The following is a 57,671-nucleotide window of genomic DNA, read 5'->3' as shown; positions in this document are numbered from 1 at the left end:
CTCGTCTGGGGCCAGGCACTGACCGCGGCCGGTCGGGCGGAGGAAGCGGTGCCGATCCTGCGCGCCCTGCTGCCCGGGACAGCGGAGGTCCGCAGTGCCTATGTCGCGGCCCTTGGCCGTGGCGGTGACCCGGCGGACCTGCGCCGCTTTGCGGAAACCGCACTTGCCGATCCGACCATGGATGCGGCCACGCGGGAGGGATTGCTGTTCGCCCTGCTGGACGCGGGACTGGGGGATGTGGCGCTGCCGGCCCTGCGCGATCTGGCAAAGGCCGACCCGGCGAAGTGGGATGAGGCCTATGTGCAGGCGCTGCGTCTGGCCAAGGCGGACAAGGAACGCGGCGATGTCATCGTCCGGCGCCTGCAATCCAACCCGCCCGCAGCCCGGCGCGACCTGCTGCTCTACGAATTGCTGGAGGTTGCCGGACCCGTCCGCGCCCTGCCGTTCCTGGAGAAGATCGCGCGGGCGGAGCCGACCGGCCCCTGGCCCCCGGTGTATGAGGAGGCGCTGGCGACCGCCGGCCGACAGGACGATCTGATCGCCTGGGTGACGCTGCGGTCGATCGACAAGCGTCTGAGTGACCAGGATCGCCGCAATGCCGCGTTCCGGCTGCTTGATCTGGGGGCCAAACCGGCGGCTGAGCAGGCCTTCAGCCTGCTGGCACAGGATGCGCGACCGGATTCGCCCGATGTGCAGCAGCTCGTGTTTCTCTGGGGGCCGCGCCCGCCGGAACGCGGGCTGGAATGGCTCTCGCGCCGTGCCCGGTCCGCAGGAACCGCTGCAGAGCGTGCGGCCTGGCTGCAACTGCTGAATGACGTCGGCGCCACGTCGCGGACCATCGCGCTCGTGGCGCCCGGACCACCATTGTCGGGGACGGATCCGGTGCTCGCCCCCTACATCAATGCGCTGATCGCGGAACGTGGCTTCGATGAGGTGGGGCAGGTGCTCAGCCGCCTGATCCCGCCGACTGACGAGACTCGACCCCTGCTGCAGATGGCGGACTGGGCGGAACAGGCTGCCAAGCCGGACGTGGCGGTCCAGGCCTGGGAGAAGTTGCTGGGCCGGATCGGCGATGATCCCGACCGGTTGCTGCAGGCAGGCCGCACCTTTGCGTTCGCCGGGCGCGCCGAGAAGGCGGTCGAGGTCCTGGACCGGTTCTTCCGCGTTGCCGACGCCGAGCAGCGCGCCGACCATCGGCCCTGGTACTACTACGGGCTGTCCCTTTCTGGCATGAACCGCCCGCAGGAGGGCCGTGCCGCCTATCGCGAGATGCTGAAACGCATTGCCGCGAAGGGGGAGGATGACTTCGAGACCCGGCGCCGGAAGGCGACCGGCCTCAGTGCCATTGGTGCGGATGAGGAGGCGGTTGCGGTCTACGAAGGGCTTGTCGCGGAACGCCCCACCGACCGTTCCCTGCTGGCCGATTATGTTGCCTTGCTGATCGAGATGGAACGCTTCGACCGGGCGGAGCAGTTGCTGCGCCAGAACTGATCCGGCTCAGACCAGCCGGTCCCGCAGGGCTGCCACATCCCGCAGATAGGGCAGTCTGGTGCGCGCGCTGCGGACCTGGTCAGGATCCATATCTGCCATGATTACGGCTTCCGTTGCGCCTGCACGGGCCTGATCACCCCCGACCGGGTCGAGAATCACGCTTGATCCGGCGTAATTGAGTCCATTTTCCGTTCCGGCGTGATTGGCATAGACTATGTGGGTGCCGTTCTCGAAGGCGCGTGCCGGAATCACCCTTTCGGCAACGACTGCCCATTGCGCGGCAAGCGCGGTGGGGGCGAGGATCACTTCCGCGCCCGCTGCAGAAGCCGCACGCGCAGCCTCGGGAAATTCGATGTCGTAGCAGATCAGCAGGGCGATCCGGATGCCGTGGAGGTCGAACAGGGTCAGGCCTTCGCCTGCCGTGAAATGCCCGACCTCCGGTCCGGGCGGAATGACGAGCTTCCTGTGGTTGGCCAGCGCCTCACCATCACGCCCGATGCAGAGCGCACTGTTGTAGATCCGGCCCCCTGCCGCTTCCGGGTAGCCATAGGCGACCGCCGTCCCCGTCGTTCTGGCGATCTCCGAAACGCGACGGGCGAAGGGGCCGTCCTGCCCTTCGGCCAGTTGCCGGATGCGGTCACCGACGTGATAGCCGGACATGAACAGTTCCGGGCAGAGCAGCAGATCGGCCTGTGCCTGTTGCATCACCTGATACAGCCTCGCCAGACGCGCCTCCGCATCCGCGCCAGCCAGATCACACTGGAACACCGCAACCCTCATGGCAGATGCAGCAGGCGGCCGAGCCCGTCCAGCCGGTCATCGATGCCCGCCAGCCGCAGGGTGTCCCAGAGCATCGCCTGATTGCTGGCGATGACCGGCTTGTCCGACTGTTCCTCCAGCCGCTGCACGACGTCCAGCGTCCGCAGCGCACCGCAGGAAACGAAGATTGCATCCGCGTCGGGCCGATCGAGGGACATGGCGAATTCCCGGATAAAGTCGGGGGTTACCCGGATCATGTCGCTGTCCTTCTCCAGGTTCAGGCCCTGAATGTCGAGCACCTCGAAGCCCGCCCGCTCCAGATACTCGGTCTCGCGGTGATTGATCTCGTCGAGGTAAGGCGTTGCCACGACGATCCGTCTGGCGTGAACAGCGCGCAGGGCGCGGATGACGCCGGTGATCAGCGATGTGGCCCTCGCCTTCGGTGCGCCCCGGTTCAGTTCAGCGAGGACCCGGTCCTCCCCGATCACCAGACTGCCGGAGGTGCAGGCGTAGCAGACGACATCCAGTGATCCGTCCGGCAGCAGGGTTGTGGCCGCCCCGGCCAGCCGGTCGGCCTGCGCCGCAAGCGTGGCATTGGTGATGGAGTCGGGGATGGCAGCGCGGGTGAAATGCATGCCGACGCCGTCCGGCGCGTGGCGCATCATGTCATCCTCGATCGTCTGCTCGGTCGCCAGCAGCACGAAACCGATCTTGGCGCGGTGATGACGACCGGCGTCGAACCGGACATTCCGTGTCGCTGGTGGATATTGCGTCATCCGCATCGCGCTCCCAATCTGTTGCAAGAATTCCACGTGCCTGAACGTCGTACCAGTTCCGAATGCGACCACCGGTGTCGGCGGAAGGCTGACCGGACAGAAGACCTTGAGGGAGACGCACTGATGCTGGAGCAGGCACGCCAACGGACCATCGCGTTTCAGCAGCGGATGCGGGAGGAGGGGATCGAGGTCGCCGTCCTGACCGACGAAAGCTCAATTGCCTGGCTGGCCGGATTCTGGGGCTATCTGTCCGTGGAGTTTGGTCGCCCGACATTCCTGATCATCCGCCCGGACGAGGAGCCAACGGTTCTCACCCCACTGATGGAAAGCGAGATGGTGGGTTCCATGACCTGGGTCAGTCGGATCGAGACCTGGGAGGATGCGGGCGCCAACCGCTGGGAAACCGTTCTGGCGCGCGTGCTGGGGGACCGGCACAGGCACGTCGCGGTGGAGACCGCGACCTTGCCCGCCATCGTGCGCAACTGGTTCGACAGCAGCTTGCCGGACACGCTTCTGACCGACATTGCACCGGTGCTGGGGCCGATGCGCATGATCAAGTCGTCGGAAGAGATCACCGTCATGCGCCAGGCCGGGGAGATCGCCGGGGCAATGATGGTGGCGGCGGAGGGCGCGCTGGCTGCAGGCGTGCCGGAGTACGAGGCCGCGCTGGCGGTGATCAATGCCGGGACACGCAAGGCCGCCGGGTTTCTGACAGCGCGGGGGTGGGAGGCCTTTGTTTCCCCCATGATCCACAATCTGCAGGTCATGCAGTCGGGCCGCGACACCTCGATGGTGCATCGCCGTGCCAGCGTGAAGCCGCTGGCGGTGGGCGATCCGGTCTACTTTTGCTTCTGCAACATGGCGCAGTTCAAGCTCTACAAGCTCGGGTTCGACCGCATGTTCTTTGTCGGCGAGGTTACCGATGATGCCGCCCGGGTGCAGCAGGCCGCCATCGACGCGCAACAGGCGGCGATTGCCGCGATCCGTCCGGGCGTGACGGCGGAATCCGTGGCGGAGGCCGCCAACGCCGTCTATGGCGAACGCGGCTATGTCACCGGCTATCGCACCGGTCGCTCCATCGGCATGTCGTATCTGGAGGCTCCCGAACTCAAGGCCGGGGACACCACCATCCTGCAACCAGGCATGACCTTCGCCGTTGACGGCGGGATCAGTCTGGACGGCAGCCTTGGCGGGCGTATCGGCGATTCCATCGTGGTGACGGCCGACGGTTGCGACTACCTGACCGACTACCCTCGGGAGATCATCATCGCGGGCGGTGGTCGGTAGGTGGGGTGTCCCCTTCCCCCCTGAAGGGGAGGAAGGGGCTTTCTTCAGACCCGGACAGGCCGGGTTCCGGTCACGCGGCGGCGCGTTCCGCGCGCAGCTTCTCGGTGGCGGCAAGGTCGAGTGCCAGGGTCTCGTCGTCGCCTGACCCGGTCAGCACGACACCATAGATGTCGCGGGCCCGGTCGGGGGTTTCATAGCGTTCCAGCACATCCTTCAGGACCTTGCGCGGATCGCGGTCGAGCGGGCTGCCGTAGCCGCCACCGCCGGAGTGATTGCCGCGCACCCGCTCGCCCTTCTTCAACTGGACCTCGACGATGCTGGGCAGTTCCTCTTCCAGCCCGTTGGCGCTGACCTTGAAGTGCTGGCAGGCCGAGCCGGCGTCCCCGCCCCGGACACCCTTCGGTGCGTAGATGGTGCCGTCACAGGGCCAGAGCACATCCATCGGCAGTTCCGTCGGGCCGTAGGAAAGTTCCATGGCCGGTGCGCCGCGCCGCCGCCCGGCGCCGCCACTGCCGGTGACGATGCGCAGATACTGGAACTGCAGCGGATGCTTCAGTTCGTCGATCTCCACCGAGTCGCGATACATCAGCCCGGCCACGACCGGAAGACCATAGGTGATCCAGCCGTCCGCGTTCGGGCCCGCGGGGCCACCGGAACTGGCGATGATCAGCTGGTTCACGTAGGGCTCGGCGTCGGAGCGGTCGTCCTTGCCCGACACCACGGCGAAGCCCGCGCCCATGCCGACGCCGCCTTCAGCCAGACCCCAGCCATCGCCGATCTCCGCGAAGGCGGACTGGACGATATTGATCAGGCGGTCGGCGACATTGGTGGTGGACACCGAACAGCTGTGCGGGAACTTCGGCCGACCGGCGATGGCACCTTCCTTCAGGTGCAGGCGGATACGGCGGAAGGAGCCCGAATTGCGCGGCACTGTCGGGTCCAGCGAATTGAACACACCGGCGATGGTCGAGGCAGAGGCACAGGCCTCACTCTCGTTCAGGCCGCAATCCACATTGTCGATATTGTCGGTCAGATCGACATCGATCATCTGCTCATCCGGGTCGACCCGCACCTCCACATTCAGCGGAATGCCTTCCGGCAGCAGGTCGCCATAGGGGTCATGCGCGCCGGAATTCTTCAGGGTCGATTTCGGCAGCTTGGCGATGGCCTGGGCCATGCGCTCCTCCGAATAGTCGAACCAGTCGCGGATGAAGGCCTTGATGGTGTCCTTGCCGTATTTCTCGCAAAGCTCCTTCAGGCGCCGTTCGCCGATCCGGGCGGAACCGATGCCGGCCAGATAATCGCCGTACCACTGACCTGGCACCCGGATGCGGGAACGGCACATGCGCACCACATCATCGATGTTCTTGTAGTCACGCTGGATGCGCACCGCCGGGAAGATCAGGGCACCTTCCTCGTACTGGTCCTTGGCACTGGCCATGTAGGTGGTCGGCAGGGAATTGCCGATGTCCGCCTGGTGCGCCTTGGCCACCGCGGTGAACATGTGCTCTCCCTCGAAGAACACCGGCACCAGGAAGGTATGGTCGGCGGCGTGGGTGTTGCCCGAATAGGGGTCATTGTGCAGGTAGCAGTCGCCTTCGCGGATGTCGTCGTTGAAGTCGGTCATGGCCTTGGACTGCATGTGGCTGCCGAAGATGTGGATCGGCAGGCCCTCCGCCGCAGCCAGCAACTTGTTGTCACCGGTGCAGATGGAACAGCTGAAGTCCCGCGCGCTGTTGATCACGGCGGATCGCGCGGCACGCAGCAGGGTGTTGGTCATTTCCCGGATGATGCCGTCAACGCGGTTGGCGATGATCGCGGTCATGTAGGAATCGAATTTCTCGTTCTTGGCTTCAGTCATGGGAGGGACTCCTTTCAGGCCACGTCGAGACGATAATTGCCAGCCGCGCTGACGGTTGCGGACATGCCAGGATAGACGACAAGTGTGGTCGTCGGCTCCTCGATGATCGCCGGGCCGTCGATGCGGTTACCGGGTTCGATGTCCGATGCCTTGTAGATCGGGGTGGTCACCGGGGTGGCGTCCCCGAAATAGCACTGGCGGCTGACGGTGGGCTTGCCGGCCTCCGAGGTGCTGTCGATGGCCCCGGCGATGACCGGCGGTTCCGAGATCTGCACGACCAGCCGGACCTTCCAGGTCACGACTTCCACAGGGCTGCCTTCGTCACGCACGGCGAAGACCCGCTCATGTACCTGGTGGAAGGCCTCGACGAAATTGTCGAGATCCTGCTGGGAGTGGAACCGCGACGCGCCGATCGGGGTATCCAGTTCCCAGACCTGTGCCAGATAGCGGGCTTCGGCCACATACTCCAGCCGGTAGCGGTCGCCGCCGCCGGGCAGGGTGTGCCGGAACGTCTCCAGCCGTTCTTCCAGTTCCTCCAGCGTCGCGTTGACCGCTGCCATGTCGAAGCGGTTCGACAGGGTGACAAGGCTCGTCGCTTCCTCTGCCACGATGTCGGCGAACTGCATGCCCGCCGCTGACAGGGCCGAGGCGACCTTCGGCAGGATCACCCGGTTGCAGCCAAGTTCGCTGGCAATGGTCATGATGTTGACCCCTGCCGCGCCGCCGCCCGCGACGATGGTGCTCTCACGGGGGTTGAAGCCTTCGTTGATGGTGATGTCGCTGATGGCACGCATCATCAGGTCACTGGCCAGGCCCATGATGCGGAAGGCCGTTTCCTCGACCGTGTAGCCGGCCTGTTCCGCCACCCGCGCCACCGCGCGGCGTGCGGCCTCCACGTCCAGCGTCATGCGACCACCCAGGAAGTAATCCGGATCGAAGTATCCGAGCACCACGGCCGCATCGGACACCGTCGGGTCCTCGCCGCCGTTGCCGTAGCAGGCGGGGCCCGGGTCGGCGCCTGCCGACTGCGGGCCGACCCGCATCAGCCCGCCTTCGTCGACCCAGGCGATGGAGCCGCCGCCCGCACCGATGGAGCGCATGTCGACCGAGGAAATACCCAGCAGGTCGCCCGTGTAGAGACCACCCAGCCAGGTATCGCGGCTGAAGGTCAGGCGACCGTCGCGCACCAGCCCGACGTCGAAGGTGGTGCCGCCCGTGTCGCAGATGATCACATTGTCGCCCATCGCCTCGGCCTGGGAGAAGGTGAGGCCCGCGATCGGGGCCATCGCCGGGCCGGAGCCGATGGTGTAGATCGGCTTCTGCACCAGTGCCTCGACATGGTTGCAGCCGCCCGCCGTGGTGCTGACCAGGATCTCGCCCGCATAACCTGCCTCGCGCATGTCCTGCTCCAGCCCGCGCAGGTGCGACTGCATCAGCGGCTTCAGGGACGCATCGATGGCAGTGGCGGACGCGCGGCGATACTCGCGGACGATGGGGATCAGTTCATGTGACAGCGTGAACGGCACGTCGGGCATGATCTCCTGGATCATCGCACCGATGGCAAGCTCGTGCTCCGGGTTGGCGATGGACCAGATCAGGCAGACGGCAATCGCCTCGAAGCCCCGGTCCCGGATGGTTTCCAGCGTGGCGCGGGCCTGTGCCTCGTTGAACGGGATCGTCACCTGACCCTGCGCGCCGATGCGCTCCGAAATCTCGAACGTGTGGCGGCGCGGGATGTAGGGGTCGGGAAATTCCTCCGTGAAGTCATGCGGATTGAACTTGCCGCCTTCCTTCAGCAGCAGGATGTCGGGGAACCCTTCCGTGGTGACAAAGGCGGTCTTGGCCACCGTCTTGGTGACAATGGCGTTGGTCGCCCGCGTGGTGCCATAGATCAGCAGATCGGCCTGGGCCAGCAGTTCACCAAAGGAGATCCCCAGTTCGCCTGCGGCTGCGGAGATTGCCTCCTTCATGCCGACGGATATCCGGTCCCTGGTCGTCAGCGCCTTGCCGATGGTCATCTGGCCCTGAGCGTCGGTCACGACCACGTCGGTGAAAGTTCCTCCGGTATCCACGGAAATGCGATAGGCCAAGGTGCTCTCCATACGTTCATGAGTTTGTGCACGAAAGCTTAAGGGCATGCTGGCCGTCAATGCTTCGACAGAGGCGCACCAATGATTGCCAATTCGTGCTGCACCGCGATACCGCGCCGTCGAGACGGGCTTCACGGCCCCGCCAGCTTGTCGCCATGCGTCCGCTGCGCCAGATTGGCGAGGCCATGACCGTCCCGACACCAGAACCGCGCCAGACGCCCCATGCTCCCTGGCAGGAATTGCTGCAGGGCGGGCACCTGCCGCGCTTCGTCGTGCTCTGTCTCGGTGTCTGGCTGCACGCGGCGGACGCATTGATGGTTGCGACCCTGATGCCCAGCGCTGTGATCGAGGTTGGTGGCGCACCCTGGATGGGCTGGACACTGGCGCTCTACGAGATCGGCTCCGTTGTCGCGGGTGCAGCCACCGGCCTGCTGGCGGTTCGCATTGGCCTGCGTCTGGCCATGTGCGGTTCCGCCAGCCTGTTCGCGCTCGGGTGCCTGGCGAGTGCCGTCGCACCCGACATGGCGGTGATCCTGATCGGTCGGCTGGGGCAGGGGCTGGGCGGTGGCGCACTGGTCGCCATTGTCTTCGTTGCCACGGACCGGCTGTTTCCGGACCGTCTGCTGCCCGTGGTCATGGCGCTGATCTCCGCGATATGGGGGGCATCCGCCTTCTGCGGACCCCTGATCGGGGGCATCTTCGCCAACGCCGGTCTCTGGCGCATGGGCTTCGTTGCCTTCGCGGTTCAGGCCATCCTGCTGGTCCTGCTCGCCCTTTTCCTGCTGCGCAGCGACCGGCCTCCCAGGGGGCGTGCATCTTCAGGCGCGGCGGCCGCGGTACCCTGGACACGCCTGTTGCTGCTGCTGCTGGCCATCGTCTCGATCGCCACGGCGGGAACGCTGGCAGCAGGCGTGGCCTCGGTCGGCCTGATCCTGCTCGGCGTCATGATACTCGTGACCTTCTTCCGGCTGGACCGGGGGGCTGTCGTCCGCCTGTTCCCGCGCAACACCCTGGCGATCGGGTCGCCTGTCGGTGGCGGGATCCTCTTCGTCCTGTTCTTCTCCACCGGCACCATCTCCTTCACGCTCTACGGTCCGCTGCTGGCGCAGATGCGGTTCGGGGTCTCGCCCCTGGTCGGTGGCTATCTGGTGGCTTCCGAGTCCGTGGCCTGGACGATTGCGGCGCTCGCGGTTTCAGGACTGTCCCAGCGCCACGGGATGATCGTGATCCGGGCCGGTGCGGCGCTGATGACCATCGGTGTGCTGGGATTGGCGATGGCCCTGCCGCAGGGGTCGATCTGGAGCGTGCTGCCGTTCACCTTCTGCCTCGGTGCAGGCTTTGGCGCTGCATGGGCCTTTGTGCTGCGCCGCGTCATCGCCTCGGCGCTGGAGGGTGATCGCGAACGGGCTTCTGCCGCCGTGCCGACGACACAGATGATCGGCTACGGTCTCGGTGCCGCGCTTGCCGGTCTGTTCGCCAATCTGGCAGGTTATGCGGACGGCATCGATGCGGCGGATACCGGTGTGGTCGGCTTCTGGGTGTTCGCGGGTTTCGCCCCCATACTGGCGCTGGGCTGGCTGACGTTGCGGGGTCTTTCGCGGTGCGCGGAAAGTGCATCGGCGGCCGCAGACTGACTGCCGGTTCGCCTGTTGGCCCCGGGCCGTATTGAGCGCTTGCAATCCGCATCGGCTTTGCCTAGTTTCCGCCTCCGTCGCGGGCCGCTTTGCGGAGCTCGCCACGAAAGCGGTGGGGCCATAGCTCAGTTGGGAGAGCGCTTGAATGGCATTCAAGAGGTCGGCGGTTCGATTCCGCCTGGCTCCACCATTTCTCCTTCTTCGCTGAAATGACCTCCGAGGGGCTCCCCCGTCGCGCACCTTGATGCCCGTCTGTGGTTTTCCTTGCCAGGGTGAACGTGGTCGCGGTTTCCGAGGAGATGGAACTCGTACGTACCGCGGCGAAAGCTGTCGCGATCCATTTGCCGGCGCGATCCCGGATCCCGACCGGGTTGCCTGTTCGTTTGCCGAGAGAGAAGTGCATTGTCCCAACCTGCGTGCAGCGCAGTCCGGGTGCCCCGGTTTTCTGCCCCCCTGCCGACGCGGTCCATGGTATCTGGGTGCAGGATGCGGCTCTGGTCCGCACGGCAGACCGATGGGGGAGAGACGATGGAATTTGACGAACTGGTGCGCGCGCGCCGCAGTATCCGTGGCTACAAGCCTGATCCGGTACCGCAGGCGCTGATCGAGGAAATCATCGAGCTGGCGACCGGGGCGCCGTCCTCCATGAATACCCAGCCCTGGCACCTGCATGTCGTGACGGGGGAACCGCTGGACAGGATCCGGCAGGGCAACAGCGAACGGATGCTGGCCGGTATCAAGCCGCAGCGCGAGATCCCGACCCATGGAGAGTACGAGGGCGTGCACCGCCAGCGGCAGATCGACATCGCCGTGCAGCTCTTCGAGGCGATGGGAATCGAACGCTATGACAAGGAACGCCGCCAGGACTGGGTCATGCGTGGTTTCCGCCAGTTCGATGCGCCGGTCTCGATTGTCGTGACCTATGACAAGGACCTCGACCCTGGCGCGACGATCGCGCATTTCGATCTGGGCGCCGTGACCTACGGTCTTGTTCTGGCCGCCTGGACCAGGGGTCTGGGCGCCGTCATCAACGGGCAGGGCATCATGCAGTCGGCGGTGGTTCGCGAACACGCGCGGATCCCGGAGGATCAGGTGATCATGACCTGTGTCGCGATGGGCTATCCGGATGAGGATTTTGCAGCCAACAAGGTGAAGTCGGTCCGGCGCCCGGTCTCCGAGGTTGCCACATTCGTCGGCTTCGACTGATCACCGGGGGCTGACCGGAGCATCCTGGCACCCGTGTCCGGCTGACAGTACGGCCGGGTTTCGGGCACCTGGTGCCCGACAGGCAGCTAATGCGTGCATGAAACGAAGATGAAGCAGCCGGAAAGGGGTCGGGGCCTGTTGCCTTCTGATGGGTTTCAGCCGGTCGCGCGGCAGGTGCGTCGCGCTCCATGCATGCATGACCGATTCGGCAAATCGCATCTGCGTGATTTACGCCCGGTCACCGGGTCGCCGGGTGCCGGAGAATTGCCGCTGCGGTGCGCCCATTGGCCATGCATCGAATGCGTGGGTATGGCGCGGTCTCGACATGGCTTTCCGTTAAGGGCGACTCCGGGCGACGGTTCAGTCGCAACAGAGGCGCGGCCAGCCGCTGTGCGTTCAGTCATCGCGGAGGCGTCGAGACCTGCACTGTCGCCCACTTAGCCGACCTGTTATCTATCCCCCCGGCGGTGACCGTCAGCGCATCGGCCTGTTGTCTTGGCGGCGTGGATACGCTCCGATCACCTGCGGAATTCAACTCTTCCACCCTTGATGGTGACGGGGGACCGATTGCTGTTTTTGGTTGCAATTCCGGCTTCGTCCGATCAGCATATTGTTTGAAAGCAAGGACTTAATGCAATTGTCTGAAATTCGGACAGGGCATCAGTACGGTATCTTGGGAGGATGCGGGTGAGCAGTGAAGATGAAGACGGTTCACTTGCGCGGATCCTGAACATGACTGTTCAGATCGTGACCGCCTACGTTGCAAGAAATGAAATCGGTGTCGACGGACTGGTTTCCCTGATCGGCGACACGCAGGCTGCACTTACCGGGATCAAGAGCGGCGGCGTTGCGCCGGATCCGCAGGATCAGGAGCCGGCTGTGCCGATAGAACAGTCCGTCAGGGACCAGTATCTGATCTGCCTGGAAGATGGACGGAAGCTCAAGACTCTCAAGCGGCATCTGCAAGCGGCTTACGGACTGACGCCCGAACAGTACAGGGCCAAATGGCTCCTTCCGCCCGACTACCCCATGGTCGCTCAGTCCTATTCGCGCCAGCGCTCCGAATTTGCCCGGAAGAGCGGTCTCGGCAAGAAGCAGAACGACTGAAGTCCGGTCGGTGCCGCTGCGCGCGGCAATTGTACGAAACCGCCATGATGGATACGGTCCCGCGGGGGGCAGGACCGGTCCGCAGTCGACGATGGTCGGGCTGCATGTCTGCCTCCGGACATTATGGAGGAGAAACCGGAAAATGTTGCTTGAGGGATCATGCCATTGCCAGGCGGTTCGGTTTCGGGTGCTCTGCCCGCATCCCTACCCCTTCAACGTCTGTTACTGCGGCATCTGCCGCAAGACCGGTGGCGCCGGTGGTTCGGCGATCAACATTGGTGCGGAGGCGGCGAGTCTCGAGATCCTCCAGGGGGCGGACCAGCTTCGCAGCTACCATGCGCGCATGGAGGGCGACGACGGGACCGTGTCGCAGAGCAATGCGGAACGGAGATTCTGCGGAACCTGTGGCTGCCACCTCTGGCTGTTCGACAGCCGCTGGCCGGACCTGATTCACCCGCTGGCCAGTGCGATCGACACGCCCTTGCCTGTCCCGCCGGAGCATACGCACCTGATGACGGACTTCCGGCCGGACTGGGTGATGTTCCGCCCCGATCCGACGGATCGCCAGCATGGGCGCTATCCCGATGAGTCCATAGCTGACTGGCATGCGCGCCTTGGTCTGGCCGACAGCGACTGAGCTTCACCAGCCGTCGCGGGTCATCCACTGGTCCAGCATCTCGATCCGGTCCGCACCCCAGAACAGCTCACCGTCAACGATCATGGTCGGGGCGCCGAAGACTCCCTTGTCGCCGACGGCTTCCCGGGTCAGCTCCCGCAGTCGGTCCTTGATGCCCTGATCGGCGATTGCCCGCGCGGCCTGATCCGTGTCGATGCCGGTTTCACCTGCCACCTGCAGCACGACCGCCCTGTCACCGATGAACCGGTTTTCGACGAAATAGGCGCGATAGATGGCGTGGAGGAACGGCACGGCCTGCTGTGGCCGGTGCCGGTCCAGCCAGATGAACAGCCGCGAAGCGTCCTGTGCCGCCGCCGGAAAGGGATCGGGCAGCGAGAAGGGGATGTTCCAGAGCCGCGCCGAGCGCGCGAAATCATGCGTGGAATAGCGCCCCTTGGCATCATAGTGGGTCAGGGGCTTGGTACCCTCCGCGCGGAAGGCGATGCCCAGCAGGAAGGGACGCCACGCGACGCTGCGCCCGTGCTTCGCGGCCAAATTCTCGATCCGCTCCGACGCCAGATAGGCATAGGGGGATGAGAAATCGAACCAGAACTCGATTTCCTTCGCCATGCGTCCGCTCCATGTTGTCCGTGTCACGAGATAGCGGTCACTGCGACGCGGTCAATCCGCGACAGCGGCACGGGAACCGGTTGCGCGCCGGCTGACCTGCTGGGATGCTGCGGCCATGTCGAGAATTGCTTCAGTCCTTCTGGCCCTGCTGCTGATGACAGGTGTCGGTCATGCCGCCAATTGTCCGGTTGCCGAGGTTGCGGATTTCCAGGCCAGCATCGAATGGCTGGAGCCGGAGCTGATCCAGGATCAGGCGTCCGCAGCGCTGCCTGCGTCGCAGCGGCGTGGCCAGAGTTTTCCGGGCGCGAACCGGCGGAAACTCGGCTCCACGGAGTCGTCACTGCACGTGCGGACAAACCTGGTGGTGTCGGAACTCGCGGCAGACCGGGGCTGCTATGCCCTGTCACGCCTGGTGGTCAATATCGTGGCCGGCCCCGTCAGGATCTTCGTGGCCCGCGAACTGGACCCTGACAGTTGCCCCTATCGCGTCACCCTGGCGCACGAGCAGAAGCACGTCGATGTCTTTCGGGAGGCGGCGGAGAACCTGCTCGCCGAACTGGAGAACGACATGCGCGTGCCGTCCATGCGCCAGTCCATCCCGGCAGAAACCATTCAGGTGGCCGTTGAGCGCTTCCGGCAGGCCATCAACGTGCTGGTCGGCGATGCCCGAAGGCGGGTCGACCAGGAAGCCACGCGCCGGAATGGTGAGCTGGACACCCGCAGCGCCTATCGCGCTGAGCAGGAAAAGTGCCCGATGCAGGACTGGCGCATTCCGTTCGAGTAGGTCTCGGTCGTGCCTGTTTGTGCACCCCGGCCAGCCCTCTCCCCCTCCCGACCACCCATCAGGATACTCGCGTGGGTGGTCGGGAGGGGGAGAGGGCTGGCCGGGGTCAGCAGACAAATCCCCGTAGGTCTGGCCGGGGCCATTCAGACAGCCCCCGCCCCTCAGCCGTTCTCGAAACCGTCCAGGAAGGCGGCAAGATTGGCGCCCAGTTCCTCGCAGAGGTAGCCACCTTCCTGAATGATCGCCACCGGACCGGGGAAGGCAGAGATGGCGGCACCTGCGCGTCGGAAGCCTTCGGTCGTGATCTTCAGGACGCCAAGCGGATCATTCTCCTGCGGGTCCAGGCCAAGCGACAGCAGCAGGACCTCGGTGCCGTTGCGCTGCAGCTCGGTCAGGGCATGGTCGATGGCCTGCAGCCAGCCTTCATCGCCGGTGCCCGGCGCCTGGGGCAGGTTCAGGTTGAACCCCAGCCCTTCGCCCGCACCACGCTCCCCCGCGTAGCCCGCGAAGAAGGGATAGAAGTTGCTCGGATCCGCATGAATGGAGACGAAATAGATGTCCTTGCGGTGATAGAAGATGCCCTGCGTGCCGTTGCCGTGGTGAACATCGATGTCCAGGATCGCCGCGCGATGGCCCTGTGCCCGCACCCAGTCGGCGGCGATGGCGACATTGTTCAGGAAGCAGAAACCGCCAGCCTGGTCGTGATAGGCATGGTGTCCCGGCGGGCGGCAGAGCGCATAGGCCGGCGATCCGTTGCTGAGGACGTCAGCGGCTGCGGTTACCGCGCAGTCCGCGGCGGCCCGCGCCGCCTCCCAGGTTCCCGCACCGATGGGGCAGGCCGTGTCGGCCATGTGCCAGCCGGCCTGTCCGATGACATGCGCCGGATAGTGATCCATGTGCCGCCCCGGATGCATGTTGGGAATGACCGACGGCGAGGGGTTGGGCAGGGCCTGCCAGCGCTCGTGCGCGGTGGCCAGGAATCGCAGGTAGTCGATGCTGTGAATGGCGGCAATGGCGCTATCCGGTGCCGGATCGGGTGCGGTGATCTCGTGTCCCGCGCTGCGGACTGCGGCAAAAAGCCGGTCGGCCCGTTCTGGACATTCGGGACTGGGGAGGACACGTCCGCTGGAGATGAATGACTCCGGCGCGTGCAGTTCCTGTTTCGGACTGTATATGACTTTCATGCGGCGGATGTTGGACCAGACGGCGGGCCCCGGCAAGCCGTCGCGGAACCCGGTCACAGGTGACAGGAGACGAAGCCTTGCGGATCGTCGTGCTCGGCGCAGGAATCATTGGTGTGACGACGGCCCATGCCCTGGCATCCCGTGGTCACGAGGTGACCGTGGTCGATGCGGAGGCGGGACCGGCGAACGGGACCAGCTTTGCCAATGGTGCGCAGATCAGCCCCTCGGAGGCCGTGCCCTGGGCTTCGCCGGGGTCGCTGCGCCTGGCGCTGCGCTGGATGGCAAGTGCCAATGCGCCGTTCCGGCTGAACCTGCGGGCCGACCCGCGGCAATGGGCCTGGCTGGGCCAGTTCGTGCGGAACTGTACCGACGGTCGCTGGCAGGCGAATGCGCCGGCCATGGTCCGGCTGGCGGAGCACAGCCGCCACTGCCTGCAGGCGCTGAACGAGAACCATGAGCTGGCCTACCACCGCGAAAAGCGGGGCATCCTGCGTGTCTACGACAGACCGGAGAAGGCGCGGGCGGAACTGGCCCATATCGGCCATGTGATGCAGGACCATGATGTGCCGCTGCAGGTGCTCGACCCGGACGGGTGCGCCGCACTGGAACCGGCGCTGGCCGATGCGGTGGCGAGCGGACGCGTCGGGGCGGGCATTCTGGCACCCACTGATGAAACCGGCGATGCGCATCAGTTCGCCATCGAACTGGCCCATGTTGCCGCCGCGGCAGGCGTCCGGTTCCGCTATGGGGAGCGTGTCAGGTCCATCACCTCATTCTGCGATCATGTCACGGGGGTCGAGACGGACCGGGACGAGATCCGCGCCGAGCGGGTGGTGGTGGCGCTGGGTCTGGCGTCGGTGGATCTGATGCGCGGCCTCGGCGTGGCCCTGCCGATCTATCCGGTGAAAGGCTATTCAGCCACCGTGCCGGTGGCGGGCTCCAATCGTGCACCACGGGTCAGCATCACCGATCAGGGCAATCGCTTCGTGGTCAGTCGGCTGGGCGACAACCTGCGGGTCGCGGGCAAGGCGGACATCATCGGGCACGATCGGGCCATCGATCCGCATCGGGCCAGCAATGTCCTTGATGACCTGTTCGGACTGTTCCCGGAGGCGGGTGACCGCAGCCGCGCCACTGTCTGGTCCGGCCTGCGGCCCATGACACCCAGCGGCATTCCGCTGATCGGGGCGAGCGACATGGAAGGCCTGTATCTCAACACCGGCCACGGTTCGCTCGGCTGGACCATGGCCGCCGGTTCCGCCGACCTGCTCGCCCACCTGATCGACGGCCAGCGCCCGGCCATCGACCCGGCCCCCTACGCGCCGGTTTCGCGCTGACGGGTCACTTGTCCTTCGGCATGCCGAAACAATGTTCGGGTCCGGGGAAGGTGCGGGCGCGGACTTCGTCGGCGTAGGCGCTGACAGCCGTGCGGATGGTGTCGGAGGCTTCGGCGTAGCGCTTGACGAACTTCGGCATGTAGTCGCTGGCCAGTCCGATCAGGTCGTTCACCACCAGAATCTGACCGTCGCAGGCGGGCGAGGCCCCGATGCCGATGGTGGGAATGGCAACGGTTTCGGTGATCTCCCGCGCCAGTGGCTCGATCGTTCCCTCGATCACCATGGCGAAGGCACCGGCATCATCGACGGCCTGCGCGTCCGCCATGACCTTCAGCGCCATCTCCGACTTGCGGCCCTGTGTGCGGAAGCCGCCCATCATCGCGACCTTCTGCGGCATCAGGCCGACGTGGGCCAGCACAGGGATCCCTCGTTCGGTAAGGAACCGGATGGTCTCGGCCATTTCCTGCCCGCCCTCCAGCTTCACGGCGGAGCAACCGGTTTCCTTCATCATGCGCACCGCGTTGCGGCAGGCCATCTCCGGACTTTCCTCGAAGGATCCGAAGGGCATGTCCACCACCACCAGCGCCCGCTTCGCACCGCGCGTCACGGCCTGGCCATGCATGATCATCATCTCCATGGTGACGCCCTGCGTGGTCGGCAGCCCGTGAACCACCATGCCGAGGCTGTCGCCGACAAGCATGAAATCGACAAGGTCGTCGATGGCACTGGCCGTCGGATAGTCATAGGCGGTCAGCGAGACAATCGGTGTGCCGCCTTTCCGGGCCTTGATTCCGGGCACGGTCATCGGCTTCTGGTCGGTCATTCGGATTTCATCTCCTCGTTCGGGTCGATGCCTTCTTCCTCCATTACCTGCCGGGCCAGCCGAAACGCCTCGACGCCCGCCGGGATGCCGCAATAGACCGCGACCTGAAGCAGCACCTCGCGGATCTCCACCAGGCTTGCGCCATTCTTCAGCGCGCCCTTGAAATGCAGCTTGAACTCCTGCGGCCGGTTCAGGGCCGACAGCATGGCGAGATTGAGCAGGCTGCGGTCCCGGCGGCTCAGCCCCTCGCGGCCCCAGGCCCCGCCCCAGCAGTATTCCGTCACCATGTTCTGGAAGTCCTGGTTGAAGGCGTCGGCGGCGGCCATGGCACGGTCGACATATTCCGCACCCACCACTGACTTCCGGATATCGAGCCCGGTTTCGAACAGATCCTTGTCCATCGTGTCTCCCCCGTCGGGTTTCAGGTCCGCCGCTCTTCCAGCGTGATGCCGGCGGCGTAGAGCTTGTCGATCGCATCCTCGTCCAGGCCGGCCTCCCGCAGGATGGCGCGCCCGTCGACACCGAAGTCTGGTGGTGTCGAGCGCACCGAGCCTGGCGTGCGAGAGAGTTTCACGGGGATGCCGGTGCCCCGGTAGTTGCCCTTCGACACCACCATCTCCCGCGCCAGCGTATGCGGATGCGCAGCAACCTCCGGCACCGTCAGGGCGGCACCGGCGGGCACACCGCTGGAAAGCAGCTTCGTTGCCAGTTCCAGCCCGTCCCATTCGGCGCACAGCGGTTCCAGGATCGCGTCCAGTTCCGCGCGGTTCACGCTGCGGTCGGGATTGTGCAGGAACCGCGCATCCTTCGCGACCTCGGGTCTGCCAAGGATCTCCATCAGGCGCTGGAACTGGCGGTCATTGCCCACCGCCAGGAACAGGTCCGCGCCCTTCGTGCGGAACAGGTCATAGGGATAGATATTGGGATGTGCGTTGCCGGTCAGCTTCGGCGCATTGCCGGACTGGAAGAAGTTCGGGGCGTGCGGATGCTGCATCGCCACACCACAGTCGAACAGGCTGACATCGACATACTGGCCCTTGCCGGAGCGGGCGCGTTCCTGCAGCGCCGCGAGGATACCGATGGCGGAATAGAGACCGGTGCCGAGGTCCACGAGCGGAATGCCCAGGCGGACCGCGCCGCTCTCGGGCGCGCCATTGACCGAGATCAGGCCGGTCCAGGCCTGGATCGCGGCGTCATAGCCCGGCAGGCCACCGAACGGGCCATCGGCACCGAAACCGGAGATACGGCAGTGCACCAGCTTCGGGAAGCGCTTCGACAGCACGTCCTCGTAGCCGATGCCCCATTTCTCCAGCGTGCCGGGCTTGAAGTTCTCCATCAGCACGTCCGCGCCTTCCAGCAGCGTCATCAGCACCTCGCGGCCTTCAGCCTGCGACAGGTCGAGACCGAGGCTGCGCTTGTTGCGGTTGACGCCGGAGAAATAGGCCGAAAGACCGTCCTGGAACGGCGGTCCCCAGTCGCGGACCTCGTCCCCCTGCGGGGGTTCCAGCTTGACCACATCGGCACCGTGATCCGCCAGGATCTGGGCGCAGTACGGCCCACCCAGGACCCGCGTCAGGTCAATGATCCGAAGACCGTCGAGAGCGCCCATGTTTTCACATCCTCCTCAGGGGAATTCAGGTTGGCTCAGCGATAGGGGAAGGTCAAAGGGCTTGCAAGGGCCGGACGTCTGGTGACGATGAGGGTTGCAGGAACGGGGACTGAAGACCGGGGGAGAATCCGATGACCAATGCTGCGCCATTCGAGGTCTATGCCATCAAGTATGCCGAGCGGGAGGCACGCCGCGGCGATCACTTCATCGGGGGCGACCCGCATGATGCGCCGATGGACATGGACTATTTCATCTGGGCGCTGGTACGCGATGGCAAGGTCTGGGTGGTCGATACCGGCTTCGACGTGCTGGATGCGGAGCGGCGCAACCGGCGCCTGGTCCGCACGGTGCGGGAGGGACTGGCCCTGATCGGCATCGAGAGCCATGACGTCGAGGACGTCATCATCACCCATCTGCACTACGACCACATCGGCGGGCATGCACATTTCCCGAAGGCCCGGTTTCATCTGCAGGACAGCGAGATGTCCTATGCCACCGGACGCCAGATGACCCGCCCCGCCATCAGCCATGCCTATACCGCCGACCATATCGCCGATCTGGTCCACCACGTGTTTCAGGGACGGGTCGAGTTCCATGACGGAGAGGCCGAACTGGAACCCGGCCTGTCGGTCCATCATGTCGGCGGCCATACACAGGGCCTGCAGGTGGTCCGGGTCTGGACCCAGGTCGGCTGGATCGTCCTCGCCTCCGACGCCAGCCACTACTACGAGAACATGGAGGCGGACCGCCCCTTCGTCATCGTCTGGAATCAGGGGGAGATGCTGGATGCCTTCCGCACCATGCGCCGTCTGGCCGATGACCCCGACTGCATCGTCCCCGGCCATGACCCGAAGGTGTTCGACCGCTATCCTTCGCCGCAGGGGCAGAAGGGCATGGTGGTGCGGCTGGACGTGATGCCGTCCCGCGGCTGATCTAGGCGAGAACGCGCAATCCGTTCAGCATCGCGCGGGCGACCTTTGCGGGCAGGGTGGTGACCATGTCGCCGGTGCCCCGGGGCACGGTCGCAACCCCGGCAGACGGGATCACCCGGGCGAGTTCCAGGATCGATTCCATGCTGACCTCCGCGTCCTGCTTGCCCCAGACAAGCGTCGTGCGGCAGTCGATATGCCCCAGCCGGTTGCCGACACCTTCACCTGAGACGGGACGCTGTTCCGCATCCAGCCCGATCGGGGACAGCAGGAAGAGGTGACTGAAGGTGCCGGGCATGGTGGCGGCCAGTTCGGCGGCCACCGCCGCGCCTGCGGCATGACCTGCCAGCATCGGCGACCTGAGGTCCGACGCCGAAAGCAGTTCGATCACCTTGCGCTGGATCAGCGGGACATCGCCGATTGCCCGGAATCCGTCCAGGACCGGGGCAAGAACGGCAAATGCGGACGACAGTTCCGACAGCAGGCTCCGGTCCGCCTCCAGCCCGCTGATCCCGTGGATGTAAAGCAGGGGACGCCCGGAGCCGTCATTGGTCTTCAGGACGGTACATTCACTGCCGTCGGGCAGGCGGAGAGCCGAACGTTGCAGGCCGTTCATGTCGATGCGTCCTTCGCTCGCCAGGTGATGCGGCGTGTCTGTCCAGGGCATCGCGGGTCAGTGTGATGTCCCTGCCGCATTCATAGTTGGAGATCATGTGCCATGCCGTCAACGGCGCTTGCCTGCCGCCGCGTTCGCGGTAGGATCGAAACATGAGCAATTCCGAACCCTTGCATATCCTCGATGCCACCGTTCTGAGCGACTGGATCGACTACAACGGCCACATGAACGTCGGCTACTACAATGTTGCCTTCGACAAGGCGACCGACGCCCTGTTCGATCATCTGGGCATCGGCGTCGACTATGTGCGCGAGACCAACAAGTCCTTCTTCACCCTGGAGACCCACGTCCACTACATGGGCGAGGTGCTGGAGGGGGCGCCGCTGCGCTACGACGTGCAGTTGCTGGACCATGACGCGAAGCGGATTCATGCCTTCTTCCGCATGTATCACGCGACGGAGGGGTTCCTTTCCGCCACCTCCGAACAGATGTGCCTGCATGTGGACCTCGGCACCCGCCGGTCGGCAGAGATGCCCGCCGAAGTTCAGCAGGCCGTGGCCCGTCTGGCCGAAACGCAGAAGGATCTTGCCTGGCCGGAACAGGCCGGTCTGGGCATGCGTATCCGTCGCAAGTCCTGATGCAGGGACCGGCGACATGACCTCTTGTGCGCCGGACCGGGACTGATGCTTGGTCCCCTTTTCCGCAACTCGTTCCGCGACTTTCGCCCCTTCCGTGATTTCGTTCCACGGCATCAGTTCTATCTGATCGGCATTGCCGTGATCGTCGGGCTGGCGGTCGGGTATGCCGCGATCCTGTTCCGTCTCGCGCTCAGCGGCACGCAGTTCCTCTTCTTCGGCGAAACATCGGAATATCTGGTCGCCACTGTGCAGGCCCTGCCATGGTGGCACGTGGTTCTGGCTCCGGCGGTGGGCGGCGTCATCCTGGCCCTGTTCCTGCGTTACCTCATGCCTGGCGGACGGCCGCAGGGCGTGCCGGATGTGATCGAGGCCGGGGTCTACAACGAAGGACGTATGTCACTCCGCACCGGTCTCGGGGCCGCGTTCGCCAGCGTGATCTCCCTCGGTGCCGGCGCCTCCACGGGGCGGGAGGGACCGCTGGTGCATCTGGGCGGCGCCATATCGGGCTCCGTCGGCAAGTTGCTGAAGATGGACCGGCTGGACGGCCATACCCTTCTGGCCTGCGGGGTGGCAACGGGCGTGGCGGCGTCCTTCAATGCGCCCATCGCCGGTGTCATCTTCGCGCATGAGGTCGTGCTGGGGCACTATGCGCTGCGGGCGCTGGCCCCGGTCGTCGTGGCCTCCGTCATCGGCACTGTGGTGACCCGCATCCACATCGGTGACTTCCCGGCCTTCCTGATCCCGCAATACGACATCCTCAGTTTCTGGGAATTTCCGGCCTTCATGCTGCTGGGGATTGTCTGCGGGATCATGGCCCTGATCTTCTTCTGGTCGGTCGGGTTCACGCGGGACGTGATCGAGGATGTGCTGAAGATCCCGGTGTTCTGGCGTCCGCCCATCGCCGGTCTGGCCGTCGGTGCCATCGCCCTGCTCTACCCGGAGGTGCTGGGCGTGGGGTACGAGGCGACGGACAATGCCCTGAAGCAGCTCTACCCGCTGTCGCTGCTGATCCTGCTGGTTGCGGCCAAGATGGCGGCCACGTCGATCACCATCGCGGGCGGGTTCGGTGGCGGTGTCTTCTCGCCTGCGCTGTTCATCGGTGCCATGACCGGTGGCGCGTTCGGACTGATCGCGGCCCGCATTTTTCCGGAGCTGGCGGCGGAACACGGTCTTTACGCGATGGTCGGCATGGGGGCCGTCGCCGCGGCGATCCTGGGCGCACCGATTTCCACCACCCTGATCGTGTTCGAGCTGACGGGTGACTACCGGGTCACCATTGCACTGATGGTGGGCGTCGTGCTGGCCACCGTGGTATCGCGGCAGTACCGCTACATCAGTTTCTTCCACTGGCAGCTTGCCCGCCGGGCGGTGGATCTGGTGCAGGCGGACGAGGTGCTGATGCATGCGCAGACCGTGCGGCGCGTCGCGGCCAGTGACTACCTGGCGATCACGCCTGAAACCACGTTTTCCCAGTTGAGGGAGATGTACCGGGAGAGTGAGGCGCTGGCTCACTTCCTGGTCGATGAGAAGGGGTTCCTGCTTGGCTGCCTGCAACCCAACGACATCAAGTACGCGCTGCTGGATCCGCATCTGAACGACATCTGTCGCGCGGTCGATATCTCGACCCCGACGACCGTGGTGCTGCATCAGGACATGCCGCTCGACGATGCCCTGAAGGCGTTCCGGGGCACGTCATTCCGGTTCCTGCCCGTGGTGCGTAACCCGGACGACAGGGAACTTGTCGGTGTCGTCTACTTCAGGGACCTGCTGGAGGCCCACAACAGGGCCCTCAAGGAAGCCCAGGACGAGACGCACTAGCAGGGGGCTTGCTGCCAACCGTGCCGCGCTCTCCTCCTCCCGACCACCCGTTTCAGGATACTTGCGTGGGTGATCGGGAGGGGAAGTGCGGCGGCCGGGTCAGCGACTAGCGCATCATCAGCCGCGTTTCAGCTGCTTGGCCAGTGACCAGCGATGCACTTCCGACGGGCCGTCATAGACGCGGAAGGCGCGGACATCGCGGAAGATGCGCTCCACTTCCGTATCCCGCGTCAGGCCGAGACCGCCCAGAACCTGCAATGACCGGTCGACGGTGCGATAGATGGCTTCCGAGCAGATGACCTTGGCCATGGAGCTTTCGCGTCCGCCGCGTTCGCCCTGGTCCAGCACCCAGGCGGTGTGCCAGATGGTCAGCCGCGACTGCAGGATATCCATCTCGTTGTCGGCAAGCTGGAAGCCCACGCCCTCGTGATCGATCAGCGGCTTGCCGAAGGCCATGCGCTCACGGGCATAGCCGGTGGCGATATCGTGCGCCCGTCGCGCGGCACCCAGCCAGCGCATGCAGTGGGTCAGACGCGCCGGGGCCAGGCGGACCTGCGCATAGCGGAAGCCCTTGCCGATCTCCCCCAGCACCGCGTCGCCATCGACACGCAGGTCGTCGATATCGACCTCCGCATGGCCGCCGGTGAAGCTGGAATCCATCGTGTCCAGCACCCGCACGATCTTCACCGCCGGGTTCGGCAGCGGTGTCATGAACATCGAGGCACCGATGTTCTCGCCCTTCTCGTCGACCGTATTGGCCATGACGATGCCGACCGAGGCGCCCTCCGCCCCCGTGATCAGCCATTTGCGGCCGGAGATGCGCCAGCCGTTGCCGTCCGGCCGCGCGATCGTCTGCATGGCCGAAGGGTCGGAACCGGCACCGGGTGACGGCTCCGTCATCAGGAAGATGGAGCGTGCCGAACCGTCCGCCAGCGGCTTCAGGTACTGCTGCTTCTGCGCCTCCGTCCCCACGTGATCCAGCAGGTGCATGTTGCCTTCATCCGGCGCGGCGATGTTCAGCGCCACGGGACCGAGCATGGAATAGCCCGCCGCCTCGAAGATCACCGCCTTTGTGCGGTGGTCCGCCCCCATGCCGCCCCACTCGGTCGAGACATGTGAACTCAGCAGCCCCTCCGCCTTTGCCAGAGCCACCAGCTCGTCACGCAGGTCCTCCGACGGTCCATGCGATCCACGCCTGCTGTCCTTCTCGAACGGGATCACCTTCTCCGCCACGAAGCGGGTCACGCGATCCTGCAGTTCCTGCTGCTCGTCCGTCAGTGCGAAATCGATCATTTCAGTACCTCCCCTGATCTCGCGTCATTCATCGTACATGCCTGCCGACAAGTAAATGGCGGGCTGATCCGGGTGAGCCTGGTCGGGCGGTTGACCGGCACCTCCGCCCGGCGCGAAGCAAGGCACCACGGACGATGACAGGTGCGCGCCGCAGGGCCGTGCGCGTTCAGAGACGCGGGAACCCCGGGAAGTCGCGGGCCACGGTCGCCTGGACCAGATCGCCAAGCATTCCGAAGTCCGCGGTCCGGGGGGAGGTGCGTCGCCACCCCATGCCGATGGTGCGAAACAGGCCCCGGCCGGACAGGGGGCGGGCGACGACGCCACTGGCCGAGGTCAGTACTGTCTGGACATAGACACCCGGCAGGAAGGAGATGCCCATGCCCAGGGCCACCATCTGGCGCAGGGTATCGAGGCTCGTGCCCTCGAAGTCGAACCGCAATCGTGCGCCGAACTCGGCGCAGAGCTGTTCGACCTGTTCATGCAGCTGATGCCCGCTTTCCAGCGCCAGCACGTCCTGGCCCTGCAGGTCGTTGCGGTCCAGGACCGGTCTGTCTGCCAGCGGGTGATCTTCGGCCACCACCACGAAAAGCGGTTCACGGAACAGGGGCCGGGTATCGATCTCGTGACCCCGCAACGGCAGCGGGGCAAGGATGACGTCGTGCGAACCGTCAACCAGTGCCGGTGCCAGTGCCTCAGGCTTGTTCTCCCGCACGTGCATCTTGAACGCGGGGTGTTCCGCATGGAGTTCCGGCAGCAGCCGGGGCAGCAGATAGGGCCCGATGGTGGGGGCCAGACCCAGTCGCACCGTTCCTCCCATCCGTCCCTGCGAGGTCGTGGCGATATCTCGGATCTCCTGTGCCTGGCGCAGCATCTGGCGCGCGATCTGCTCGATCCGGCGGCCTGCATCGGTCAGCAGGATGGCGTTGCGCCCACGCTCCACCAGCGACACACCCAGCCGCTGTTCAAGCGTGCTGATCTGCGCGCTCAACGTCGGCTGGCTGACACCGGTCTTCTCCGCAGCCTTGCGGAAGTGACGTGTTTCCGACAGGGCGACGAGATATTCGAGCTGCCTCAGGCTGGGCATGTCGGTTTCCTTCCCTGTGACCTGCGTCTCCGCACCTCTAGTTAGGCAGTCTTTCGAGGATGATCATCTTCATAGAGAAAACCTATCACATAGCAGGGGGCAATCAATTGGATAGATCATGAATATCAAGCATCTGGAGGAGGGATCGCGCCGTACGGACGCAGGATTTCAGTTTGAGGAGGGAAAGCGGCATGGCACAGGCTGCCTGGGCACGGATCGAACGTTTTGCGGGGCAGGAGGCCGCGCCCGGGATCACGTTGATGCTGGCGGCATTGCTGGCGCTGATCGTCAACAATTCGCCCCTGTCGCCGCTCTATACCGCCTTCCTGGCCGTCCCGATCGAGGTGCAGGTCGGCGCTTTGCAGATCGCCAAGCCGTTGCTGCTATGGGTCAATGACGGCCTGATGGCGATCTTCTTCTTCCTCGTCGGGCTGGAGATCAAGCGCGAGGTGCTGGAGGGCGAGCTCTCGCGCCTCGACCGCGCGATACTGCCCGTGGTGGCGGCGATTGGCGGCATCACGATCCCGGCAATGGTGTTCGTGCTGATCAACCAGGGTGTGCCGGCGAACCTGGACGGCTGGGCCATCCCGGCGGCGACCGACATTGCCTTCGCGCTCGGTATCCTGGCGCTGCTGGGGTCGCGGGTGCCGGTGGCGCTGAAGATCCTGTTGCTGGCCATCGCGATCATCGATGACCTGGCCGCCATCGTCATCATCGCCCTGTTCTATACGGCGGACCTGTCGATCGTATCGCTGCTGATCGGTCTTGTCGGGTTCGCGCTGCTTCTGGGGCTGAACCGGATCGGTGTCACGCGGACGGCACCCTATCTGCTGATCGGCCTGGTGATCTGGGTGGCGGTGCTGAAGTCCGGCGTCCATGCGACCCTGGCCGGTGTGATGATCGCCCTGACCATTCCGATGCGTGCGCCGAATTCCGCGCCGGAAGGCAGCCACGGCCCGCTGCTGGAGATGGAGCACGGACTGAAACCCTGGGTTTCCTTCCTCGTCCTGCCGCTGTTCGCCTTTGCCAACGCAGGTGTCTCGCTGCAGGGAATCTCCTTCTCCGATCTGCTGGCACCCCTGCCGCTCGGCATCGCGCTGGGTCTGTTCATCGGCAAGCAGGTGGGCGTCTTCAGCTTCATCTGGGTGCTGGTGAAGACCGGGGTCGGCGGGTTGCCGCAGGGGGTGAACTGGCTGCACATCTACGGTGTTGCCTGCCTGACCGGTATCGGTTTCACCATGAGCCTGTTCATCGGGTCGCTGGCCTTCGACGATGCGGCGCAGATGGATGCGGTCCGGCTGGGTGTGCTGCTCGGCTCCGTCAGTTCCGCGATCCTCGGCATCATCGTGCTCCGGCTCCAGGCTCCGGCGGTGGGAACCGACACGGCCGAATCCGCCGACATCGGACCGGGTGCGGCGACGCGCAGCCATGCGGGGTTCTGAACGGTTTCCCTGACTGCCGATTGGCTCCATAGTGCGAAAAAGGCCCCGGCCCGGAGCCGGGGCCAGCCTGCCACAATGGGGGAGAGACCTGATGATCTACGACATGCGCACCTATACCTGCCTGCCCGGCACCGTTCCGCTGCAGATGAAGCTCTGGATGGAGCACGGCATGGCGGTGCAGAAGAGGCATCTGGGGGAGCCGGTGATGTACGGCGCGCCGGAAGTGGGCGAACTGAACACCTATGTCCATGTCTGGGCCTATGACAGCCACGCCGACCGCGAAACGAAGCGTGCCGCCATGCAGGCCGACCCGGAGTGGGGCGCGTTCCTGAAGGCCTCGCGGGAGGCCGGTTACATCACCGCCCAGCGCAATCAGGTGCTGGTCGCCGCCCCCTTCATGTCACGCTGACCCGCACCCTGAATCCCTCACCCTGACACCGGAACCGGAGACCACAGCCCGATGCCCGAGACCTATGACCTGATCATCCGCGGCGGCACTGTCGTCAACCATGACGGCATCGGCCGGACGGACGTGGGTGTCCGGGACGGGCGCACGGCCTTCATCGGTGACCTGGGTCAGGCGGACGCGGGGGAGGTGATCGACGCCACCGGGCTGCATGTGCTGCCCGGTGTCATCGACAGCCAGGTGCATTTCCGGGAACCTGGGGCGGAGCACAAGGAAAACCTGGAGGCCGGGATGGCCGGTGCGGCGCTGGGGGGCGTCACGGCGATCTTCGAAATGCCGAACACCAAGCCCTCCACCACCACCCCCGAGGCGATCCAGGACAAGCTGGACCGGGCGAAGGGCCGCGCCGCTGTCGATCATGCGTTCTATGTCGGCGCCGCCGCGGAGAACACCCCGGAACTGGCGGACCTGGAGCTGCTGCCCGGTGTGGCCGGGGTGAAGATCTTCATGGGCGCCTCCACCGGCAACCTGCTGGTGCCCGATGATCCCTCCGTGCTGGCCGTCCTGAAGAGCGGTCGCCGCCGTGTCGCGGTACATTGCGAGGATGAGCCGCGCATGAACGAACGCGAGGGGCTGCGCGTCACCGGCGATCCCTCCAGCCATCCGGTCTGGCGCGATGCCGAAAGTGCCATCCGCGCCACCACCCGCCTGCTCGCCCTGGCGCGGCAGGCCGGCCGGCGCATCCATGTGCTGCATGTCACCACGGCGGAGGAGATGGTGCTGCTCGCGGCCCACAAGGACATCGCGACGGTGGAGGCGACGCCGCAGCATCTGACCCTGGCGGGGGAGGAAGCCTATCCCGCCCTCGGCACCCTGGCGCAGATGAACCCGCCGATCCGCGATGCCGCCCACCGTGCCGGTCTCTGGCGCGGGCTGGCGCAGGGCGTGGTGGATGTCATCGGCTCCGACCATGCCCCCCACACGCGGGAGGAAAAGGCGAAGCCCTATCCCGCCAGCCCCTCCGGCATGCCGGGCGTGCAGACGCTGGTGCCGATCATGCTGGACCACGTCAACGCCGGACGACTCAGCCTCACCCGATTCATGGACCTGACCAGCGCCGGCCCGTCACGGGTCTTCGGCATGGCGGGGAAGGGGCGGCTGGCCCAGGGCTATGACGCCGACTACACCCTGGTGGACCTGAAACGGACGGAGACCATCACCCACGCGCAGATGGCCAACATCTCCGGCTGGACCCCCTTCGACGGCAAGTCCGTCACCGGCTGGCCCGTCATGACCCTGGTGCGCGGCCACATCGTGATGCGCGACGGCGCCCTGACCGGCCCGAAGATCGGCCAGCCCGTCCGCTTCCAGGAATGCCTCTGACACCAGCGACCGTGCAGCAACGGCGGGCAAGCCCGCGACAGCGGCGTCTCAGGAGGCCCCGAAACGGCGCCCCGGGGCCCTGTTTCAACACGGCCCCACAAAGTCCCGAAAACCCCCAATCCCCCGCTTGACAACCCGCCCCGCCCTGACCAGTATCCGCGCCGTCGTGGCGGGGTAGCTCAGCTGGTTAGAGCAGCGGAATCATAATCCGCGTGTCGGGGGTTCAAGTCCCTCTCCCGCTACCACTTCTTCCTGACGTTTGATGATGTGTGCGGCGTCCAGGCTGGTCACGGTGTGGGCCGTCCCCACACCAGCGCGGCTCATCACCGCGCTGGTCCGGCATTTCAGCTATTTCCCCTGCTTGCCGGGGGAGATCAGGGGTTTGGCGGCGTTGGAGTTGGCGGTGGCGTAGACCTTCGGCTTTTCCTGCTTCGGCTTCTTCGTTTCCTTGTTGCCACGCGTCTTGTTGCCCTTGGACATTTCAATGACTTCTTCTGTGTGCCGGAGGCCGGGCCAGCCGGATGGCTGGAGGCATTAGCGGCGGAAGGGCGCGGAGGAGCCGGGTCGGTACGCCGGGGTGTCCGTTCCTTCCTGCTGATATGCGCATTCGGCCCGGCAACCACAAGGTGCCGACGGTCGGGTTCGGGGAGACCCCCCTTGCCGTGTCAGGCGCTCTCCCGGGGCAGAGCGACGAGGGTCGCGGTCTCCGCCGCGTCACGGAAGTCGATCCGCGTCACTTGACCGAGATCAAGGCCGCTGCCCCCGATCCACCTAGGATTTCGCACGGGCACACCATCGCTGCCCGACCGGTCCAATGGAGGAGACCCCATGTCCCATACACCGCACGAACTGGCCGAGGAGTTTCCGGACAAGGTGCAGAAGATCCATGATCTGAACGAGACGGACGCGCATTTCCGGAAGCTGGCGGAACGCTACCACACCGTGAACCGCGACATTCACCGCGCCGAGACCAATATCGAGCCGACGGACCAGTTCAACGAGGAACGGATGCGCAAGGAGCGGCTGCATCTGAAGGATCAGATTGCCGGGATGCTGGCCTGAGCGGTGACGGAGGCAGGAGAGATGACCGAGCACGAGGACATTCGCCGGAAACTGCTGGCTCGGAAGGCGGAACTGCTGGACCGGCTGCACCGGTTCGAGGAGGAACTCGACACCGTTGCGGACCCGGATTCGGAGGAGCGCGCCGTGCAGCGGGAAGGGGACGAGGCGATGGAGAGCCTGGGGCTGTCCGGGCTGAAGGAGATCGAGGCCATTGATGCGGCCCTGAAACGCTTCGCGGACGGCAGCTTCGGCCTCTGCGTCGGCTGTGGCGAGCGGATCAGCCCGGAACGGCTGGCGCTGCTGCCGCAGACCCCCTTCTGCAAGGTCTGTGTTCCGCAGCACTAGGCCGTCCTGCACCTCCAGGTGCGTGCCCCGGGCGGACCCTTGGCCGTGTCCGGTCGAACGGTCGTCTGCAAGCCAGTTTCGGGAAATTCATTTAATGGACGCGAACGGTCCGTCGTTCTAGTGTCGGCTCTCTGATTTCCTGAAGGATCGACTTGCCGTTGCCCAACGACCACACACAACGTCGGCTTGCCGCAATATTCGCCGCTGACATGGTCGGTTATTCGCGGTTGATGGAGATCGACGAGGAGAGCGTCATTGCGCGCCAGAAGGCGCATCGCGTCGACCTGATCGACCCGAGCATCGCCCGGTACAACGGACGGATCGTCAAGCTGATGGGTGATGGCATGCTGTTCGAATTTCCCAGCGTCGTCGATGCGGTCCGCTGTGCCATCGAGGTGCAGAAGGGGATGCAGGAGCGGGAGGCGGGTGTGGCCGACAGCGAACGCATCTGCTACCGGGTCGGTATCAACCTTGGCGATATCGTCATTGATGGCGACGACATCCTGGGCGATGGCGTGAATGTTGCGGCGCGGCTGGAAGGTCTGGCCATGCCTGGCGGTATCTGCATCTCGGACGTGGTGCATCAGAGCGTCGCGGGCAAGATCGACACGATCTTCGAGGATCTGGGCGGCCAGAAGGTCAAGAACTTCGAGCGACCGATCCGCGCATACCGGATTCTGACGGAGACTGGCTCACGTGGGGCCGTAGCCGCCTCGACCTCCGGTGCGGCAGCGACGGTGAAGCCATCGATCGCCGTCCTCGCGTTCCAGAACATGAGCGGCGACCCGGAGCAGGAATATTTCTCCGACGGCATCGCGGAGGACATCATCACCGGCCTGTCCCAGATCAGCGATCTGGTGGTAATCGCCCGGAACTCGTCCTTCAGTTACAAGGGGCAGCAGGTCGACCTGCGTCGCGTTGGCGAGGAACTCGGTGTCCGGTACGTGCTGGAGGGCAGCGTGCGGCGCGGTGGTGACCGGGTGCGCGTGACCGGCCAGTTGATCGACGCCGCCACGGGTGGTCATGTTTGGGCGGACCGGTTCGACGGCACGCTGGACGATATCTTTGCGCTGCAGGACGATATCACGGCAAAGGTGTTGAGCGCGGTCGGCACGGAGATCACACAAGCCGAGGTGAAACGGGCCCGCAGCGAACGCACAGCGGATGTCGCTGCATGGGACCTCTACCTGAGGGCCCTGCCATTCTACGAACAGGTCGATGGAGCCGGCCATGCGGAGGTGAAGCGTCTGCTGGCGAAGGCGATCGAGATCGACCCGGGGTTCTCCAGTGCGCATGCCATCCTGTCCCTCAGCTATGTGCAGGCGGCATTCCACGCATGGGAAGCCAGTGCCGCCGAAGCCATTGCCCAAGCCAAGGTATCCGGTCTCATGGCCGTGTCGCTGGATCAGTCGAATCCCCTTGGCCATGCGGCGCTGGGTTCCCTGCAGATGTTCAGCGCACAGCCGGATCTGTCCACGAAGTCACTGGGCCGAGCGCTGGAATTCAATCCGAATTTCTCGGCAGCCTATGGCCATCTGGCAAATTCCCTTGCGTTTCAGGGACGGACGGTGGAAGCGCTTGAAGCGGTCCAGAAAGCCCAGCGCGGCAGCCCGCGTGATCCTGCCCGATACCTGTGGTACGTCGGGACCATGAACGCATATTTTGCTTCCGCCGAGTACGAACATTGCGTCGAGGCTGCGGACAAGGCGATCCAGATGCGCCCCAACTTCTACGGCGCCCATTACATATCAGGCGCTGCGCTCGCGTTGCTTGGACGGATAGAGGAGGCAGGTGATCGCGTCAGGACCGCCTGCGAACTCAACCCGCGCCTGACCGTGGCCAACACTGCACGCAACCCGATGTTCGTGCGAGCAGACGACGTGTCCCGTCTGCTCAAGGGATTGGAACTGGCCGGAACGCCTGCCTAGATCGTTCCATCGAATGATGGAATCGCACCGGCCCGCTCCCCCACCCGGCCACCCACGGGATCATGCTGAATGGGTGGCCGGGTGGGGGAGCGGGCCGGTGCCGCAATCAAACAGTGGAACGATCTAGACCGTTCTCCGGTCCGAGTGCAGCACCAGTCCTTTTTTCCGGTCGACTGCCCGCCCATGATCATGCAGCCGGTGGCCGGGTTGGCGCACTTGCAACCGGCGATGAAACGCTCCGGACCATTGTCAGCGGCCATCTCTTTCGAATCAGCGTCCGAACCATTCCCGCAGCAATTCCAGAAACGGGCCGACACTGCCCTGGCGGCTTCGGATCGACCAGGCGGGTCGCCAGGCGAGTCTGGAGACTTCCCGCCAGTCGAGCGTGCCGGCCTCCGTATCCGCGGGTGTCGCCGGGCGCGGTTCGGTTCCGGCCGGGTGGCGCAGGGCATCGATGCTTTTCAACTGGTCGGGCATGGCGGGATCAGCCTAGCAGGACAGCCGCTCCGCAGCACCTGCCGGCGGACCGGCCTTCACCGGCTTGTGTCATGGTTGCGCCGTGGTGGAACGGTGTGCTTGCGGCCCGCCGTGGTGGGGGTATGGTGCCGATCAGACAGGCAAGAGGGGCAGCGTGCCCCGCATTGCCCGCGTCGACAGTCAGCGCAATGGCCGGGGAGGCTGCAGCACCATGAAGACACGTATCACCGAACTTTTCGGAATCGAGCATCCGATCATCCAGGGTGGCATGCACTATGTCGGCTTTGCCGAACTGGCGGCCGCCGTTTCCAATGCCGGCGGTCTGGGCACCATAACCGGCCTGACCCAGGGCACGCCGGAGAAGCTGGCGAAGGAGATCGCCAAGTGCCGCGAGATGACCGACAAGCCGATCTGCGTCAACCTGACGTTCCTGCCGACGTTCGAGGCTCCGCCCTATCCGGAATACATCCGCGCCATCATCGAGGGCGGCGTGAAGATCGTGGAGACCGCCGGGCGCTCGCCGGAGGCCTACATGCCCGCCATGAAGGAAGCCGGGATCAAGGTGATCCACAAGTGCACCTCCGTCCGGCACAGCCTGAAGGCGGAGAAGATCGGCTGCGATGCCGTCAGCGTCGATGGCTTCGAGTGTGGTGGCCATCCCGGGGAGGACGACATCCCCAACATGATCCTGCTGCCCCGCGCGGCCGAGGAACTGAAGATCCCGTTCGTCGCCTCCGGCGGCATGGCCGACGCGCGCAGCCTGGTGGCGGCGCTGGCCATGGGTGCCGACGGCATGAACATGGGCACCCGCTTCATCGCCACGAAGGAAGCGCCGGTGCATGAGAACGTGAAGCAGGCCATCGTCGCGGCCTCCGAACTGGACACCCGTCTGGTCATGCGCGGCCTGCGCAACACCGAACGCGTGCTCACCAACCCGGCGGTCGAGAAGATCCTGGAGATCGAGCGGGAGAAGGGCGCCGACATCGCCATCGACGACATTCGCGAACTGGTCGCCGGCGTATATCCGAAGGTGATGATGGAAGGCGACATGGACATCGGTGCCTGGAGCTGCGGCATGGTCGCGGGCCTGATCCACGATGTGCCAAGCTGCAAGGAACTGATCGACCGCATCATGGCGGAGGCGGACCAGCTGATCCGTGCCCGCCTGTCAGGCATGATCGCCGCCTGATCCGGACTGAGACTTCCGAACGATGCCTGGGGCTGTCCGGTCTGATCCGGGCGGCCCCTTCGCTTTTCGGGGCGAAACCTTGTGCTGCCGGACGGTGCTACCCGAGTGTCCGAAGTCCGGACGGTGTCTGGAATGTCGCTGCCAGCCCGACCGGACCGGTCTCGAAGCTGACGCGCGGGTCATGCAGCTGCCCCTTCAGGCGGGCGGCGATGGTATCGGCGTCGGGGTGGCGGACGGTCAGGCCCTGCAGGGAACAGCCGCGGTCCTGCATCCGCGTGACGGGCAGGGGACCGGCGGGCCACTGGATCAGTGTCGGATAGGCACCCTGCATCGGCATCGACCCGTCATCGGGGACCGAGATCAGCCATTCCAGATCACCGCGGATGGCCTCTACCGCCGGGCCGCTGTCCGGGTGGGCGTGGGCGAGGCTGGCAGCGATGTCCGGCGTGCCGAGAATCCAGGTGCCGATGCACGGCCTGTCGTCAAAGCTGTCCAGGCCATACCAGCGCCCGGCATCGGGCGTCGGGGCATCCGGATCAACCGCGATGACCTCGAGGAAGTCGGCGGGGCCGAGTGCCAGCAGCCGGTTGTGCGTTCCCATGCGCGGGTGCGACCCACCAGGCGGCATCTCGATACCCAGCATCTCCCGCACCCAGTCCACGCCTTCGTCGAGCGTGCGCGCTGTGACGGCCAGGTGGTCGAGAACCAGCGGGGGACGTGAGTCGCCAGTGCCGTCAGGTGGCATTACGCCGGGCCGCCGAGACCGAACAGCAGATCACCCTGTACAACGCTGTCGCCCTCGACCCGGGCCACGACCGAGTAGCCTGCGACCGTCACGTCGGCGTCGTAGATCAGGTGCGTACCATCAAAGATGAAGTGGTCGCCCGAAGCCTGACCCGAATTCGTGCCGTCATAGTCGTCGACAATCTCCACCAGCGTCTGGTTCGCCTGATCGAAGTCCAATCCGTCAAAGAAGAACGTATCGGCATTCGAGGTGAAGTCCGCAACGACATCCACTGTGAGGCCCGATGCCGTGACGGTGCTGTTCGTGACGACATCTGTCAGGTCCGTCGTGCTTTCCACCACCAGCAGATCGTTTCCGGCACCTGTCGTGATGTTGTCGGCCCCGGCACCGCCGATGAGCACGTCATTGCCGTCGCCACCGTCCAGCGTATCGTCACCTTCGCGGCCATCGAGCTGGTCCGAACCCAAGCCGCCTTCCAGAATGTTGCTCTGATTGTCGGCGTCGATGGTGTCGTCGAAGTCACTGCCGATCACGTCGGCAACGCTCTGGATCAGCATGGTGTTGGCACCGGACGTCGCGACCGCCGTGTTCAGGTCCAGCGCCACGCCTGCGGAGACGTTGGCGAAGCTGACCAGATCCGTGCCGCCATTGCCGTCCACCGTGTCATTGTCGTCGGAGACGAAGAAGCTGTCCTCTCCGTCACCACCGGCCATGTTGTCCGCGCCCGCGCCGCCCTCGATCACGTTGGCTTCCGCATCGCCGGTCAGCGTGTCGCTGAAGCCACTGCCGATGATGTTCTCGAAGAAGGTGACCGTGTCCGTGCCGCCGAAACCGTCCGTCGCCGTGGTGTTGGTCAGATCGACCGCAACGCCTGCCGGATCGTCGGCATAGCTGACGACGTCGCCGTTGATCTCCACCGTCTCGCCGCCGGTCAGGACGTCGTCACCCGCGCCACCCTGGACAGTGTCGTCGCCATCGCCGCCGTCCAGCGTGTCGTTTCCGCCCAGGCCGGTGAGCTGATCATCGCCAAGGCCGCCGGTGATCACGTTGGCTTCCGCATCGCCGGTCAGCGTGTCGCTGAAGCCACTGCCGATGATGTTCTCGAAGAAGGTGACCGTGTCCGTGCCGCCGAAACCGTCCGTCGCCGTGGTGTTGGTCAGATCGACCGCAACGCCTGCCGGATCGTCGGCATAGCTGACGACGTCGCCGTTGATCTCCACCGTCTCGCCGCCGGTCAGGACGTCGTCACCCGCGCCACCCTGGACAGTGTCGTCGCCATCGCCGCCGTCCAGCGTGTCGTTTCCGCCCAGGCCGGTGAGCTGATCATCGCCAAGGCCGCCGGTGATCACGTTGGCTTCCGCATCGCCGGTCAGCGTGTCGCTGAGGCCACCGCCGTCGATCAGGATGTTGTCGATCGTCAGCGTCAGGTCGACCACGCCATCAGCCTCGTTCGTGGCGGCGAAGCCGATCGTGTGGGTTCCGGCGGCAATCGCGATCTCGAAGTTGCCGCTGGTCACGGCGGACTGGCTGTGCGCGATCACGTGGACCTGATCATCGATGATCAGGAATCCCGCATCATTGAAACTGCTGCCGAGATCTCCCCCGGAGATCGCGAAATCGAACGAGAGCGTGGCAGCCTGCGCAAGCACCAGCGTGTTGTTGGCCAGCAGCGCAGATCCGTTTGTCGCGTTCTGTGCGCTGCCGACCTCTGCCGTCAGGGCGGCGTCCAGTGAACCGGCGGCAAGACCCAGAAAGGACTCTATGGCGAAATCGGTCTCAGGGTTCGACACCAGTGTCGCGAGTTCGCCGGTGAACGAAACACTGCCAAGCGCCGTCCAGTCGGTGCCACCGGCAGCGAAGTCACCGTTGACTACATCAGCCACTGCGACAGGCGCGTCATTCACCGCGTTGACGGTGACGGTCACGGTCTCGGTGTCGGTGCCGCCGTTGCCGTCGGAGACGGTGTAGGTGAAGGTGTCCTCGCCGTTGAAGTCGGCATCCGGCGTGTAGATGACCTGACCGGTCTGCGCGTCGATGGCGACCGCGCCGTTCGCACCCTGGGTGACGGCAGAGACAGTGAGAGAGTCACCATCAACGTCGGAGTCATTGGCCAGCACGTCGATGGAGACTGCGGTGTCCTCGTCGGTCGCGATGGTGTCGGCCACTGCGACAGGCGCGTCATTCACCGCGTTGACGGTGACGGTCACGGTCTCGGTGTCGGTGCCGCCGTTGCCGTCGGAGACGGTGTAGGTGAAGGAATCCTGGCCATTGAAGTCCGCATCCGGCGTATAGGTGACCAGTCCGGTCTCGGCATCGATGGCGACCGCACCGTTGGCACCCTGGGTGACGGCGGAGACGGTCAGCGTGTCGCCTTCAATATCGCTGTCGTTCGCCAGCACGTCGATGGACACCGCCGTGTCCTCGTTCGTCGTGCCGGTGTCGGCAAGGGCCACAGGAACATCATTCACGGCATTGACGGTGACCGTCACGGTCTCCGTGTCGGTGCCGCCGTTGCCATCTGAGACGGTGTAGGTGAAGGTGTCCTCGCCGTTGAAGTCAGCATCCGGCGTGTAGATGACCTGTCCGGTCTGCGCGTCGATGGCGACGGCACCGTTGGCACCCTGGGTGACAGCGGAGACAGTGAGATTGTCACCATCAACGTCGGAGTCATTGGCCAGTACGTCGATGGCGACCGGTGTGTCCTCGTCCGTCGCGATGGTGTCGGCCACTGCGACAGGCGCGTCATTCACCGCGTTGACGGTGACCGTGACGGTCTCCGTGTCGGTGCCACCGTTCCCGTCTGAGACGGTGTAGGTGAAGGTGTCCTCGCCGTTGAAGTCGGCGTCGGGCGTGTAGATGACCTGACCGGTCTCGGCGTCGATGGCCACCGCGCCGTTGGCTCCCTGAGTGACGGCGGAGACTGTGAGCGCGTCGCCGTCAATATCGCTGTCATTGGCCAGCACGTCGATGGAGACCGCAGTGTCCTCGTCGGTGGCGATGGTATCGGCGACCGCGACCGGCGCATCGTTCACCGGGTTGACGGTGACAGTCACAGTCTCGGTGTCGGTGCCGCCGTTGCCATCGGAGATCGTGTAGGTGAACGTGTCCTCACCGTTGAAATCGGCATCCGGCGTGTAGATGACCTGGCCGGTCTGCGCATCGATGGCGACCGCGCCGTTGGCGCCCTGGGTGACGTCGGAGACGGTGAGGGAGTCGCCGTCAATATCGCTGTCATTGGCCAGCACGTCGATGGAGACCGCAGTGTCCTCGTCGGTGGCGATGGTATCGGCGACCGCGACCGGCGCATCGTTCACCGGGTTGACGGTGACAGTCACGGTCTCGGTGTCGGTGCCGCCGTTGCCATCGGAGATCGTGTAGGTGAACGTGTCCTCGCCGTTGAAGTCGGCATCCGGCGTGTAGGTGACCTCACCGGTCTCTGCATCGATGGCGACCGCGCCGTTGGCACCCTGAGTGACGGTGGAGACTGTGAGGGAGTCGCCGTCAATATCGCTGTCGTTGGCAAGCACGTCGATGGAGACCGGCGTGTCCTCGTCAGTCGCGATGGTGTCTGCGACGGCGACCGGCGCGTCATTCACGGCATTGACGGTGACGGTGACAGTCTCTGTAGCCTCGCCACCATTCCCGTCGGAAACGGTGTAGGTGAACGTGTCCTCGCCGTTGAAATCGGCATCCGGCGTGTAGGTGACATCACCGGTCTCGGCGTCGATGGCGACCGTACCGTTGGCGCCCTGGGTGACGTCGGAGACGGTGAGGGCGTCTCCATCCACGTCACTGTCATTGGCCAGCACGTCGATGCTGACAGGCGTGTCTTCGTCGGTCGCGATGGTATCCGCAACCGCGACCGGCGCATCGTTCACCGGGTTGACGGTGACAGTCACAGTCTCGGTGTCGGTGCCGCCGTTGCCATCGGAGATCGTGTAGGTGAACGTGTCCTCACCGTTGAAATCGGCATCCGGCGTGTAGGTGACGTCACCGGTCTCGGCGTCGATGGCCACCGCACCGTTGGCACCTTGTGTGACGGCGGATACGGTGAGAGCGTCTCCATCCACATCACTGTCATTGGCCAGCACGTCGATGCTGACAGGCGTGTCTTCGTCGGTCGCGATGGTATCCGCGACGGCGACCGGTGCATCGTTCACCGAGTTGACGGTGACCGTGACGGTCTCGGTGTCTTCTCCACCGTTTCCGTCGGAGACGGTGTAGGTGAACGAGTCCTCACCGTTGAAATCGGCATCCGGCGTATAGGTGACTTCACCGGTCTCGGCGTCGATGGCGACGGCACCATTGGCACCCTGAGTGACGGCGGAGACGGTGAGGGTGTCACCTTCCAAGTCACTGTCATTGGCCAGCACGTCGATGGAGACCGCAGTGTCCTCGTCGGTGGCGATGGTATCGGCGACCGCGACCGGCGCATCGTTCACCGGGTTGACGGTGACAGTCACGGTCTCGGTGTCGGTGCCGCCGTTGCCATCGGAGATCGTGTAGGTGAACGTGTCCTCGCCGTTGAAGTCGGCATCCGGCGTGTAGGTGACCTCACCGGTCTCTGCATCGATGGCGACCGCGCCGTTGGCACCCTGAGTGACGGTGGAGACTGTGAGGGAGTCGCCGTCAATATCGCTGTCGTTGGCAAGCACGTCGATGGACACCGCCGTGTCCTCGTTCGTCGTGCCGGTGTCGGCAAGGGCCACAGGAACATCATTCACGGCATTGACGGTGACCGTCACGGTCTCCGTGTCGGTGCCGCCGTTGCCATCTGAGACGGTGTAGGTGAAGGTGTCCTCGCCGTTGAAGTCGGCATCCGGCGTATAGGTGACTTCACCGGTCTCGGCGTCGATGGCCACCGCGCCGTTGGCTCCCTGAGTGACGGCGGAGACTGTGAGCGCGTCGCCGTCAATATCGCTGTCATTGGCCAGCACGTCGATGGAGACCGGTGTGTCCTCGTCCGTCGCGATGGTGTCTGCGACCGCGACCGGGGCATCGTTCACGGCGTTGACGGTGACAGTCACAGTCTCGGTGTCGGTGCCGCCGTTGCCGTCGGAGACGGTGTAGGTGAACGTGTCCTCACCGTTGAAATCGGCATCCGGCGTGTAGATGACCTGGCCGGTCTGCGCATCGATGGCGACCGCGCCGTTGGCGCCCTGGGTGACGTCGGAGACGGTGAGGGAGTCGCCGTCAATATCGCTGTCATTGGCCAGCACGTCGATGGAGACCGCAGTGTCCTCGTCGGTGGCGATGGTATCGGCGACCGCGACCGGCGCATCGTTCACCGGGTTGACGGTGACAGTCACGGTCTCGGTGTCGGTGCCGCCGTTGCCATCGGAGATCGTGTAGGTGAACGTGTCCTCGCCGTTGAAGTCGGCATCCGGCGTGTAGGTGACCTCACCGGTCTCTGCATCGATGGCGACCGCGCCGTTGGCACCCTGAGTGACGGTGGAGACTGTGAGGGAGTCGCCGTCAATATCGCTGTCGTTGGCAAGCACGTCGATGGAGACCGGCGTGTCCTCGTCAGTCGCGATGGTGTCTGCGACGGCGACCGGCGCGTCATTCACGGCATTGACGGTGACGGTGACAGTCTCTGTAGCCTCGCCACCATTCCCGTCGGAAACGGTGTAGGTGAACGTGTCCTCGCCGTTGAAATCGGCGTCGGGCGTATAGGTGACTTCACCGGTTTCGGCATCGATGGCGACCGCGCCGTTGGCGCCCTGCGTGACGGCGGAGACTGTGAGCGCGTCGCCGTCAATATCGCTGTCATTGGCCAGCACGTCGATGGAGACCGCAGTGTCCTCGTCGGTGGCGATGGTATCGGCGACCGCGACCGGCGCATCGTTCACCGGGTTGACGGTGACAGTCACAGTCTCGGTGTCGGTGCCGCCGTTGCCATCGGAGATCGTGTAGGTGAACGTGTCCTCACCGTTGAAATCGGCATCCGGCGTGTAGATGACCTGGCCGGTCTGCGCATCGATGGCGACCGCGCCGTTGGCGCCCTGGGTGACGTCGGAGACGGTGAGGGAGTCGCCGTCAATATCGCTGTCATTGGCCAGCACGTCGATGGAGACCGCAGTGTCCTCGTCGGTGGCGATGGTATCGGCGACCGCGACCGGCGCATCGTTCACCGGGTTGACGGTGACAGTCACGGTCTCGGTGTCGGTGCCGCCGTTGCCATCGGAGATCGTGTAGGTGAACGTGTCCTCGCCGTTGAAGTCGGCATCCGGCGTGTAGGTGACCTCACCGGTCTCTGCATCGATGGCGACCGCGCCGTTGGCACCCTGAGTGACGGTGGAGACTGTGAGGGAGTCGCCGTCAATATCGCTGTCGTTGGCAAGCACGTCGATGGAGACCGGCGTGTCCTCGTCAGTCGCGATGGTGTCTGCGACGGCGACCGGCGCGTCATTCACGGCATTGACGGTGACGGTGACAGTCTCTGTAGCCTCGCCACCATTCCCGTCGGAAACGGTGTAGGTGAACGTGTCCTCGCCGTTGAAATCGGCATCCGGCGTGTAGGTGACATCACCGGTCTCGGCGTCGATGGCGACGGCACCGTTGGCACCTTGTGTGACGGCGGATACGGTGAGAGTGTCTCCATCCACATCACTGTCATTGGCCAGCACGTCGATGCTGACAGGCGTGTCTTCGTCGGTCGCGATGGTATCCGCGACGGCGACCGGTGCATCGTTCACCGAGTTGACGGTGACCGTGACGGTCTCGGTGTCTTCTCCACCGTTTCCGTCGGAGACGGTGTAGGTGAACGTGTCCTCACCGTTGAAGTCGGCGTCGGGCGTGTAGATGACCTGACCGGTCTGAGCGTCGATGGCGACCGCACCGTTGGCACCTTGTGTGACGGCGGATACGGTGAGAGCGTCTCCATCCACATCACTGTCATTGGCCAGCACGTCGATGCTGACAGGCGTGTCTTCGTCGGTCGCGATGGTATCCGCGACGGCGACCGGTGCATCGTTCACCGAGTTGACGGTGACCGTGACGGTCTCGGTGTCTTCTCCACCGTTTCCGTCGGAGACGGTGTAGGTGAACGAGTCCTCACCGTTGAAATCGGCATCCGGCGTATAGGTGACTTCACCGGTCTCGGCGTCGATGGCGACGGCACCATTGGCACCCTGGGTGACGGCGGAGACGGTCAGCGTGTCGCCTTCAATATCGCTGTCGTTCGCCAGCACGTCGATGGACACCGCCGTGTCCTCGTTCGTCGTGCCGGTGTCGGCAAGGGCCACAGGAACATCATTCACGGCATTGACGGTGACCGTCACGGTCTCCGTGTCGGTGCCGCCGTTGCCATCTGAGACGGTGTAGGTGAAGGTGTCCTCGCCGTTGAAGTCAGCATCCGGCGTGTAGATGACCTGTCCGGTCTGCGCGTCGATGGCGACGGCACCGTTGGCACCCTGGGTGACAGCGGAGACAGTGAGATTGTCACCATCAACGTCGGAGTCATTGGCCAGTACGTCGATGGCGACCGGTGTGTCCTCGTCCGTCGCGATGGTGTCGGCCACTGCGACAGGCGCGTCATTCACCGCGTTGACGGTGACCGTGACGGTCTCCGTGTCGGTGCCACCGTTCCCGTCTGAGACGGTGTAGGTGAAGGTGTCCTCGCCGTTGAAGTCGGCGTCGGGCGTGTAGATGACCTGACCGGTCTGCGCATCGATTGCGACCGCGCCGTTGGCACCCTGTGTGACGGCGGAGACGGTGAGGCTGTCCCCGTCGATGTCGCTGTCATTGGCCAGCACGTCGATGGCGACCGGTGTGTCCTCGTCCGTCGCGATGGTGTCGGCCACTGCGACAGGCGCGTCATTCACCGCGTTGACGGTGACCGTGACGGTCTCCGTGTCGGTGCCACCGTTCCCGTCTGAGACGGTGTAGGTGAAGGTGTCCTCGCCGTTGAAGTCGGCGTCGGGCGTGTAGATGACCTGACCGGTCTGCGCATCGATTGCGACCGCGCCGTTGGCACCCTGTGTGACGGCGGAGACGGTGAGGCTGTCCCCGTCGATGTCGCTGTCATTGGCCAGCACGTCGATGGAGACCGGTGTGTCCTCGTCCGTCGCGATGGTGTCTGCGACCGCGACCGGGGCATCGTTCACGGCGTTGACGGTGACAGTCACAGTCTCGGTGTCGGTGCCGCCGTTGCCGTCGGAGACGGTGTAGGTGAACGTGTCCTCACCGTTGAAATCGGCATCCGGCGTGTAGATGACCTGGCCGGTCTCGGCATCGATGGCGACCGCGCCGTTGGCGCCCTGGGTGACGTCGGAGACGGTGAGGGAGTCGCCGTCAATATCGCTGTCATTGGCCAGCACGTCGATGGAGACCGCAGTGTCCTCGTCGGTGGCGATGGTATCGGCGACCGCGACCGGCGCATCGTTCACCGGGTTGACGGTGACTGTCACAGTCTCGGTGTCGGTGCCGCCGTTGCCGTCGGAGACGGTGTAGGTGAAGGAGTCCGCGCCGTTGAAGTTGGCATCCGGCGTGTAGGTGACCTGGCCGGTCTGCGCGTCGATGGCCACCGCGCCGTTGGCGCCCTGGGTGACGTCGGAGACGGTGAGACTGTCGCCGTCGATGTCGCTGTCGTTCGCCAGCACGTCGATGGAAACCGGCGTGTCCTCGTCGGTCGCGATGGTGTCTGCGACGGCGACCGGTGCATCGTTGACGGAATTGACCGTGACGGTGACGGTCTCGGTGTCGGTCCCGCCATTCCCGTCGGAAACGGTGTAGGTGAACGTGTCCTCGCCGTTGAAATCGGCATCCGGCGTGTAGATGACCTGACCGGTCTGCGCATCGATGGCGACCGCACCGTTGGCGCCCTGGGTGACCGTGGAGACGGTGAGGGTGTCACCATCCACGTCCGTGTCGTTGGCCAGCACGTCGATGGAGACAGTCGTGTCCTCGTCGGTCGTCACCGCGTCGGCGACCGCCACAGGCGCATCGTTCACGGCATTGACGGTGATCACGCCTGTCTCGCTGTCGGTCAGCGCGCCGCCAGCACCGGTATTGCCCAGATCCGAAACGGTGATGACGCCGTTGTCGATGCCGTTGAAATCAGCGTCCGGGGTATAGGTGAAGTCGGCAATGGCCGCGTTGACGTCGGCCAGCGCGCCGCTGATGGTGACCGAGCCGGTCAGGTCGCCGCTGATGGTGGCGGCGGTATCAGTGACATCCAGTGTGCCGTTGCTGACAGAAAGCACGACCTCGATATTGCCATCGCCATCGGCCACATCGACATCGGTGACAGTCAGACCGGTGAAGCCGAGGCTGGTATCCTCGTCCAGGCTCTGGGCCGGAAGGGCGCTGAAGTCGGTCTGAATCGGATTTGCCGTGAAGACCACGAAGGCGGCACCGGAATCGGTACCGTTGGGATCGGCATAGGGCGCGCTGATCAGCAGGTCGTTCGTACCGTCGCCATTGACATCACCCGCGCCGCTGACGGCGCGACCTGCCTGTTCCAGTGTCGAGACACCATTGATGACGAAGCCACCGATACCATTCTCGACCGAAGCCAGTTCGACCGCGGCTCCATCCGCCTTGCCGAAGACAACGAAGGCCGCACCGGAATCCGCGCCATTGGGATCATCGAACGGCGCACCGATCAGCAGATCCGCCAGGCCATCTCCGTTCAGGTCGCCGATACCGCTGACAAATCGTCCGGCCTGATCGTCGGCGGACACGCCGTTGATGGCGAAGCCGCCGGTTCCGGCACGCACGGAGGCGAGATCGACGACGGTTCCGTCTGCCTTGCCAAAGACGACGTAGGACGAGCCGGAATTGTTCCCGTTGTAGTCACTGCCAAGCGCGCCGATGAGAATATCGTCGAGGCCGTCGCCGTTCACGTCACCAGCATTGCTGAGGCTGTAGCCGGAGAAATCATTCTCCGCCTCGCCAACGATGGCGAAGCCACCGGTGCCACCAGCCACGGCGGAGAGTTCCACCGCTGTGGTGTCCAGCTTCCCGAAAACGACGAAGGTCTGGCCGGCAGAGATGACACCACCGGGGTCGGCCAGTCGGGAGCCGATGATCAGATCCTCGATGCCATCGCCATTGATGTCACCGCCGCCGTCAAGTGCCTCGCCCGACTGGGCATTGAACTCGAAGCCGTTGATGACGAAGCCACCGGTCCCGGCCTGGACATTCGACAGGCTGACGCTGGTCCCGTCGGCCTTGCCGAAGACAACGAAACTGGCGCCCGAGGACGTGTTATTGGGGTCATCGGTCTTGGCGCTGACCAGCAGATCGTCGAGCCCATCGCCATTGAGATCGCCGATGCCGGCGACAGCACTGCCCGCCCTGTCCTGGTCGGCCACGCCGTCGATCGCGAAGCCGCCGGTGCCGAGGCTGACGTCGGAAAGCTCGACAGCTGTCCCGTCCGCCTTGCCGAAGATGACATGAGCCTGTCCAAGGTTCGCGCCGACCTGGGGCGAGCCGACGATCAGGTCATCAAGGCCATCGCCATTGACGTCACCGGCGGCGCTGATGGAGAAACCCGTCGCGTCGTTGGCAGCCGCACCATTGACGACAAATCCGCCGGTCCCGGCGGCAATGGCTGACAGTTCGACCGGTGTGGCATCGGCTTTGCCGAAGACCACGAAAACCGAGCCTGAGGACGCACCATTCGGGTCTGCATCCTTGGCGGCAACGAGAAGATCACCCAGTCCGTCGCCGTTGATATCTCCCGCGTCACTGACCCGGAAACCGGCGGCGTCATATGCCGCCGCACCGTTGATGACGAAGCCGCCCGATCCTGCCTCGATTGTCGACAGCTCGACGGGATCGCCTGAAGCCTGGACAAAACCCAGCACGGGCGCATCGTTCACGGCATCGACCGTGACGGTCACCGTCTCCGTGGCCGTGCCGCCATTGCCGTCCGAGATGGTGTAGGTGAAGGAATCCGAGCCGTTGAAATCGGCATCCGGCGTATAGGTGACTTCACCGGTCTCGGCGTCGATGGCGACGGCACCGTTGGCACCTTGTGTGACGGCGGATACGGTGAGAGTGTCTCCATCCACATCACTGTCATTGGCCAGCACGTCGATGCTGACAGGCGTGTCTTCGTCGGTCGCGATGGTATCCGCGACGGCGACCGGTGCATCGTTCACCGAGTTGACGGTGACCGTGACGGTCTCGGTGTCTTCTCCACCGTTTCCGTCGGAGACGGTGTAGGTGAACGTGTCCTCACCGTTGAAGTCGGCGTCGGGCGTGTAGATGACCTGACCGGTCTGAGCGTCGATGGCGACCGCACCGTTGGCACCTTGTGTGACGGCGGATACGGTGAGAGCGTCTCCATCCACATCACTGTCATTGGCCAGCACGTCGATGCTGACAGGCGTGTCTTCGTCGGTCGCGATGGTATCCGCGACGGCGACCGGTGCATCGTTCACCGAGTTGACGGTGACCGTGACGGTCTCGGTGTCTTCTCCACCGTTTCCGTCGGAGACGGTGTAGGTGAACGAGTCCTCACCGTTGAAATCGGCATCCGGCGTATAGGTGACTTCACCGGTCTCGGCGTCGATGGCGACGGCACCATTGGCACCCTGGGTGACGGCGGAGACGGTCAGCGTGTCGCCTTCAATATCGCTGTCGTTCGCCAGCACGTCGATGGACACCGCCGTGTCCTCGTTCGTCGTGCCGGTGTCGGCAAGGGCCACAGGAACATCATTCACGGCATTGACGGTGACCGTCACGGTCTCCGTGTCGGTGCCGCCGTTGCCATCTGAGACGGTGTAGGTGAAGGTGTCCTCGCCGTTGAAGTCAGCATCCGGCGTGTAGATGACCTGTCCGGTCTGCGCGTCGATGGCGACGGCACCGTTGGCACCCTGGGTGACAGCGGAGACAGTGAGATTGTCACCATCAACGTCGGAGTCATTGGCCAGTACGTCGATGGCGACCGGTGTGTCCTCGTCCGTCGCGATGGTGTCGGCCACTGCGACAGGCGCGTCATTCACCGCGTTGACGGTGACCGTGACGGTCTCCGTGTCGGTGCCACCGTTCCCGTCTGAGACGGTGTAGGTGAAGGTGTCCTCGCCGTTGAAGTCGGCGTCGGGCGTGTAGATGACCTGACCGGTCTGCGCATCGATTGCGACCGCGCCGTTGGCACCCTGTGTGACGGCGGAGACGGTGAGGCTGTCCCCGTCGATGTCGCTGTCATTGGCCAGCACGTCGATGGCGACCGGTGTGTCCTCGTCCGTCGCGATGGTGTCGGCCACTGCGACAGGCGCGTCATTCACCGCGTTGACGGTGACCGTGACGGTCTCCGTGTCGGTGCCACCGTTCCCGTCTGAGACGGTGTAGGTGAAGGTGTCCTCGCCGTTGAAGTCGGCGTCGGGCGTGTAGATGACCTGACCGGTCTGCGCATCGATTGCGACCGCGCCGTTGGCACCCTGTGTGACGGCGGAGACGGTGAGGCTGTCCCCGTCGATGTCGCTGTCATTGGCCAGCACGTCGATGGAGACCGGTGTGTCCTCGTCCGTCGCGATGGTGTCTGCGACCGCGACCGGGGCATCGTTCACGGCGTTGACGGTGACAGTCACAGTCTCGGTGTCGGTGCCGCCGTTGCCGTCGGAGACGGTGTAGGTGAACGTGTCCTCACCGTTGAAATCGGCATCCGGCGTGTAGATGACCTGGCCGGTCTCGGCATCGATGGCGACCGCGCCGTTGGCGCCCTGGGTGACGTCGGAGACGGTGAGGGAGTCGCCGTCAATATCGCTGTCATTGGCCAGCACGTCGATGGAGACCGCAGTGTCCTCGTCGGTGGCGATGGTATCGGCGACCGCGACCGGCGCATCGTTCACCGGGTTGACGGTGACAGTCACGGTCTCGGTGTCGGTGCCGCCGTTGCCATCGGAGATCGTGTAGGTGAACGTGTCCTCGCCGTTGAAGTCGGCATCCGGCGTGTAGGTGACCTCACCGGTCTCTGCATCGATGGCGACCGCGCCGTTGGCACCCTGAGTGACGGTGGAGACTGTGAGGGAGTCGCCGTCAATATCGCTGTCGTTGGCAAGCACGTCGATGGAGACCGGCGTGTCCTCGTCAGTCGCGATGGTGTCTGCGACGGCGACCGGCGCGTCATTCACGGCATTGACGGTGACGGTGACAGTCTCTGTAGCCTCGCCACCATTCCCGTCGGAAACGGTGTAGGTGAACGTGTCCTCGCCGTTGAAATCGGCGTCGGGCGTATAGGTGACTTCACCGGTTTCGGCATCGATGGCGACCGCGCCGTTGGCGCCCTGCGTGACGGCGGAGACTGTGAGCGCGTCGCCGTCAATATCGCTGTCATTGGCCAGCACGTCGATGGAGACCGCAGTGTCCTCGTCGGTGGCGATGGTATCGGCGACCGCGACCGGCGCATCGTTCACCGGGTTGACGGTGACTGTCACAGTCTCGGTGTCGGTGCCGCCGTTGCCGTCGGAGACGGTGTAGGTGAAGGAGTCCGCGCCGTTGAAGTTGGCATCCGGCGTGTAGGTGACCTGGCCGGTCTGCGCGTCGATGGCCACCGCGCCGTTGGCGCCCTGGGTGACGTCGGAGACGGTGAGACTGTCGCCGTCGATGTCGCTGTCGTTCGCCAGCACGTCGATGGAAACCGGCGTGTCCTCGTCGGTCGCGATGGTGTCTGCGACGGCGACCGGTGCATCGTTGACGGAATTGACCGTGACGGTGACGGTCTCGGTGTCGGTCCCGCCATTCCCGTCGGAAACGGTGTAGGTGAACGTGTCCTCGCCGTTGAAATCGGCATCCGGCGTGTAGATGACCTGACCGGTCTGCGCATCGATGGCGACCGCACCGTTGGCGCCCTGGGTGACCGTGGAGACGGTGAGGGTGTCACCATCCACGTCCGTGTCGTTGGCCAGCACGTCGATGGAGACAGTCGTGTCCTCGTCGGTCGTCACCGCGTCGGCGACCGCCACAGGCGCATCGTTCACGGCATTGACGGTGATCACGCCTGTCTCGCTGTCGGTCAGCGCGCCGCCAGCACCGGTATTGCCCAGATCCGAAACGGTGATGACGCCGTTGTCGATGCCGTTGAAATCAGCGTCCGGGGTATAGGTGAAGTCGGCAATGGCCGCGTTGACGTCGGCCAGCGCGCCGCTGATGGTGACCGAGCCGGTCAGGTCGCCGCTGATGGTGGCGGCGGTATCAGTGACATCCAGTGTGCCGTTGCTGACAGAAAGCACGACCTCGATATTGCCATCGCCATCGGCCACATCGACATCGGTGACAGTCAGACCGGTGAAGCCGAGGCTGGTATCCTCGTCCAGGCTCTGGGCCGGAAGGGCGCTGAAGTCGGTCTGAATCGGATTTGCCGTGAAGACCACGAAGGCGGCACCGGAATCGGTACCGTTGGGATCGGCATAGGGCGCGCTGATCAGCAGGTCGTTCGTACCGTCGCCATTGACATCACCCGCGCCGCTGACGGCGCGACCTGCCTGTTCCAGTGTCGAGACACCATTGATGACGAAGCCACCGATACCATTCTCGACCGAAGCCAGTTCGACCGCGGCTCCATCCGCCTTGCCGAAGACAACGAAGGCCGCACCGGAATCCGCGCCATTGGGATCATCGAACGGCGCACCGATCAGCAGATCCGCCAGGCCATCTCCGTTCAGGTCGCCGATACCGCTGACAAATCGTCCGGCCTGATCGTCGGCGGACACGCCGTTGATGGCGAAGCCGCCGGTTCCGGCACGCACGGAGGCGAGATCGACGACGGTTCCGTCTGCCTTGCCAAAGACGACGTAGGACGAGCCGGAATTGTTCCCGTTGTAGTCACTGCCAAGCGCGCCGATGAGAATATCGTCGAGGCCGTCGCCGTTCACGTCACCAGCATTGCTGAGGCTGTAGCCGGAGAAATCATTCTCCGCCTCGCCAACGATGGCGAAGCCACCGGTGCCACCAGCCACGGCGGAGAGTTCCACCGCTGTGGTGTCCAGCTTCCCGAAAACGACGAAGGTCTGGCCGGCAGAGATGACACCACCGGGGTCGGCCAGTCGGGAGCCGATGATCAGATCCTCGATGCCATCGCCATTGATGTCACCGCCGCCGTCAAGTGCCTCGCCCGACTGGGCATTGAACTCGAAGCCGTTGATGACGAAGCCACCGGTCCCGGCCTGGACATTCGACAGGCTGACGCTGGTCCCGTCGGCCTTGCCGAAGACAACGAAACTGGCGCCCGAGGACGTGTTATTGGGGTCATCGGTCTTGGCGCTGACCAGCAGATCGTCGAGCCCATCGCCATTGAGATCGCCGATGCCGGCGACAGCACTGCCCGCCCTGTCCTGGTCGGCCACGCCGTCGATCGCGAAGCCGCCGGTGCCGAGGCTGACGTCGGAAAGCTCGACAGCTGTCCCGTCCGCCTTGCCGAAGATGACATGAGCCTGTCCAAGGTTCGCGCCGACCTGGGGCGAGCCGACGATCAGGTCATCAAGGCCATCGCCATTGACGTCACCGGCGGCGCTGATGGAGAAACCCGTCGCGTCGTTGGCAGCCGCACCATTGACGACAAATCCGCCGGTCCCGGCGGCAATGGCTGACAGTTCGACCGGTGTGGCATCGGCTTTGCCGAAGACCACGAAAACCGAGCCTGAGGACGCACCATTCGGGTCTGCATCCTTGGCGGCAACGAGAAGATCACCCAGTCCGTCGCCGTTGATATCTCCCGCGTCACTGACCCGGAAACCGGCGGCGTCATATGCCGCCGCACCGTTGATGACGAAGCCGCCCGATCCTGCCTCGATTGTCGACAGCTCGACGGGATCGCCTGAAGCCTGGACAAAACCCAGCACGGGCGCATCGTTCACGGCATCGACCGTGACGGTCACCGTCTCCGTGGCCGTGCCGCCATTGCCGTCCGAGATGGTGTAGGTGAAGGAATCCGAGCCGTTGAAATCGGCATCCGGCGTATAGGTGACTTCACCGGTCTCGGCGTCGATGGCGACGGCACCGTTGGCACCTTGTGTGACGGCGGATACGGTGAGAGTGTCTCCATCCACATCACTGTCATTGGCCAGCACGTCGATGCTGACAGGCGTGTCTTCGTCGGTCGCGATGGTATCCGCGACGGCGACCGGTGCATCGTTCACCGAGTTGACGGTGACCGTGACGGTCTCGGTGTCTTCTCCACCGTTTCCGTCGGAGACGGTGTAGGTGAACGTGTCCTCACCGTTGAAGTCGGCGTCGGGCGTGTAGATGACCTGACCGGTCTGAGCGTCGATGGCGACCGCACCGTTGGCACCTTGTGTGACGGCGGATACGGTGAGAGCGTCTCCATCCACATCACTGTCATTGGCCAGCACGTCGATGCTGACAGGCGTGTCTTCGTCGGTCGCGATGGTATCCGCGACGGCGACCGGTGCATCGTTCACCGAGTTGACGGTGACCGTGACGGTCTCGGTGTCGGTGCCGCCGTTGCCGTCGGAGACGGTGTAGGTGAACGTGTCCTCGCCGTTGAAGTCGGCGTCGGGCGTATAGGTGACCTGGCCGGTCTGCGCGTCGATGGCGACGGCACCATTGGCACCCTGGGTGACGTCGGAGACGGTGAGGGAGTCGCCGTCAATATCGCTGTCATTGGCCAGCACGTCGATGGAGACCGCAGTGTCCTCGTCGGTGGCGATGGTATCGGCGACCGCGACCGGCGCATCGTTCACCGGGTTGACGGTGACAGTCACAGTCTCGGTGTCGGTGCCGCCGTTGCCATCGGAGATCGTGTAGGTGAACGTGTCCTCACCGTTGAAATCGGCATCTGGCGTGTAGGTGACTTCACCGGTCTCGGCATCGATGGCGACCGCGCCGTTGGCGCCCTGCGTGACGGCGGAGCCTGTGAGCGCGTCGCCGTCAATATCGCTGTCATTGGCCAGCACGTCGATGGAGACCGCAGTGTCTTCGTCGGTCGCGATGGTGTCCGCGACCGCGACCGGGGCATCGTTCACCGGGTTGACGGTGACAGTCACAGTCTCGGTGTCGGTGCCGCCGTTGCCATCGGAGACGGTGTAGGTGAACGTGTCCTCACCGTTGAAATCGGCGTCGGGCGTATAGGTGACTTCACCGGTTTCGGCATCGATGGCGACCGCGCCGTTGGCGCCCTGCGTGACGGCGGAGACTGTGAGCGCGTCGCCGTCGATATCGCTGTCGTTGGCGAGCACGTCGATGGAGACCGCAGTGTCCTCGTCGGTGGCGATGGTATCGGCGACCGCGACCGGGGCATCGTTCACCGGGTTGACGGTGACAGTCACAGTCTCGGTGTCGGTGCCGCCGTTGCCATCGGAGACGGTGTAGGTAAACGAGTCCTCACCGTTGAAGTCGGCGTCGGGCGTATAGGTGACTTCACCGGTCTGCGCGTCGATGGCGACCGTACCGTTGGCGCCCTGGGTGACGGCGGAGACGGTGAGAGCGTCTCCATCCACGTCACTGTCATTGGCCAGCACGTCGATGCTGACAGGCGTGTCCTCGTCGGTCGTCGCCGTGTCTGCCACCGCGACCGGTGCATCGTTCACCGCGTTGACGGTAACGGTGACGGTCTCGGTATCGGTCCCGCCGTTGCCGTCGGAGACGGTGTAGGTGAACGTGTCCTCACCGTTGAAGTCGGCATCCGGGGTGTAGGTGACGTCACCGGTCTCGGCGTCGATGGCGACCGCACCATTGGCGCCCTGGGTGACGGCGGAGACGGTGAGGGAGTTGCCGTCAATATCGCTGTCATTGGCCAGCACGTCGATGGAGACCGGCGTGTCCTCGTCAGTCGCGATGGTGTCAGCGACGGCGACCGGTGCATCGTTCACCGGGTTGACGGTGACAGTCACAGTCTCGGTGTCGGTGCCGCCGTTGCCATCGGAGACGGTGTAGGTGAACGTGTCCTCACCGTTGAAATCGGCGTCGGGCGTATAGGTGACTTCACCGGTTTCGGCATCGATGGCGACCGCGCCGTTGGCGCCCTGCGTGACGGCGGAGACTGTGAGCGCGTCGCCGTCGATATCGCTGTCGTTGGCGAGCACGTCGATGGAGACCGCAGTGTCCTCGTCGGTGGCGATGGTATCGGCGACCGCGACCGGCGCGTCATTCACGGCGTTGACGGTGACCGTCACGGTCTCTGTGGCTTCACCGCCGTTGCCGTCGGAGACGGTGTAGGTAAACGAGTCCTCACCGTTGAAATCGGCATCCGGCGTGTAGGTGACCTCACCGGTCTCGGCATCGATGGCGACGGCACCATTGGCGCCCTGGGTGACAGCGGAGACGGTGAGAGCGTCACCATCCAGGTCACTGTCATTCGCCAGCACGTCGATGGTGACCGGTGTGTCTTCATCGGTCGTGATGGTATCTGCAACGGCGACCGGTGCATCGTTCACCGCGTTGACGGTAACGGTGACGGTCTCGGTATCGGCGCTGACACCCCCGTCGATCAGGATATTGTCGATCGTGAGGGTCAGGTCGACGATCGTGTCGCCCTCGTTCATGGCAGCAAAGCCGATGGTGTGCGTGCCCGCCGCGATCTCGATCTCGAAAGTGCCGGCAGTAACAGCGGACTGGTTCTGCGCGATCACGTGCACCTGATCGTCGATGATCAGGAAGCCCGCGTCGTTGAAGCTGCTGCCGAGGTCGCTGCCGGCGATCGAGAAATCGAACGAGAGTGTCGCTGCCTGTGCCAGGACAAGCGGGGTGTCAGCCAGCATGGCCGAACCGTCGGTGGCGTTCTGCGCGGACCCGACCGCCGCAGTCAGTGCGGCATCGAGAGAGCCGGGGGCTATGCCGAGAAACGTCTCGATCTGTGTATCCGTACCGCCGGCGGAGAGCATGGTCGCAAGTTCGCCGTCAAAGTTCACGTTGCCAAACGTCGTCCAGTCGGTGCCACCGTTCGCGAAGTCACCATTGACGACCAAACCGCCGCTGCCGCTGCCGCCAGTGCCATTGTCGCTGACGGTGTAGGTGAACGTGTCCGTGCCGTTGAAGTTCGCGTTCGGCGTATAGACCACCTGGCCGGTCTCGGCGTCGATGGTGACGGTGCCATTCTGGCCCTGGGAAACGGCGGTAACGCCGAGGGCGTCGCCGTCGATATCGCTGTCGTTGGCCAGAACGTCGATGAAGACGGCCGTGTCCTCGTCGGTCGTCGCCGTATCCGCGGTGGCGACCGGTGCGTCGTTGACGCCGGTGATCGTGACCGAGACAGTCGCCGTATCCGTGCCGCCCGCGCCGTCGGATATTGTGTAACTGAAGCTGTCCTGGACAGTGACACCGGCCGCGAGGGTTTCGAAGGCGCCGTTCGTGTCGTAGCTGACGGTGCCGTCGCCATTGTCGGTGATCAGCGCCCCGCCCTGCGTTGTGGCGTCCACGGCAATCACTAACAGGGTGTCGCCGACATCCGGATCGACGTCATTGGCAAGCAGATCGATCGTGACGGCGCTGTCCTCATCCACCGCAGCAGTATCATCGACGGCGCTGGGCTGGGCATTGCCGAGACCGGTGAAATCATCCGCTACCAGTTGGGCGATTGTGACGTTCTGCAGTGTCAGCGTCTGCGTTTCGTTCAACTGAATGACCGTATCGCCATTCAACTCGGTCGCTACGGCCTGGATATCGGTGATGTCGCCAAAGCCGTAGGCGGTGAGGTCGATCTGTTCGCCACCACCTGAACCCGGCGTGAAGTCGGTGACCGTGATGTTGCCGTCCCCGTCACGAACGATGAAGCGGTCATCGCCTGCGCCGCCGGTCAGGGTCGTGTCGGCACTGTCGCCGGCCAGCGTGTCCGCGTCTGCCGTTCCCGTGACCTGCTCGAAGCCGCTCAGTGTGTCCGTGGTCCCGTGACTGTCGGTTGCCAGGCCCGCCCGCAGGTCGACATTGACGCCTGATGCACCACCGTCTGCCGAATAGTCGAGAAGATCCGTGCCCTCCCCAGCGGAAAGGTTGTCGGCACCCGCGCCGCCAGTGAGCGTATCCGCGCCCGCGCCGGTCGCGATGCTGTTGGCCGCGCCGTCACCGGTCACCCGGTCGTCGCCGACGCCTGTCGTCACGTCCTCGATACCGGTGAGGCTGTCCGTCCCGTCCGAGGCCAGCGCCACGCCGGTTGTCAGATTGACGGTGACATCGACCGCCACGCCGGAGAAATCGGCGCGGTCGATGCCGTCGCCGCCAGCCAGCGTGTCATTGCCCGCACCGCCATCCAGAACATCATCGCCTGCGTTGCCGGAGACCACATCGGCCCCGTCGCCGCCGGAGATCGAGTCGCTGTCATTGCCGCCGAACAGTTGGTCGTCGCCGGTACCACCGGCAATCCGGTCCGCGCCGTCACCGCCGACCAGGGTGTCCGCACCCCCGGCGCCATCCAGGCTGTCCGCGCCCGCGAAACCGTTCAGCAGTTCATCCGCCGCGCTGCCCGAAGCCGTGTCGGCCGCGTCCGTCAGATTGACCTGCTCGATCCCGCTCAGGCTTTCCGTTCCGTTGGTCGAGGTGGCCGTGCCCGCCGCAAGGTCCAGCACCACCGGACCAGTGGCCGCACCGAATTCGATCAGGTCGGTTCCGTCGCCGCCGACAAAGGTGTCGTTGCCTGCATTGTCGAACAGGGAATCATCACCGGCACCGCCAATGATGCTGTCGTTGCCCGCACCAGCGTCGATCAGGTCGGTGCCGCCACCGCCGTCGATGATGTTGGCGGAGCCGTCACCCACCAGAATGTCCGCGCCCGAGCCGCCGACAAGGTTCTCGATCCCGATCAGGGTGTCGGCACCGATCTCGTCCGTCTGGGCATTGATCGAGGTTGCCGTACCTGTTGCCAGACTTGCGGCGACACCAGCCGTCGTCGCGGCGAAGCTTGCGGTATCGCTGCCCGCACCGCCATCAAGCGTGTCGTTGCCCGCACCGCCGGAAAGGGTGTCGTTGCCTGCCAGACCGGACAGGCTGTTGGCATTGGCATTGCCGGTCAGGCTGTCATTGCCGGATCCGGCGATCACGTTCTCGATGCCGGAAATGCTGTCGGTGCCGATCTCGTTGATCTCGCCGTTCGACTGCGCTGTGCCCGCCGCGAGATTGACGGCAATACCGTTGGACGTGCTGGTGAAGGTGGCCGTGTCGGTACCCGCGCCACCGTCCAGCGTGTCATTGCCGACACCGCTGCCGCCGACAATCGTGTCATTGCCCGCGCCGCCCGAGAGGCTGTTGTCGCCATCGTCGCCCGCCAGCCGGTCGCCGTGGCTGGAGCCGATGACGGATTCGATGCCCTGCAGGGTGTCGGTTCCGCCAAAACCGTCGCTGACGGTGGTATTGGCAAGGCTGACATCGACACCGGTCGTGGCATTCGCAAAGCTGACGACGTCCTGCCCGGCACCGCCGGTCAGGACGTCCGAACCTGCATCGGCCAGCAGTGTGTCGTTGCCTTCACCGCCGTCGAGAGCATCATTGCCCGTTCCGCCGGTCAGCAGGTCACCGCCGGTGCCGCCCTGGACATTGTCATTGCCCGCGCCGCCATCGATATTGTCAGCACCGGTTCCGCCCAGCACCGTGTCGTTGCCGCCCAGCGCCTGAATGGTGTCGTCGCCGCCGCCGCCATTGATCGCGTCCGCGCCGGCAGTTCCGGCTATGGCATCGTTGCCGCCACCACGGTTGATGGTCTGAAATGCCGGCGGTTCGTCATTCTGTGACCCTGTATCCTGGGTCGGCGCGGTTGTGTTGGTCTGAGGTGCGGTCGTTGTTGCCGGGGGAGCCGTGGAGGCAAGAAGACTTCCGGTCCCACCTGCGGCCTGATTGTCCCCGCCACCCTGCGTCCCGCCTGTGTTGGCTCCGCTGGTGCCAGTGCCGGTTGCTGTGCCGATTCCCGGTGACGGGCTGCCCGACGCGGGCGCCGTGCCACCAACCTGCTGACCACCACCGCCGCCATCGGCCTGTCCGTCGGAGCCCGAATCGCCACTCGAATCAGCCTGGCCACCTGAATCTCCGGCACCGCCATCGGCACCACCACCGTCCGCCGGGCCACCATCCTGCTGACCGCCACCACTGCCGGTTGCTGTGCCGATTCCCGGTGACGGGCTGCCCGACGCGGGTGCCGTGCCACCATCCTGCTGACCGCCACCGCCGCCATCGGCCTGTCCGTCGGAGCCCGAATCGCCACTCGAATCAGCCTGGCCACCTGAATTTCCGGCACCGCCATCGGCACCACCACCGTCCGCCGGGCCACCATCCTGCTGACCGCCACCACCGCCATCGGCCTGTCCGTCGGAGCCCGAATCGCCACTCGAATCAGCCTGGCCACCTGAATCTCCGGCACCGCCATCGGCACCACCACCGTCCGCTGCGCCACCATCACCTTCCGGTGCGCCGCCACCGTCTGCTGCGCCACCATCTCCGCCATCTGCCGCCGCGCCATCCCCTGCGCCAGCTTCGCCTTCGGCCGCGCCGCCTTCCTCCGCGCCACCATCACCTTCCTGTGCGCCGCCACCTTCTGCTGCGCCACCATCTCCGCCATCTGCCGCCGCGCCATCCCCTGCGCCAGCTTCGCCTTCGGCCGCGCCGCCTTCCTCCGCGCCACCATCACCTTCCGGTGCCGCGCCTTCCTCGCCGTCGCCTTCAGCCGCAGCGTCGCCCTCGCCTTCAGCGTCTCCTTCGCCTTCACCTTCACCGCCGTCGCCGCCTTCACCGCCGTCGCCTTCGCCCTCGGCTGCACCTCCGCCTTCGCCTTCCGCAGGGCCACCTTCCGGTGCTGCCTCGCCCTCGCCGCTGTCACCTTCCGCTCCGGCATCCTCTTCCTCGCCGTCGCCCTCGACCTCTTCTTCCTCTTCGCCTTCGCCTTCTTCCTCGCCGTCGCCTTCGCCTTCACCCTCGCCCTCGCCCTCGCCCTCGGCGTCACCTTCGCCTTCGCCTTCACCTTCCGTCTCACCCGCAGCGCCGCCGCCGTCATCGCCGCGACGGTCACCACCGGAGTCATTGTCGTTGCCGCTCTGACCCACCTGCGGCGTGCCCGGCAGGTTGCTCAGTGCATTGCCGAACTTCGATTCAATCTCCGTCCGGCTGAATATCCTGGGTGCTGCGGGAGCCTGGAACTGGCTCGACGTCTGCGTACCCTCGAACGCCTGGCTCAGTTCCACGCCACCGGCCGCGTTGGAGACAAAGATGCTGCCCGTCGTGCCGTCTTCCTGCGGCA

The 57,671-nt window shown here is 64.9% G+C and carries 34 protein-coding genes and 2 tRNA genes (2 of these 36 cut by a window edge); 20 read left to right on the top strand and 16 right to left on the bottom strand.

All coding sequences use genetic code 11. The features are described from left to right. Positions 1-1,491, top strand: the 3' portion of a protein-coding gene (locus QGV54_RS15395; RefSeq protein WP_281019821.1) for a hypothetical protein. It extends 3,354 nt beyond the left edge of the window; only the last 1,491 of its 4,845 coding nucleotides appear in the window; the start codon falls outside the window, past its left edge; it ends in the stop codon at positions 1,489-1,491. A 6-nt stretch (positions 1,492-1,497) separates the two neighbouring features. On the opposite strand, the gene QGV54_RS15390 is transcribed toward QGV54_RS15395, so the two are convergent. Together QGV54_RS15390 and QGV54_RS15385 are read right to left on the bottom strand one after the other, a co-directional pair. Then, complete coding sequence (locus QGV54_RS15390) at positions 1,498-2,271, bottom strand: carbon-nitrogen hydrolase family protein (protein WP_281019822.1); 774 nt, start codon at positions 2,269-2,271, stop codon at positions 1,498-1,500. Beyond that, complete coding sequence (locus QGV54_RS15385; protein ID WP_281019823.1) at positions 2,268-3,026, bottom strand: hypothetical protein; 759 nt, start codon at positions 3,024-3,026, stop codon at positions 2,268-2,270. Before QGV54_RS15385 ends, QGV54_RS15390 begins: the two co-directional genes overlap by 4 nt. A 123-nt stretch (positions 3,027-3,149) precedes the next feature. Here QGV54_RS15385 and QGV54_RS15380 point away from each other — a divergent pair, with 123 nt between their 5' ends. Then, the gene (locus tag QGV54_RS15380) at positions 3,150-4,313 is read left to right on the top strand and encodes a Xaa-Pro peptidase family protein (RefSeq protein WP_281019824.1); all 1,164 of its coding nucleotides are present in this window, start codon (positions 3,150-3,152) and stop codon (positions 4,311-4,313) included. Between the two features lie 70 nt (positions 4,314-4,383). Here QGV54_RS15380 and QGV54_RS15375 read toward each other — a convergent pair whose 3' ends face one another. Both QGV54_RS15375 and QGV54_RS15370 read right to left on the bottom strand, forming a co-directional pair. Further along, a complete protein-coding gene (locus tag QGV54_RS15375) occupies positions 4,384-6,174 on the bottom strand; it encodes a hydantoinase B/oxoprolinase family protein (protein WP_281019825.1) in 1,791 nt (596 codons plus the stop codon). A 14-nt stretch (positions 6,175-6,188) separates the two neighbouring features. Beyond that, on the bottom strand, positions 6,189-8,264 hold the full coding sequence (locus QGV54_RS15370) for a hydantoinase/oxoprolinase family protein (protein WP_281019826.1): 2,076 nt from the start codon (positions 8,262-8,264) through the stop codon (positions 6,189-6,191). A 95-nt stretch (positions 8,265-8,359) separates the two neighbouring features. Here QGV54_RS15370 and QGV54_RS15365 point away from each other — a divergent pair, with 95 nt between their 5' ends. From QGV54_RS15365 to QGV54_RS15345, 5 genes are all read left to right on the top strand, one after another. Then, a complete protein-coding gene (locus QGV54_RS15365) occupies positions 8,360-9,898 on the top strand; it encodes an MFS transporter (protein WP_281019979.1) in 1,539 nt (512 codons plus the stop codon). 114 nt (positions 9,899-10,012) lie between these two features. Next, positions 10,013-10,088 (top strand) — tRNA-Ala (locus tag QGV54_RS15360). A gap of 338 nt (positions 10,089-10,426) precedes the next feature. Continuing rightward, positions 10,427-11,104 carry a nitroreductase gene (locus QGV54_RS15355; protein ID WP_281019828.1) on the top strand — a complete coding sequence of 226 codons (678 nt, stop codon included), beginning with the start codon at positions 10,427-10,429 and terminating at the stop codon, positions 11,102-11,104. 681 nt (positions 11,105-11,785) lie between these two features. Beyond that, a complete protein-coding gene (locus QGV54_RS15350; protein WP_348637647.1) occupies positions 11,786-12,211 on the top strand; it encodes a MucR family transcriptional regulator in 426 nt (141 codons plus the stop codon). 142 nt (positions 12,212-12,353) lie between these two features. Beyond that, positions 12,354-12,848 carry a GFA family protein gene (locus QGV54_RS15345; RefSeq protein WP_281019830.1) on the top strand — a complete coding sequence of 165 codons (495 nt, stop codon included), beginning with the start codon at positions 12,354-12,356 and terminating at the stop codon, positions 12,846-12,848. 3 nt (positions 12,849-12,851) lie between these two features. Here QGV54_RS15345 and QGV54_RS15340 read toward each other — a convergent pair whose 3' ends face one another. Then, positions 12,852-13,457: a 2-hydroxychromene-2-carboxylate isomerase gene (locus tag QGV54_RS15340; protein WP_281019831.1), complete on the bottom strand. Its 606-nt coding sequence runs from the start codon at positions 13,455-13,457 to the stop codon at positions 12,852-12,854. Between the two features lie 115 nt (positions 13,458-13,572). Here QGV54_RS15340 and QGV54_RS15335 point away from each other — a divergent pair, with 115 nt between their 5' ends. Beyond that, positions 13,573-14,241 carry a hypothetical protein gene (locus QGV54_RS15335; protein ID WP_281019832.1) on the top strand — a complete coding sequence of 223 codons (669 nt, stop codon included), beginning with the start codon at positions 13,573-13,575 and terminating at the stop codon, positions 14,239-14,241. 161 nt (positions 14,242-14,402) lie between these two features. On the opposite strand, the gene QGV54_RS15330 is transcribed toward QGV54_RS15335, so the two are convergent. Continuing rightward, positions 14,403-15,425, bottom strand: coding sequence for a histone deacetylase family protein (locus tag QGV54_RS15330; protein ID WP_281019833.1), 1,023 nt, complete (start codon positions 15,423-15,425; stop codon positions 14,403-14,405). Positions 15,426-15,484: 59 nt separating this feature from the next. On the opposite strand from QGV54_RS15330, the gene QGV54_RS15325 reads away from it, so the two are divergent. Then, complete coding sequence (locus QGV54_RS15325) at positions 15,485-16,762, top strand: D-amino acid dehydrogenase (protein WP_281019834.1); 1,278 nt, start codon at positions 15,485-15,487, stop codon at positions 16,760-16,762. Positions 16,763-16,766: 4 nt separating this feature from the next. Here the strand turns inward: QGV54_RS15325 and panB are convergent, their stop codons facing one another. From panB to QGV54_RS15310, 3 genes are read right to left on the bottom strand one after another with little or no spacing between them, the layout of a single operon-like run. Further along, complete coding sequence (gene panB, locus QGV54_RS15320; RefSeq protein ID WP_281019835.1) at positions 16,767-17,585, bottom strand: 3-methyl-2-oxobutanoate hydroxymethyltransferase; 819 nt, start codon at positions 17,583-17,585, stop codon at positions 16,767-16,769. Further along, a complete protein-coding gene (locus tag QGV54_RS15315) occupies positions 17,582-17,986 on the bottom strand; it encodes a carboxymuconolactone decarboxylase family protein (RefSeq protein ID WP_281019836.1) in 405 nt (134 codons plus the stop codon). Before QGV54_RS15315 ends, panB begins: the two co-directional genes overlap by 4 nt. A gap of 20 nt (positions 17,987-18,006) precedes the next feature. Next, positions 18,007-19,194: a CaiB/BaiF CoA-transferase family protein gene (locus QGV54_RS15310; RefSeq protein ID WP_281019837.1), complete on the bottom strand. Its 1,188-nt coding sequence runs from the start codon at positions 19,192-19,194 to the stop codon at positions 18,007-18,009. 131 nt (positions 19,195-19,325) lie between these two features. Between QGV54_RS15310 and QGV54_RS15305 the strand changes: the two genes are divergently transcribed. After that, complete coding sequence (locus tag QGV54_RS15305) at positions 19,326-20,126, top strand: N-acyl homoserine lactonase family protein (protein ID WP_281019838.1); 801 nt, start codon at positions 19,326-19,328, stop codon at positions 20,124-20,126. Between the two features lies 1 nt (position 20,127). On the opposite strand, the gene QGV54_RS15300 is transcribed toward QGV54_RS15305, so the two are convergent. Continuing rightward, a complete protein-coding gene (locus QGV54_RS15300; protein ID WP_281019839.1) occupies positions 20,128-20,739 on the bottom strand; it encodes a hypothetical protein in 612 nt (203 codons plus the stop codon). A gap of 152 nt (positions 20,740-20,891) precedes the next feature. On the opposite strand from QGV54_RS15300, the gene QGV54_RS15295 reads away from it, so the two are divergent. Together QGV54_RS15295 and QGV54_RS15290 are read left to right on the top strand one after the other, a co-directional pair. Continuing rightward, on the top strand, positions 20,892-21,377 hold the full coding sequence (locus QGV54_RS15295; protein WP_281019978.1) for a thioesterase family protein: 486 nt from the start codon (positions 20,892-20,894) through the stop codon (positions 21,375-21,377). A 45-nt stretch (positions 21,378-21,422) separates the two neighbouring features. Then, positions 21,423-23,195, top strand: coding sequence for a chloride channel protein (locus tag QGV54_RS15290; protein ID WP_281019841.1), 1,773 nt, complete (start codon positions 21,423-21,425; stop codon positions 23,193-23,195). Between the two features lie 117 nt (positions 23,196-23,312). Here the strand turns inward: QGV54_RS15290 and QGV54_RS15285 are convergent, their stop codons facing one another. Both QGV54_RS15285 and QGV54_RS15280 read right to left on the bottom strand, forming a co-directional pair. Further along, the gene (locus tag QGV54_RS15285) at positions 23,313-24,485 is read right to left on the bottom strand and encodes an acyl-CoA dehydrogenase family protein (protein ID WP_348637686.1); all 1,173 of its coding nucleotides are present in this window, start codon (positions 24,483-24,485) and stop codon (positions 23,313-23,315) included. A gap of 169 nt (positions 24,486-24,654) precedes the next feature. Further along, positions 24,655-25,572 carry a hydrogen peroxide-inducible genes activator gene (locus QGV54_RS15280; protein WP_281019843.1) on the bottom strand — a complete coding sequence of 306 codons (918 nt, stop codon included), beginning with the start codon at positions 25,570-25,572 and terminating at the stop codon, positions 24,655-24,657. A gap of 191 nt (positions 25,573-25,763) precedes the next feature. On the opposite strand from QGV54_RS15280, the gene nhaA reads away from it, so the two are divergent. The 4 genes from nhaA to QGV54_RS15260 all read left to right on the top strand — a co-directional run bounded on the left by nhaA (position 25,764) and on the right by QGV54_RS15260 (position 29,048). Further along, positions 25,764-27,014 (top strand): Na+/H+ antiporter NhaA, encoded by a 1,251-nt coding sequence (nhaA, locus tag QGV54_RS15275; RefSeq protein WP_281015964.1) that lies wholly within the window; start codon positions 25,764-25,766, stop codon positions 27,012-27,014. A 91-nt stretch (positions 27,015-27,105) separates the two neighbouring features. After that, the gene (locus QGV54_RS15270) at positions 27,106-27,423 is read left to right on the top strand and encodes an NIPSNAP family protein (RefSeq protein WP_281015965.1); all 318 of its coding nucleotides are present in this window, start codon (positions 27,106-27,108) and stop codon (positions 27,421-27,423) included. 51 nt (positions 27,424-27,474) lie between these two features. After that, positions 27,475-28,803 carry a dihydroorotase gene (locus tag QGV54_RS15265; protein WP_281015966.1) on the top strand — a complete coding sequence of 443 codons (1,329 nt, stop codon included), beginning with the start codon at positions 27,475-27,477 and terminating at the stop codon, positions 28,801-28,803. A gap of 168 nt (positions 28,804-28,971) precedes the next feature. Further along, positions 28,972-29,048, top strand: a tRNA-Met gene (locus QGV54_RS15260). A 103-nt stretch (positions 29,049-29,151) separates the two neighbouring features. On the opposite strand, the gene QGV54_RS15255 is transcribed toward QGV54_RS15260, so the two are convergent. Continuing rightward, the gene (locus QGV54_RS15255) at positions 29,152-29,283 is read right to left on the bottom strand and encodes a hypothetical protein (protein ID WP_281015979.1); all 132 of its coding nucleotides are present in this window, start codon (positions 29,281-29,283) and stop codon (positions 29,152-29,154) included. Between the two features lie 348 nt (positions 29,284-29,631). On the opposite strand from QGV54_RS15255, the gene QGV54_RS15250 reads away from it, so the two are divergent. From QGV54_RS15250 to QGV54_RS15240, 3 genes are all read left to right on the top strand, one after another. Beyond that, positions 29,632-29,865, top strand: coding sequence for a DUF465 domain-containing protein (locus tag QGV54_RS15250; protein WP_281015980.1), 234 nt, complete (start codon positions 29,632-29,634; stop codon positions 29,863-29,865). 21 nt (positions 29,866-29,886) lie between these two features. Beyond that, entirely contained in the window at positions 29,887-30,210 is a 324-nt protein-coding gene (locus tag QGV54_RS15245; RefSeq protein WP_281015981.1) for a TraR/DksA C4-type zinc finger protein, read from the top strand. Positions 30,211-30,368: 158 nt separating this feature from the next. After that, positions 30,369-32,138 (top strand): adenylate/guanylate cyclase domain-containing protein, encoded by a 1,770-nt coding sequence (locus QGV54_RS15240; protein ID WP_281019977.1) that lies wholly within the window; start codon positions 30,369-30,371, stop codon positions 32,136-32,138. Positions 32,139-32,408: 270 nt separating this feature from the next. Here the strand turns inward: QGV54_RS15240 and QGV54_RS15235 are convergent, their stop codons facing one another. Beyond that, positions 32,409-32,615: a hypothetical protein gene (locus tag QGV54_RS15235; protein WP_281015983.1), complete on the bottom strand. Its 207-nt coding sequence runs from the start codon at positions 32,613-32,615 to the stop codon at positions 32,409-32,411. 211 nt (positions 32,616-32,826) lie between these two features. Here QGV54_RS15235 and QGV54_RS15230 point away from each other — a divergent pair, with 211 nt between their 5' ends. Further along, entirely contained in the window at positions 32,827-33,804 is a 978-nt protein-coding gene (locus QGV54_RS15230; RefSeq protein ID WP_281015984.1) for a nitronate monooxygenase family protein, read from the top strand. 97 nt (positions 33,805-33,901) lie between these two features. Here the strand turns inward: QGV54_RS15230 and QGV54_RS15225 are convergent, their stop codons facing one another. Both QGV54_RS15225 and QGV54_RS15220 read right to left on the bottom strand, forming a co-directional pair. After that, a complete protein-coding gene (locus QGV54_RS15225) occupies positions 33,902-34,549 on the bottom strand; it encodes a VOC family protein (protein WP_281015985.1) in 648 nt (215 codons plus the stop codon). Further along, positions 34,549-57,671: the 3' portion of a tandem-95 repeat protein gene (locus tag QGV54_RS15220; protein ID WP_281019976.1), read on the bottom strand. The gene runs 730 nt beyond the window's last position; 23,123 of the gene's 23,853 nt are visible here — the last part of the coding sequence; its start codon lies beyond the right edge, outside the window — the gene reads right to left on this strand; the stop codon is at positions 34,549-34,551. The genes QGV54_RS15225 and QGV54_RS15220 overlap by 1 nt, the downstream gene beginning before the upstream one ends.

Source organism: Minwuia sp. IMCC3060, from assembly GCF_029909435.1.
GTDB lineage: Bacteria > Pseudomonadota > Alphaproteobacteria > Minwuiales > Minwuiaceae > Minwuia.
This window is presented reverse-complemented; position numbering and strand designations above follow the sequence as displayed.

Excerpts from the sequence above, each read along its gene's own strand:
- QGV54_RS15295 (WP_281019978.1), top strand. The coding sequence starts at position 20,892 with ATGAGCAATTCCGAACCCTTGCATATCCTCGATGCCACCGTTCTGAGC.
- QGV54_RS15310 (WP_281019837.1), bottom strand. The coding sequence starts at position 19,194 with ATGGGCGCTCTCGACGGTCTTCGGATCATTGACCTGACGCGGGTCCTG.
- QGV54_RS15385 (WP_281019823.1), bottom strand. The coding sequence starts at position 3,026 with ATGACGCAATATCCACCAGCGACACGGAATGTCCGGTTCGACGCCGGT.
- QGV54_RS15265 (WP_281015966.1), top strand. The coding sequence starts at position 27,475 with ATGCCCGAGACCTATGACCTGATCATCCGCGGCGGCACTGTCGTCAAC.
- QGV54_RS15340 (WP_281019831.1), bottom strand. The coding sequence starts at position 13,457 with ATGGCGAAGGAAATCGAGTTCTGGTTCGATTTCTCATCCCCCTATGCC.
- QGV54_RS15345 (WP_281019830.1), top strand. The coding sequence starts at position 12,354 with ATGTTGCTTGAGGGATCATGCCATTGCCAGGCGGTTCGGTTTCGGGTG.
- QGV54_RS15355 (WP_281019828.1), top strand. The coding sequence starts at position 10,427 with ATGGAATTTGACGAACTGGTGCGCGCGCGCCGCAGTATCCGTGGCTAC.
- QGV54_RS15270 (WP_281015965.1), top strand. The coding sequence starts at position 27,106 with ATGATCTACGACATGCGCACCTATACCTGCCTGCCCGGCACCGTTCCG.
- QGV54_RS15305 (WP_281019838.1), top strand. The coding sequence starts at position 19,326 with ATGACCAATGCTGCGCCATTCGAGGTCTATGCCATCAAGTATGCCGAG.
- QGV54_RS15280 (WP_281019843.1), bottom strand. The coding sequence starts at position 25,572 with ATGCCCAGCCTGAGGCAGCTCGAATATCTCGTCGCCCTGTCGGAAACA.
- QGV54_RS15380 (WP_281019824.1), top strand. The coding sequence starts at position 3,150 with ATGCTGGAGCAGGCACGCCAACGGACCATCGCGTTTCAGCAGCGGATG.
- QGV54_RS15250 (WP_281015980.1), top strand. The coding sequence starts at position 29,632 with ATGTCCCATACACCGCACGAACTGGCCGAGGAGTTTCCGGACAAGGTG.
- QGV54_RS15290 (WP_281019841.1), top strand. The coding sequence starts at position 21,423 with ATGCTTGGTCCCCTTTTCCGCAACTCGTTCCGCGACTTTCGCCCCTTC.
- QGV54_RS15300 (WP_281019839.1), bottom strand. The coding sequence starts at position 20,739 with ATGAACGGCCTGCAACGTTCGGCTCTCCGCCTGCCCGACGGCAGTGAA.
- QGV54_RS15235 (WP_281015983.1), bottom strand. The coding sequence starts at position 32,615 with ATGCCCGACCAGTTGAAAAGCATCGATGCCCTGCGCCACCCGGCCGGA.
- QGV54_RS15245 (WP_281015981.1), top strand. The coding sequence starts at position 29,887 with ATGACCGAGCACGAGGACATTCGCCGGAAACTGCTGGCTCGGAAGGCG.
- nhaA (WP_281015964.1), top strand. The coding sequence starts at position 25,764 with ATGGCACAGGCTGCCTGGGCACGGATCGAACGTTTTGCGGGGCAGGAG.
- QGV54_RS15225 (WP_281015985.1), bottom strand. The coding sequence starts at position 34,549 with ATGCCACCTGACGGCACTGGCGACTCACGTCCCCCGCTGGTTCTCGAC.
- QGV54_RS15350 (WP_348637647.1), top strand. The coding sequence starts at position 11,786 with ATGCGGGTGAGCAGTGAAGATGAAGACGGTTCACTTGCGCGGATCCTG.
- QGV54_RS15315 (WP_281019836.1), bottom strand. The coding sequence starts at position 17,986 with ATGGACAAGGATCTGTTCGAAACCGGGCTCGATATCCGGAAGTCAGTG.
- QGV54_RS15230 (WP_281015984.1), top strand. The coding sequence starts at position 32,827 with ATGAAGACACGTATCACCGAACTTTTCGGAATCGAGCATCCGATCATC.
- QGV54_RS15390 (WP_281019822.1), bottom strand. The coding sequence starts at position 2,271 with ATGAGGGTTGCGGTGTTCCAGTGTGATCTGGCTGGCGCGGATGCGGAG.
- QGV54_RS15330 (WP_281019833.1), bottom strand. The coding sequence starts at position 15,425 with ATGAAAGTCATATACAGTCCGAAACAGGAACTGCACGCGCCGGAGTCA.
- QGV54_RS15335 (WP_281019832.1), top strand. The coding sequence starts at position 13,573 with ATGTCGAGAATTGCTTCAGTCCTTCTGGCCCTGCTGCTGATGACAGGT.
- panB (WP_281019835.1), bottom strand. The coding sequence starts at position 17,585 with ATGACCGACCAGAAGCCGATGACCGTGCCCGGAATCAAGGCCCGGAAA.
- QGV54_RS15375 (WP_281019825.1), bottom strand. The coding sequence starts at position 6,174 with ATGACTGAAGCCAAGAACGAGAAATTCGATTCCTACATGACCGCGATC.
- QGV54_RS15255 (WP_281015979.1), bottom strand. The coding sequence starts at position 29,283 with ATGTCCAAGGGCAACAAGACGCGTGGCAACAAGGAAACGAAGAAGCCG.